Consider the following 57,671-nt stretch of genomic DNA (forward strand, 5'->3'; position numbering starts at 1 on the left):
GTCGCCGAGACGGTCGACTTCGTCAAGAGCCGCCACCTGATCGCCGACACCCCGGTCACGCTCGGCCCGAACGACGCGGTGTCCGACGCACTCGCGCTCGTCGCCAAGCGTGCGCACGGTGCGGTCGTCGTCGTCGAGGACGGCCGCGCGGTCGGCATCGTCACCGAGGCGGGATGCGCGGACGTCGACCGGTTCACGCGACTGCGTGAGGTGATGGCCACCACCTTCGTCACCGCGCCCGTCGCCACCGCGCCGCGCGACGTGTTCGATCTACTCGACCACCAGCACGAGGACGTCGCGGTGCTCGTGCACGACGACGGCACGCTCGCGGGTGTGCTCACCCGCACGGGCGCGCTGCGCGCCGACATCTACCGGCCCGCCGTGGACTCGCGCGGGCGGCTGCGCGTCGCGGCCGCCGTCGGCGTCAACGGCGACGTCGCCGCCAAGGCGAAGGATCTCGTCGACGCGGGCGCGGACGTCCTCGTCCTCGACACCGCACACGGACACCAGCAGAAGATGATCGACGCACTGTCCGCCGTGCGCGCCCTCGATCTCGGCGTGCCGCTCGTGGCCGGCAATGTCGTGAGCGAGGCCGGCACGCGGGATCTGATCGCGGCGGGGGCCGACATCGTGAAGGTGGGCGTCGGACCGGGCGCGATGTGCACCACGCGCATGATGACCGGTGTCGGACGGCCGCAGTTCTCGGCGGTGCGCGAATGCGCCGCGATGGCACGCGATCTCGGTGCCCACGTGTGGGCCGACGGCGGTGTGCGGCATCCGCGGGACGTCGCGCTCGCGCTCGCGGCGGGCGCGTCGAACGTCATGATCGGCTCGTGGTTCGCCGGCACCTACGAGTCGCCGGGCGACCTGCTCGTCGACCAGGCCGGCAATGCGTACAAGGAAAGCTTCGGCATGGCGTCCAAGCGTGCGGTCGCGGCCCGCACGTCGACGAACACGGCATTCGACCGGGCCCGAAAGGCGCTGTTCGAGGAGGGCATCTCGAGCTCGCGGATGCGACTCGACCCGGAACGGCCCGGCGTCGAGGACCTGATCGACCACATCTGCTCGGGTGTGCGCAGCACGTGCACCTACGCCGGGGCGCGCACGATCGAGCAGTTGCACGAGCGCGCGGTGGTCGGGGTCCAGTCGGCGGCGGGCTTCGCGGAGGGAAGGCCGCTGCCCGCCGGCTGGTGACCCGCCGTGCGCACTCTGCGAGTCCCCGTACTCCCTTTTCGCGCACAGGAGTCGGCGACGACTCCGGATCCGGACATGCCGGGCACCGATCGCGGCCACCGGAGACCCGCCGGTAGCATGGACCGGTCACGCTCCCGCTTCTCGCACCGGTCCGGTCCGCGAGTCGAACGAAAGGAATCCGGTGCCCGCGGCACCCTCACTGCACACGCACGACGTGTCCCCCTCTCCTCGTCCCGTGTCGCCGGTGCCGCCGGTCGGCGCACCCGCATCGGACACGCCGCCCGACGCGAGCCCGGAGGGTTCCTCTACCGAGCCGGGTGACAAACCCGGCGGCCTCTTCTCGCGCCCTGTCCGCGCGGTCCCCCTGTCGCACCTGCATCGGGGGCGGTGACCTGTGGACATCGCACTCACCGTGTTCAGCCTCGTGCTGTTCGTCGCGCTCACCGCGGGCACCGCGCTGTTCGTCGCGGCCGAGTTCTCCCTCACCGCTCTCGAGCGCAGCACCGTCGACTCCCACGCCCGTGACGGCGACCGGCGCGCGCGACAGGTGCAGCGCGCGCATCACACGCTGTCGTTCCAACTGTCCGGGGCGCAGCTGGGCATCACCATCACGACGCTCGTCACCGGCTATCTCGCCGAGCCGGTCCTCGCGCGCTTCCTGTCACCGATCCTGTCCGCGCTCGGTGCCAGTGACCGCGTCTCGTCGACGACGTCCCTCGTCCTCGCGCTGATTCTCGCGACGTCGTTCTCGATGGTGTTCGGCGAACTCGTGCCGAAGAACCTCGCGATCGCACATCCCCTTGCGACGGCCCGGGCCACGGCCGGCCCGCTCGCGGCGTTCTCGCTCGTGCTGCGCTGGGCGATCCGCGGCCTCAACGGCTCGGCCAACCGGCTCGTGCGCCGGCTCGGTATCGAGCCGACCGACGAGCTGCGATCGGCCCGGTCGTTGCAGGAGATCGGTTCGCTGGTGAGCACGTCCGCGGAGGCGGGGGCGCTCGACGCCGGCACGGCGCTCCTGGTCAACCGGTCGCTGCGGTTCGGCGAGCGCACGGCGGAAGAGCTCATGACGCCGCGGGTCACGGTGGAGACGCTCGAGGCCACCGACACCGTCGCCGATCTCGTCGCGTGCGCGTCGCGCACCGGGTACTCGCGTTTCCCGGTGGTCGACGGCGATCTCGACGACACCCTCGGAGTCGTCCACATCAAGCACGCGTTCGCGGTGCCGGCAGGCGAACGGACGTCGACGACGGTGCGCACGATCGCGCAGAAGGTGCCGGTCGTGCCGTCGACTCTCGACGGCGACGCGCTCATGGAGCGCATCCGCGCGGACGGCATGCAGATGGCGCTCGTGGTCGACGAGTACGGCGGCACCGCGGGCATGGTCACGATGGAGGACCTGATCGAGGAGATCCTGGGCGACGTGCGCGACGAGCACGACGAGCCGGAGGTCGACGTACAGCGCGTGGGCATCAGCTGGTCGTGCTCGGGCCTGCTCCGCATCGACGAGGTCGCGGACGCGACGGGCTACAGCGCACCCGACGGCGACTACGACACGCTCGGTGGTCTCGTGCTCGCGAGCCTCGACCGCATCCCCGCCGAGGGTGATCAGGTCGAGTTGCCGGCGTCGGACGACTCGGGCAACTGGCGGGCGACGGTCACCCGCATGGACGGACGCCGCATCGACCGCGTGATCCTCACGCCGGTGCCTGCGGCGCCTGCGACGGACGACGGGGGCGACCGATGAACGACATGTACGGCGTGCTGCTCACCGTCGTCCTGCTGCTCGGCAACGCGTTCTTCGTCGGCGCCGAGTTCGCGCTCATCTCCGCCCGCCGCGACCGGCTCGAGACGCTCGTCGCGCAGGGTAAGAAGCGCGCCGCGACCGTCATCGACGCAGGCGAGCATTTGTCGCTCATGCTCGCCGGGTCGCAGCTGGGCATCACGATCTGCTCGATCCTGCTCGGCAAGGTCGCCGAGCCGGCCATCGCGCACCTGCTCGAGACGCCGCTCGACCTGGTCGGCCTGCCGCATTCGATGCTGCATCCCGTCGCATTCGTGGTCGCGATGTCGATCGTCGTGGTGCTGCACATCGTGCTCGGCGAGATGGTGCCGAAGAACATCGCCCTCGCGGGGCCCGAGCGCGCGGCGATGCTGTTGGTGCCGCCGCACCTGCTGTTCATCCGCCTCGCGCGCCCGCTCATCGCGTTCTACAACCTGTGCGCGAACTGGACGCTACGGCTGCTGCGGATCGAGCCGAAGGACGAACTCGAGGTCACCGTCTCGGCGGTCGAGTTGTCGGAGCTGATCGGTGAGTCGCACTCCGAGGGCCTGATGGACGAGGAGGAGCATCGGCGGCTGCGGCAGGCACTCGAGACGGCCGACCGCACCGTCGCGGAGGTCCGCATCCCCCTCGAGCGGATGCGCAGTGTCGCGGCGGGGCCGCGCGGCGGAACGACCCTCGGTGCCGTCGAGGAAGCGGTGGTCGAGACGGGGTACTCGCGCTATCCGGTACGCGCGGCCGACGGCGCGCTCACGGGCTACCTGCACCTGAAGGACGTGCTGGACCTCGTGGCCGACGCCGCTGCGGGTCCGGGCACGGTGATTCCCCGCGGCGACATCCGCCGGCTGCCCGCGGTGCCCGAGGCGACTCCCCTCGCGGGGGCACTCGCGGTACTGAGGCGGGCAGGCGCGCATCTCGGCGCGACGGTCGACGCGTCGGGCACCGTCACCGGGATCGTCGCGCTCGAGGATCTCGTCGAGGAGTACGTGGGCACCGTGCGGGACGGCACCCATCGTGTCGACGACGAGCGGCCGGGCGGCGGCCCGCGGTGACGGTGCCGGCCGAACGCGTGCTACCTCGTGAGCAGTGGCATGCGGCCCGCGCACGGCACGAGGAACGGGCCGACGAACTGACCGCCGCACACCGGGCTCGGCGGGCGGCAGGTGAGACGCACCCCGTCGAGGACTTCCTGTTCACCTACTACAGCTTCTCGCCCGGACAACTGCGCCGCTGGCACCCCGGTGTCGGGACGGCGCTCGACGACGCCGCCGAGTACCTCGAATTCTCGGGCTACGAGCGTGTGCACGACGGCGCCGACGCGGTGTCCGTCGGCGCCGCGATCCTGCGTAAGCGGCGGTCGACTGTCGCGTTCGTCGCGGACCTGCTGGCGGCGACGGCGGGGCGTCCGCCGCAGCTCGGGTGCTTCGGGTTGCACGAGTGGGCGATGGTGTACCGGGCGGGCACAGGCGTGCGGCACTCGTCCGTGCCGCTCCGCCTCGGCGACGCCGGCACCGACGCGGTCGTCGAGTCGATGCCGTTGCGGTGCACGCACTACGACGCCTTCCGCTTCTTCACTCCCGACGCCGCCCCGCGCAATCGCACCGAGCTCACCCGGGGCGCGCAGATCGACCACGAGCAGCCGGGCTGCCTGCACGCGGGCATGGACCTGTACAAGTGGAGCCACAAGCTGGTGCCGCTGATCGACTCGACGCTCGTGCTCGACTGTTTCGTGCATGCCCGCGACGCGCGCGAGCTCGACATGCGCGCGAGCCCGTACGACCTGCGCGCGTACGGCTACTCCCCCGTCCCGGTCGAGACCCCGGGGGGCCGCGCCGACTACGCGCGGGAGCAGCTCGCGCTCGCCGAACGCGGCGCAGTGCTCCGGGGCCGCCTGTCGGCGGAATGTCAGCGTGTACTCGCGTACGCCGCCTCGTCGCACTGATCGCGACGCAACACACCGCAGGCGAGGAGCGCCTGGCCCGCAAGGTAGGTCGCCATGACCGCGAGCCCGTGGCCGGTGAAGTCGAACCAGTCGGTGAACTCGCCGAGCGCGATCATCGCGTCGGACACCAGGAACAATGCACCGCCCCAGCCCGCGACGGCGTTCACGCCCGTCGCGAGAACCGCACTCGCGCCCAACACGATTCCGTACACGAGTGCCGGTGCCAGCAGGACACCGGCGCCGGGTGCGCACGCCGCCACGAGCGCCGCGACCGCGAGGACGTAGGCCGCGAGCGCCCCGCGACTGCGGTACGCGACGCTGTCCTGCCGGTACGGCACGAAGGCGACGACATACGCGATCTGGGCGAGGAGGAAGAACCCGATCATCACGAGGAAAGCCGCGTCCCCGCCCACGACGTCGGGTGCGCTGTCGCCGAGCCAGGACAGCGCGAGCGCCGCGAGCGTCGCCCGTACGAGCCGCGACCGGGGCGAGCCGGTGGCCGATGCCACCACCGCGGCGAGCGCGGGCATGAGCAGCCACTGCGAGCCGTCGGCGCAGCGCCGCGCGAGGGATCCGTCGTCGCTGCCGAGGGCCGCGACGTGCGCACCGAGATGCACGAGGGCCACTCCGACGAACGTGCCTGTCGCCGCGCGCGAGACACGCGTGCGGGTCACGGTCCGAACGATCTCGCGCCACATGCGCTCATGGTAGACACACACCCGTGCCGACCCACTCGCACTCCCTGACGGTCCCGGTCCGCCACGAGCCGACGCTCTTCGTGCGCGGGGACGGCCACGCGTGAACAGAATCCCCGTGCTGCTCGACGTCGACACCGGGATCGACGACTCGCTCGCGCTGCTGTATCTGCTCGGCTCGCCGGAGGCGCAGCCGGTCGGAATCGTCGCGACCGCGGGCAATGTGGCTGCCGCGCAGGTCGCGCGTAACACCGCCGCATGGCTCGGGCTGCTGCCACCCGAGCATTCCGCACGGCGGATCGAGGTCGCGGTGGGCGCGCGGACGCCGCTGTCGATTCCGCTGCGCACCACCGAGGACACGCACGGCCCGCAGGGAGTCGGGTACGCGCAACTTCCTCGGGGCGACGTCGCGGTCTCGCCTCGCGACGGCGTCGACCTGTGGATCGAGTCCGTCCGCGCGCGGCCGGGCCAGGTGACCGGCCTCGTGACGGGGCCGCTGACGAGCTTGGCCCTCGCGGTCCGCCGCGAACCCGATCTGCCGCGGCTGCTCGGCAGGCTCGTCGTGATGGGCGGCGCATTCGGCCACCCCGGCAACACGACGCCGACGACCGAGTGGAACATCGCGGTCGATCCCGAGGCGGCACGTGAAGTGCTGCACGCGTTCTCGGATCTGCCGCCCGGCCGCAGGCCGGTGTTGTGCGGCCTGAACGTCACCGAGACGATCGAGATGCGCCCCGAGCACCTGCGTGCCCTCGGCCGCCGCGCGGGTAGCACCCCCGACGAGCTGCTCTCGCCCGGCGATCTCGCAACCGCGCGCTCGCGGGCATCGAATCCGGTCGTGCGGCACCTCACCGATGCGGTGCGCTTCTACATGGAGTTCCACCACGCGCACGATCAGGGCTATCTCGCACACATGCACGACCCGTTCGCCGCGGCGGTCGCGCTCGGCCGGGTCCCGGTGACGGTGCGGCCCGCGACCGTGGACGTCGAACTCGCCGGCACCCTCACGCGCGGCATGACGGTGGCCGACTGGGTGGGCCACTGGGGCAGACCGTTCAACGTCGACGTGGTGACCGCGACCGATCCGGTCGCGGTGTTCGAGGAGCTCGTGGACCGGATCGGTGGCCTCGCCGCCGACTCCTGTCCGGTGTGACACGCGGACCCGTGCGGTGCGACCGGCCCGGCGTCACTCGGGTCGGGCGCTCCCGAGGCCGAACGCACCGAGGATCCGTTCGGCGGCGAGGGCTGCGGTGAGCGAGCCGTCGCGCACCCGCTGCTCGACGTCCGCCCGGATCGCCGTGACCTCCGGGTTCTGTTCGAGCGTGCGCAACACCCCGTCGCGGACCATCGTCCACATCCAGTCGACCTGCTGACGGCGGCGGTTCTCCGCGAATGCGCCTGCCTCCGTGAGCACCTCGCGGTGCCGCTGCACGGTGTCCCAGAATGTGTCGAGGCCGCTGCCTTCGAGCCCGCTCATCGTGATGACCGGCGGCGTCCACACCGCGTCGTGCGGATAGATCATGTGCAGTGCGCCGGACAGCTCGCGGGCGGCATTCTTCGCGTCGCGCTCGTGTTTGCCGTCGGCCTTGTTGACCGCGACGAGATCCGCGAGCTCGAGCACGCCCTTCTTGATGCCCTGCAACTGGTCGCCGGTGCGCGCGAGGGTGAGGAAGGTGAAGCAGTCCACCATGTTCGCGACCGTGACCTCGGACTGGCCGACGCCGACGGTCTCGACGAGGATCACGTCGAAGCCGGCGGCTTCGAGCAACACGATCGTCTCCCGGGTCGCCTTCGCGACGCCGCCGAGCGTGCCCGCGGTGGGCGACGGCCGGATGTACGCGTCGGGCTGCGTGGACAGCCGCGCCATGCGCGTCTTGTCGCCGAGGATCGAACCGCCCGTGCGCGTCGAGGACGGGTCGACGGCGAGCACCGCGACGCGATGTCCCCGTTCGAGCAGGTACATGCCGAGCGCGTCGATGAAGGTGGACTTGCCGACGCCCGGTACACCGGTGATCCCGACGCGATGTGCGCCCCCCGCGTCGGGAAGGACCTCGAGCAGCAGCTGCTGCGCGAGCGCACGGTGGTCGTCGCGGGTCGATTCGACGAGGGTGATCGCCCGCGCGAGGCCGGCGCGCTGGTTGGCGCGCACGGCCTTTGCGAGGGCGTCGACGTCGGGCAGAACGCGGGTCGAGGCGGCCATCAGGACAGATCGTGCCCGAGCTGCTCGGCGAGATTGCGCAGCAGTCCCACGGCGGCCTCCGCGATGACGGTGCCGGGCGGGAAGATCGCGGCGGCACCCGCCTCGTAGAGCTCGTCGAAATCGCCGGGCGGGATGACACCGCCGACCACGATCATGATGTCGGGGCGGCCCACCGCGGCGAGCGCCTCCCGCAAGGCGGGCACCAGCGTCAGGTGACCCGCGGCCAACGACGACACGCCGACGACGTGCACGTCGTTGTCGGCCGCCTGCGCGGCGACCTCCTCGGGAGTCTGGAACAGCGGTCCGACGTCGACGTCGAAGCCGAGGTCGGCGAACGCGGTGGCGATCACCTTCTGCCCGCGGTCGTGCCCGTCCTGGCCCATCTTGGCGATGAGCACGCGCGGACGACGGCCTTCCGCCTCGGCGAACTTGTCGACGAGATCGCTTGCATCCGTGATGTCGTCGGACTTGCCTGCCTCGTCGCGGTACACGCCGCTGATCGTACGGATCTCGGCCTGGTGACGCCCGTAGACCTTCTCCAGCGCATCCGAGATCTCGCCGACGGTGGCCTTCGCGCGTGCCGCGTCCACCGCGAGCGCGAGGAGGTTGTTCTCCATGCCGCTCTCGTTGCTCGCGGCGGCGCGGGTGAGCGCCGCGAGCGCCGACTCGACTGCCTCGGAATCGCGTTCGGCACGCAGCCTTTCGAGCTTGTCGAGCTGTTCCTTGCGGACGCGCGAGTTCTCGACCTTGAGAACCTCGATGTCGTCCTTCTCTTCGACCCGGTACTTGTTGACGCCGATGACCGGCTGACGGCCCGAGTCGATGCGCGCCTGCGTGCGGGCCGCGGCCTCCTCGATGCGCAGCTTCGGGATGCCCTCGGAGATCGCCTGCGCCATGCCGCCGGCCTCTTCGACCTCGGCGATGTGCGCGCGAGCGCGCTTGGCGAGCTCGTGGGTGAGCCACTCGACGTAGTACGAGCCGCCCCACGGGTCGATCGGCCGCGTCGTGCCCGACTCCTGCTGCAGCAGCAACTGCGTGTTGCGGGCGATGCGGGCCGAGAAGTCGGTGGGTAGCGCGAGTGCCTCGTCGAGCGCGTTGGTGTGCAGCGACTGGGTGTGTCCCTGGGTCGCGGCCATCGCTTCGATGCACGTGCGCGCGACATTGTTGAACACGTCCTGCGCCGTGAGCGACCAGCCCGACGTCTGCGAGTGGGTGCGCAGCGACAGAGATTTCGGGTTCTTCGGCTCGAACGTGCTCACCAGCTCGTTCCACAGCAGCCGGCCCGCGCGCAGCTTCGCGACCTCCATGTAGAAGTTCATGCCGATCGCCCAGAAGAACGACAGGCGCGGCGCGAACTTGTCGACGTCCATGCCCGCGTCGAGACCGGCCCGGATGTACTCGATGCCGTCGGCGAGCGTGTACGCGAGCTCGAGGTCCGCGGTCGCCCCCGCCTCCTGGATGTGGTACCCGGAGATGGAGATCGAGTTGAATCGCGGCATCTTCGCGCTCGTGTACGCGAAGATGTCGGAGATGATCCGCATCGACGGCTTCGGCGGATAGATGTAGGTGTTGCGGACCATGAACTCCTTCAGAATGTCGTTCTGAATCGTTCCGGCCAGCTGCTCGGGCGTGACTCCCTGCTCTTCCGCCGCGACGACGTACAGCGCGAGGATCGGCAGCACCGCGCCGTTCATCGTCATCGACACCGACACCGACGACAGGTCGATGCCGTCGAAGAGTTGCCGCATGTCGAGGATCGAGTCGATCGCGACGCCCGCCATGCCGACATCGCCCTGCACACGGGGATGGTCCGAGTCGTAACCGCGGTGCGTCGCGAGGTCGAAGGCCACCGACAGGCCCTTCTGGCCTGCCGCGAGGTTGCGGCGGTAGAAGGCGTTGGATTCGGCCGCGGTGGAGAAGCCCGCGTACTGGCGGATGGTCCACGGCTGGTTCACGTACATCGTGGGGTACGGCCCGCGCAGGAAGGGGGCCGCGCCCGGGTAGCTGCCGAGCGGGTAGCCCTCGTCGACCGCGGCGTCGCGATCGGCCTTGGTGTACACCGGCTTGACGTCGATGCCCTCGGGCGTGGACCAGACGACCTGATCGCGCGTGTAGTTGTTGGCTTCCGCACCGCGCTCGACGAACGCCTCCGTCTCGTCCGCGGTGGGCGCGGCGGACGTGGGGGTGTCCGGATCGGTCAACGGCACGTCGGCGAAGCTGCCGATCACGTGGTGCACGTCGTGGGTGGTCACTTGCTGCTCCCGAAGTTCGTCTCGAGGCTGCCTGAGCGCTTCTCGAGGGTGTCTGGGTTCTCGAAGGTGTCGAGCAGGTCGGTCAACGCCGCGACCGCATCGATGCGGGCGGTGAGGTAGCCGTCGGGGCGCGCACCGTCGGCGTCGGCGAGGGCCTTCTCCGGGCCCGCGAGCAGCACCGTCGTGGCGCCCGCGGCGCGGGCTTCGTCGATCGCGGCGGATGCCTCCGCTGCGTACCGCTTGTCGGTGCCGCAGACCACGGCGACCGTGGTGCCCGCCGACTCGACCGCGCGCGCGATCTCGCCGGTGCCGAGTGCGAGCGGCCCCGGATCGACGGTCTCGATGCCGCCCGAGGCGAGAAGGTTCGCCGTGAACGTGGTGCGCACGTTGTGCTCGGCGATCGGACCGAGCGGGATCATGACGGCGGCGGGCCGGGCGCCGTGCGCGGCGAGGGCCGCGTCGGACCGGTCGCGCAGCGCCTCGAAGCCCGCGGCGTACCGCGCGACCGAGTCGGTGGCCGTCTCCCCCGCAGGGATCGGGGCTTCCGCCAGGTTGGGGAATTCGTTGACGCCCGTGACCGGAGTGCGGCGGTGCGCGATGTCCGACTCGCGCTGCACGCGGGTGGCGTCGATCCGCTCGCGCACGAGACCGGAGTCCAGTGCCGCGCTGAAGCCGCCCGCACGCTCGATCTCCTGCACGAATTCCCATGCCTTCGCGGCGATCTCGTCGGTGAGCTCCTCGACGTACCACGAGCCGGCCGCCGGATCGAGGACTCGGCCGAGGTTCGACTCCTCGAGCAGCAGCAGCTGGGTGTTGCGGGCGATACGAGCCGAGAAGGTGGGCGAGGTGGTGCGCGCGTCGGCCGGCAAGGCGTAGTCGAACGGCCGTACCGTGACGGAATCGGCACCGCCGATGCCCGCACCGAACGCGGCGAGCGTGGTGCGCAGCATGTTCACCCACGGGTCGCGCTGCGCCATCATCGCGGCGGACGTGACCGCGTGCTGGTGCGCGCGGCCGGCATCGGGCGCGCCGCACACCTGCGCGACGCGCGCCCACAGCCGACGGCCGGCGCGCAGCTTCCCGATCGACTGGAACTGGTCGTCGGTGACGGCGAAGCGGAAGGTGACCTGTCCCAGCGCCTGTTCGACGGTGAGCGAACGCGAGAGCAGCCCGCGCAGGTACTCGAGGCCCGCGGCGACCGCCGCACCGAGCTCTTCCGCGTCGGATGCTCCCGCGTCGTGGAACGCGGTGCCGTCGACGGTGAACGCGCGCACGGTCTCGGGTCGTGCCGCGGCAATCTCCGCGAGATCGAAGGCGGTGGCCGGTTCCGCGTCCGGACGACCCGCGAACCGGCTGGTGAGTGGGGAGGTACCGAAGTGCACGTGCACGGCGCCGCGGTCGGCGGTGGAGGCGGCACGCGAATCGAGCAGCGCGAGAAGCGCATGCGCGGCGCCGTAGACCTCGTCACCCGCGTCGAGCGCGACGGGCGCGAGGTCGAGCAGGACGTCTTCGAGAGCGCGGGCGAGGCCCTGCGGCGTGATGCCGCCTTCGCGAACCCGCAGCCAGATCGCGCTCACACCGTTCTCGAGACCCGCGAGGATCTCGTCGCCGACCTTCGCGGCGTCGTCGCCGTCGAACTGTGCCGCGACCTGCCACCCCGTGTTGACGTCACGGAGGGCGTCGCCGCCGCGCGTGTAGGGGTAGGTGCCGGGCAGCGGCAGTTCGGGGCGTTCGTCGCGCGTCGAGTACAACGGCCGCACGACGACGCCGTCGTAGGTCGTCGTGTCGAGCAGCGACTGCGGCTGCGGGCCCAGTTCGTCCGCGTCGACCCGACGCGCCTTCGCGAGTACGCCGGCGACAGATCTCTGCCACGCCTCGTAGGCGGTGTCCCCGGCGGCGGGAGCTTGTGACACCGTAGCGACTTCCTCTCGGGTAAAGGCGACGCCGACACCGGTCGGCGCCTCGCTCGTGATGCTGTGCGCATCACGGATATGCCTATCATGAGGCCCGGTTCACACTGCTGTCGACGTCCCCTTCGTGCCCCCGCCGAGCGACCGTCCGGGTTCGCCGCCCGCCACACGTTTCCACCGTGGGATCCGCCGACCGCCGGACGGTAACCTCGACGTTCGTGATCAGTCGACTACGCACCCTCGGTGCGCGCGTGCTCGCGGTGCGCGACCGCCGCGTCGTGACGGCGGGTGCCCTCGCGGCGGCTCTCGTCGCGATCGCACTGCTCGCGCCGCACCCGTCGGTGTCGGCGGTGCGGGAATGGTCCGAGTCGGCGGGTGCGGCACTGCCGCTGGCGTTCTTCGTCCTGCATGCTCTGGTCACGGTCGCTCCGGTGCCGCGCACGGTGTTCACCTTGTGCGCCGGTCTGCTGTTCGGCCCGTTCACCGGGATCACGCTCGCGGTCGCCGCCAGCACGGTGAGCGCGCTCGTCGCGTTCGGGGGTGTGCGATGGATCGGCCGCGATCTCGTGTGGCAGCACATCTCGCATCCCGCGATCCGTCGTGTCGACGAACGCGTCGCGGCGAGCGGGTGGCTCGCGGTGGGGTCACTGCGGCTGATCGCGTTCGCGCCGTTCTCGGTGGTCAACTACGTGTGCGGGGTGTCGTCGATCCGTGCGCTGCCCTACACGCTCGCCACGATCGTCGGGATCCTGCCTGGCACCGTGGCGGTGGTCGTTCTCGGCGATGCCCTCACAGGCGGCACGGATCCGCGCCTCGTGGTGGTGTCGGCGGCCTGCGTCGCACTCGGCATCGCGGGACTGTTACTGGATGCCCGTCGCGGCCGCACGACAACGAATCCCGACAGCATCGAATCAAGCTCACAGCCTTGATTTCCTAAAATCAAGCTTCATTCCTTGATATGCCGCAGTCACCCTTCTAGTCTTGACGGGTGTTCGTCCTCACGATCGACCAGCGCGGCAGCCGCCGCGATGTCGACCGCGTGGGCTCGGCACTGGACCGACTGCGCGACGTCCCCACCGTCCGGCCGTTCATGCGCACAGCGGGCGACGAACTCCAGGGCGTCCTCGACGATGCGGGCGTCGTGGTCGACGTCGCACTCGCGTGCGTCGAACTCGGCCGATGGAGTGTCGGCATCGGAATCGGAACGGTCGAGACCCCACTTCCCCGCGAGACACGCGCAGGCCGCGGACCTGCCTTCGAATCCGCACGCGTGGCCGTCGAACGCGCCAAACACGCACCGGGCCGCATCGCAGTTGCCGGCTCCGATGCCGCCGCTGCCGCCGCCGAGAACGCCGACATCGCACTCGCACTCGTCGCCTCCCTCGTCGCGCGGCGCAGTCCCGAAGGCCACGAGGCCGTAGCCCATCAGCGGGCCGGCCACAGTCAGGCCGAGACCGCCCGGCGGCTCGGCATCAGCAAACAGGCGGTCTCGCAGCGGTTGCAGACCGCAGGCTGGTCGCTCGAGGCGGCGGGCCGCACCCTCGCCGAACGACTCCTGGAGGATGCCGACACGTGACCGCGCTGACGCTGATCGCCCTCGCCGTCGCCGCTGCCGCCGCGCCGCTCGCGCTCGTCCGCCGCGTGCCTGCATGGGCGGCCGGAGCCCTGTCGGCCGTCGCCCTGCTCGTGGCGTGGGCCGCGTCCGGCCGCGTCGCCCCCGTGCACGGAGTAGCGCTGGCCGCGACATTCGTCCTCACGGTGCTCGCCGCAGCAGCAGGCGGCGGGCCGCTCGTCATCGCGGTCTTCCGGTTCGCACGCCGTCAGCCCGACGCCGGGCCGCTCACCGAGCCCGGACCGCTGCGCGGCGGACGGGTGATCGGCTGGCTCGAGCGCGCCGCGGTGGCCGCGGCCGTGCTGAGCGGGTGGCCCGAAGGCATCGCGATCGTGCTCGCCGTGAAAGGCCTCGCCCGCTATCCCGAACTGCGGGTGCCCAACGAGGACCGACAGTTCGTCGCATCGGAACAGTTCATCATCGGCACCTTCACGAGCGTGCTGTGGGCACTCGCGGTGGCAGGAATCGGCCGCGGCCTGCTGATCTGAGCAGCTGAGCCGGGAGGACCGGCCGGGGGCGTGCGTCAGCGGCGGCTCTTCGCAAACCGCAGCCGCCACGGCACGAGCGCAGATTCGAGCTGCACCGCGAAGCTCATCTTCGACACGCCCTCACTGCGCTCCTCGAAGCGGATCGGCACCTCGGCGATGCGCATGCCGCGCTCGGTGACGCGGTAGTTCATCTCCACCTGGAACGAGTAACCGTTCGACTCGACCGACGCGACGTCGATCGCCCGCAGCGTCGACGCACGCCACGCCTTGAATCCGGCCGTCGCGTCCTTGACGCCGAGTCGCAGGATCGTGTTGACGTATCGGTTGGCGAAGGCCGACAGCGCCTTGCGGTGCCACGGCCAGTCGCTCGCCGTCGCACCGCCCGGCACATAGCGCGAACCGAGCACGACGGCCGCATCGGTGTGTGCGAGCACGTCGAGCATGTCGCGGATCGCCTCCGCGGGGTGAGAGAGGTCGGCGTCCATCTGGATCACGACGTCCGCCCCCTCGTCGAGGGCGCGGGTCATGCCGTCGACATAGGCGCGGCCGAGGCCGTTCTTCGCGGTGCGGTGCAGCACCGACAGCGGCACCGGGCCGTCGACCGCGAGCTTCTCCGCGACCTCACCCGTGCCGTCGGGCGAGTTGTCGTCGACCACGAGCACGTGCAGACCGTCGATTCCCTGCGCCGCGAGCTGGTCGACCAGCTTGGGCAGGTTGTCGCGCTCGTCGTACGTCGGGACGACGACGGTCACCTTCTGGCTCGCTTCGCTCACTGCTCCCCTGCCCCACCTTCGTGTACCTCGGGTCCCCACTCACCGGGCACCACCCACCGCCGCCGAACGCACGACGTGCGCCAGCGACGGTACCCGATCGGGGTCAGGCGCCTTCCGGCCCGGTGGGCGGCTCGGGCGGCACCTCGCCCGCCTGGAGTTCGGCCGCGGCGTCCGCACCGTCCCCTTCGCCGCGTCCACGCGAGCGGAGCAGGCCCGCCTGGGTGGGATCGTCGACCGGCTTGCGCGCCTCGACCTCGGCCTGACGCACCGCCTTCATGATCGCGGGATCGGACTTCGTCTCGAACCACTCGGACACGTCGTCCGAGTCCTCGGCCGGCTTCGACTCGGTGTCGTCGTGCGGCGACGGCTCGAACCGGAACACGCCGTCCTCGCCCGGGGTGCCGAGCTTGCGGGCGAAGGTCTCGAGTGCATCGCCGAACTGGCTCGGCACGATCCACGTCTTGTTCGCGTCTCCCTGAGCCATCTCCGGCAGCGTCTGCAGGTACTGGTAGGCGAGCACCTCGGGTGTGGGCTTGCCCGCCTTGATGGCCGCGAACACCTTCTCGATCGACTTCGCCTCGCCCTGTGCCTCGAGGTACTTCGCAGCACGATCACCCTGGGCACGGAGAATGCGCGCCTGCCGCTCACCCTCCGCGTCGAGGATCGCCGCCTGCTTCGCACCTTCGGCGTCGAGGATCGCCGCCTGCTTCGCCCCCTCGGCCGTCTTGACGGCCGATTCACGGTTGCCCTCCGCAGTGAGGATCATCGCCCGCTTCTCGCGGTCGGCCTTCATCTGCTTCTCCATCGACTCCTGAATCGACGGCGGCGGATCGATGCTCTTGAGTTCGACGCGGGCCACCCGCAGACCCCACCGTCCGGTGGCTTCGTCGAGCACCCCGCGCAACTGACGGTTGATCGAGTCGCGTGACGTGAGGGTCTGTTCGAGCGTCATACCGCCGACCACATTGCGCAGCGTCGTGGTGGTGAGTTGTTCGACACCGACGATGTAGTTGTTGATCTCGTACACCGCAGCCTGCGGATTGGTCACCTGGAAGTAGACGACCGTGTCGATGCTCAGCGTCAGGTTGTCCTCGGTGATGACCGGCTGCGGCGGGAACGACACGACGCGTTCGCGCAGGTCCACCTTCGCGCGGATGCGGTCGATGAACGGCACGAGAAAGGTCAACTGACCCGACACCGTGCGCTGGTACCGGCCGAGTCGCTCGATCACCGCGGCATCGGCTTGCGGCACCAGGGCCACCGACTTCGCGACGAGCACCACCACGAACAGCACGATCACGACCAAGGCGATCAATGCAGCCATCTACTGTCTCCTCCCGATGCCGGTCACGCCGGCACCTACGGTCCCCTCCAGACGACGGCGGTCGCACCGTCGATCTCCATCACTGTGACTGTGGTGCCCGCGGGATACACCTCGGTGGTGTCGAGCGGACGGGCCGTCCACTCGTCACCCGCGAGCTTGACCCGCCCCGAGTGCTCCCCCACGTCCTCGAGTACGAGCGCCTGCCTGCCCGGCAGCGCATCGATGCCGGTCGGGGTGGGCGGCGGCGTCGCGAACCGGCGCATCAATGTGGGCCGCACGCCCACGATGAGTGCAATCGACACCACGCCGAAGACGACCGCGTCGAGCCACACCGGGAAATCCGTCAGCGCGCTGAACCCCGCGGTCGCGAGCGCGCCTCCCGCGAGCATGAGCAAGAACAGCTCGCCGGTGAGCGCCTCGGCCCCGGCGAGCAGCACACTCGCTACAAGCCAGATCAGAGCAGCCACGTCTCCATCTAACCAGACACGTCGAGACGTCGGTCACACGCCCGATACGGGCGCTTGGTCCGGATCTTCCGTGACGAAGTCGACCAGCCGCTCCACCGCACCGAGCAATGGCGCCTCGAGATCGCGGAAACCGGACACCGCGCCGTACACGCGGCGCCAACCGTCCTGCGGCGTGCCCCACCCGAGCCGCGCACACACCCCGGTCTTCCAGTCCTCGCCGCGAGGAACGTCGGGCCACGCGGCGATACCGACCGTATCCGGCCGCACTGCCTGCCATACGTCGATGTACGGATGCCCGGTGACCAGGACGTGCGGCCCGAGGCCGGTGGTCAGACGACTCTCCTTGGATCCGTCGACGAGATGATCGACGAGCACTCCGACACGCCTGCCCGGGCCGGGACCGAACTCCGCGAGCCGCGCGCCGAGATTGTCGAGACCCTCCAGCTGCTCGACCACGACACCCTCGACCCGGAGATCGTGCCCCCACACCCGTTCGACGAGCGCCGCGTCGTGCACGCCCTCGACCCAGATCCGGCTCGCGCGTGCCGTCCGCGCGCGCAGGCCCTCGACCTTCGTGGAGCCGGACGCGCTGCGCGCGGGACGCACAGAAGACGACGGTGCGGCCCGCACCAGGGTCACCGGCTTTCCGTCCACCAGGAACGCCGCCTCCCGCATCGCGAACAGCCGGGTGCGCCCCTTCGCGTCCTCGAGCCGCACGAACTCGCCGTCGTAGGTGCGTTCGAAGCCGACGACGGCGCCGCAGAACCCGTCGGCCGCATCCTCGACGACGAGATCACGTTCGGCGACGACCGTCGGTACCGCCTTCCTGCGCGTGCGTGGGTGTCCCGAGAAGATGTCGCCGTACCTGTTCACGGCGTCCGACGCTAGGCGACGCACGACGTGGGCGGTGCGCGGCACGCCGACATATGCTGGATTGTCGTGACCTCTGCAAGTACCACGCTCGCCGCCTGGGCGGGCTCCTGGCTGCGTGGCGCGAGCGCGCCCGACGACCTCGTCGACGCCCTCCTCCGGTGGGCGCCGATGCATCTCGTGTTCGCCCACGACGCGGTCTCCGCCGGGCGTGCCGGGCTGCCCTACCCCGAGCCTGCCGACCCGGGACCGACCGCGCTGCTGCAGGCTCTACGGCGCGCGGCGACGGGCCGTGCGGACGCGGGTGCCGGCGGTGCCGACGCAGAGGTCCTGCTCGTACTCCCCGCGGCGGGCGATGTGCGTGGGCTGCCCGCGGGTACCGAATTCGCGGCCGCGGCCCTCGACGCCGGCGGCGGCGTGTCGGTCGGACCGCCGGGCCACCCCGGCATCGGTGTCGTCGCCACCGTCGAGGGACCGGACGTGGTGCGCTGGACGGTGCACGACGTACCGGAGATCCCGCTCGGCTATCACGCGACCGGCTTGGGTGAGGCCGAACTCGCGATGCGCGAGGCAGTCCGCGATGCGGCCGCCGCGGTCTCCGAACTCTCACTCGTGGCCGGATCCGCCACGGCGGCGCAGCGCGCGGTCGCGGACGCCCTCTCCTCGGCTGCGGCGCACACCTATCCGGACTCACTGCCGCCCCGCGCACTGCGCATTCTCGACTCCGCCGACCACGTCGACGCGATCCTCACTGCGGCGCGCGACCTCGCGGGCCCGGTGGACAACGCCTCGGCAGTCGCGCTCGAACGTCAACTGCGTCCGCTGCGCACCGCGGTGCGCACCGCTCGCGCCGCAGCGATCAACGCGGACTCGCGGGTGTTTCCCGCACGGTGACGAATACGCCTCCGGCGCAGCAACGACAGGCGCAGCTCGCTCAGCGGCCGGGCCGGCGCACCGGGAGGCAACACTGGTCGGCGCACGGGCGCCCGTCCGTCGCCGCGCCCCACAGCGGTTCGATGCCGAGCCGCCGCGCCGGTACGCCGTCGCGCACCTCCGCGACGAGCTCGACGATCATCCGGGTGAAGCGCGGATCGGTGCCCGGCGTGGCGGCACGCACGAAGTCCATCCCGTGGCGGCGGGCGGCGTCGACCGCTTCGGTGTCGAGATCCCACACGACCTCGAGATGGTCGGACACGAAACCGACAGGACACACGATCACCGCGGGCACGCCCCGCTCGGCGAGCACGTCGATGTGGTCGACGATGTCGGGCTCGAGCCACGGCACATGCGGCGGGCCCGACCGCGACTGCCACACCAGGTCGTAGTCGTCGGCGCCTGCCTCGGCGGCGACGAGCCGTGCCGCCTCGGCGACCTGCCTGCTGTAGAGCCGACCTCCGGCGGCGGCGGGGCCGGCGTTCGCGTCGGCGGCCGTCGGCACCGAGTGGGCCGTGAAGACGAGGCGCGCACCCTCGCGTGTCTCGTCCGGCAAGCGTGCCGCAGCGCCGCGGACGGCGTCCGCGAACGCCGCGACCATCAGGGGGTGGTCGTAGAACTGCCGCAACTTACGCAGATGGGGTGCGCCCTCGCCGACCGCTGCACGCGCCCGTTCGATGTCCTCGTGGTACTGACGGCACCCCGAATACCCTGCCCACGCCGAGGTGGCGAACACGAGCGCGTTCGTGACGCCGTCCTCGCGCATGCGCTCGACGGTCGCCTCGGCCATCGGGTGCCAGTTTCGATTGCCGAAGTACACCGGCAGATCGACGCCCGTGGCCGCGAGATCGTGCCGCAGTCGGGCGATGATGTCGCGGTTGAGTTCGTTGATGGGCGACACACCGCCGAAATGCAGATAGTGCTCGACCACGGCGTCGAGGCGTTCGGGCGGCACACCCCGCCCCCGTGTGACGTTCTCGAGGAACGGCCGCACGTCCTCGGGCCGCTCGGGACCGCCGAACGACAGCACGAGCAGTGCGTCGAAAGGCGGTTCTCCGTGCTCGGACGGGGCGGGCTGCGGGTGGTTCATGGCGTCCCTACATCGCGAAGTTCTCGGGCAGCCACGTGTTGTGGCTCGCGCCGCCGTCGACGTACACGATCGAGCCGGTCGTCGCGGGCAGCCAGTCGGACAGCAGCGCGACGATCGACTTCGCGACCGCGGTGGGGTCCTCGTAGTTCCAGCCGATGGGCGACGCACCGTCCCAGTACACGTTGAGCTGGTTCATCTTGGCCGCGTCGTCGGTCGCGGTGCCCGCGATGGCCTTGGCCGCGAGCGTCTTGATCGGGCCCGCCGCAACGAGATTCGATCGGATCCGCTTCGCCTCGCCGACTTCGCGCGCGACGTATCGGTTGACGGACTCGAGTGCTGCCTTGGCGACACCCATCCAGTTGTAGTACGGCATCGCGGTCCGCGGGTCGAAATCCATGCCGACGATCGAACCGCCCTCGTTCATGACGGGCAGCACCGCGCGGGCGAGCGACGCATAGCTCCACGCGGAGATCTCGAACGCCTTCGCGGCGTCCGGGCCCGGGCCGTCGAGGAACGGCTTCGCATCGGGGCCCATCAGTGTCTTGGGCGCGAACGCGATCGAGTGCAGTACGCCGTCGATGCCCTCCGGCGCGTGTTCGCGCACACGCTCGGCGAGGCTCGCGAGGTCGTCCTCGCTCGTGATGTCGAGGCCGATCGCGGGCGGCACCTCCTGCGGCAGACGCTTCGCGATGCGGTCGATCAGTCGCAACCGCTCCGGGATTCCGGTGATGACGACCTTCGCGCCCTGCTCCTGCGCCTTGGCCGCCGCGTGGAACGCGATCGACGCGTCGGTGATGATCCCCGTGACGAGGATGGTCTTGCCTTCGAGCAGTCCGCCCATGTGTTGTGCTCCTGAAGAATCGAGTGGAAGGGAAGCGGGTTCCGGACTAGTGGCCCATGCCCATGCCGCCGTCGACCGGGATGACCGCGCCGGACACGTAGGCGGAGTCGTCCGAGGCCAGGAAGCTCACGACCGCGGCCACGTCCTCCGGCTTGCCGAGCCGCTGCAACGGAATGAACTTCTTCGCCATGTCGCGCAGGTCGTCGGACAGCTCGGCCGTCATGTCGGTCTCGATGAAGCCGGGCGCCACCACGTTCGCGGTGATCGACCGCGACCCGAGTTCGCGGGTGACCGAACGCGCCAGACCGATCACGCCCGCCTTCGACGCCGCGTAGTTGATCTGACCGGCCTGCCCGGCGAGCCCGACGACCGAGCCGAGGAAGATCATCCGGCCCCAACGACCGCGCAGCATCGCCCGGTTGGCGCGCTTGGCACACCGGAAGGCGCCGGTGAGGTTCGCGTCGACGACGCGGGTGAACTGATCCTCGGTCATGCGCATGAGCAGCGTGTCGTCGGTGACACCCGCATTCGCGACGAGCACCTCGACCGGCCCCTGCTGCTGTTCGACCTCGGTGAACGCCCGGTCGATCGAGTCGGCGTCGGTGACATCGCACTGCACACCGAGCAGACCCTCGGGTGCGCCCGATCCACGGTGCGTGACCGCGACCTTGTGTCCGTCCGCCGCGAGGCGCTGGGCCACGGCGAGTCCGATACCGCGGTTGCCGCCCGTGACGAGAACCGATCGTGGGGTGGCGGCGGGACGTGCGGCCGGCACCGAGGCGTCGCTGTCGGGAGCAGAGGTGTTAGACATGGCGACCAACCTATCGTCCCGAGCGGGCCGCACCGACAAGCGGTCTCACGTCCTGTGACACCTCACGGCAGCCGTTGACGTCGTAGGAGCGCGACCGCGAGGCCTGCGGTGAGGAATACGACACCGAGGATCATCCACGGGCGGCTCGCGTCGCCGCGCGTCGTCTCGTACCCGATCTGTTCCTCGAGCGTGTCGTACACCGCGCGTAGCTCTTCGAGGCTCGACGCCGTGAAGAAGCTGCCACCCGACAACTCGGCGATCTCGCGCAACGACGGGTCGTCGACGGGGACCGGGATGCGGTCGTTCTCGATCTCGACGGTGCCGTAGCTGGTGCCGAACGAGATCGTCGACACCGGGACGCCCTGGTCCTTCGCCTGCCGGGCTGCGGTGAACCCGCCGCGCGGGTCGTCGGGACTCTCGGGCACGGTCTGTTTGCCGTCCGAGAGGAGCACGACGCGCGCAGGCGGTGCCTGGTCGCCACCGCCGAGGACGGCCGCGAGTGTCGAGATCGACTGCAGCGAGGTGAAGATCGCCTCGCCGGTCGCGGTGCGTTCGCTCAGCTGCAGGTTGTCGATCGCCGCCTTCGTCGCGTCACGATTGGTGGTGGGCGACACCAGCACCGACGCGGTGCCCGCGAACGCGACCAAGCCCAGGTTGATGCCCGGAGTGAGGTTGTCGGCGAACGACTTCGCCGCCTCCTGCGCCGCCGCAAGCCGACTGGGTTCGACATCGGTCGCCTTCATCGACAGCGACACGTCGATCGCGAGCATCACCGTCGCCCGGTTGCGCGGCACCTTCTGTTCCTTCGTCGGGCCGGTCAGCGCGACCGTGAAGCACACGAGGGACACGACGAGCAACGCGATCGGCACGTGCCGCCAGCGCCCGGGTTGTGCAGGTGCCACCGATTCGAGGAGCGCGAAGTTGGTGAACTTGAGCGTGTTGCGCTGTTTGCGCCGCGCCGCGAGCACGTAACCGACGGCCAGGGCGGCGGGCACGGCGAGGAACAGCAGCCACCACGGGTTCTGCATCTGGGTCAGGCTCACCGGCGGGCCCCCACGGCGAATGCGGACCCTTGGCTGCGCTTGCGCGCCGCGACGAACCGCACGACATCGGCGATCCAGTCGCGGTCGGTCGAGAGGGCGAGACGCGGTGCCCCGGCGCGACGCAGCGCCGTCCCGACCTGCTCCCGGTGCTCGGCGGCCGCGCGCGCGAAATCGGCGCGCAGTTGCGGCGTGACCGAGAACTCCCGCGTGGCACCGGATTCCGGATCGTGCAGGACGACGTCGCCGACGTCGGGTAGTGCGAGATCACGCGGGTCGAGCACCTCGATGCCGACGAGATCGTGCCTGCCGGACAGTGCCCGCAGCGCGCGTTCCCAGTCGATGGGGCCCAGAAAGTCGCTGACCACGACGACGAGGCCGCGGCGCCGTTCCGGTCGACGCAGCGCCTCGAGCGCGCCGCGCAGATCGCCGCGTACGCCTTCCGGGGCGTGCGGCGTCGTCGCGATGCGGCGCAGCATCGCCTGCGCGTGCACGCGGCCGCCCGCGGGCGGGATCCGCACGGTGTCGGCACCCGTGGTGACGACGGCGCCGATGCGGTTGCCGCCGCCGAGCGTGAGGTACGTGAAGGCCGCTGCGGCGGCGACCGCGAGGTCGCGCTTCTCGCAGGCCGCCGTACCGAAATCGAGGCTCGACGACAGGTCGATCGCGAGCCACGTCTCGAGTTCGCGGTCGGCGACGGTCTGGCGTACGTGCGGGTGCGTCGTGCGGGCGGTGACGGACCAGTCCATCTGCCGCACGTCGTCGCCGGGCTGGTATTCGCGGGCGTCGCCCGATTCGGAGCCGGGGCCCGGGATCAGACCGATGTGGTCGCCGTGCAGAACGCCGTCGAGCCTGCGGCGGACGGTGAGCTCGAGGGTGCGCAGCGCGGCCGCGAGTTGTGGATCGCGCAGGTCGCCGGACCGGAACGACGGGGGCGCGCCCGCCGCAGGCGCGGGCCCCTCGGTACCGGCAGTCACTGCGGGCGGCTCGGCGTGTTCGACTCGGCCGCGCCTGCAGGACCGCCGCCCTGCGCGGGCACCGGCGCCGCGGCGGCCTGCTGCGGCGGGGCCGTGACACCGGCAGGCTGCGGTGTGGCGGGCGCTCCGGGCTGGGCCGTGGACGCGACCGGCTGCGGCGCGATCTGCGGCAGCCCCACCGTCTGCAGCACCCGAGAGATGACGTCGTCCGGCGACACCTCGTCGGCGAGTGCGTCGTAGGACAGCACCAACCGGTGCCGCAGGACGTCGGGGACGATCTCCAGGACGTCCTGCGGCACCACGTAGTCGCGCCCGCGTAGCAGCGCCAGGGCCCGTGCCGCGGCGATGATGCCGAGCGTGGCGCGCGGCGACGCGCCGTACGCGATCCAGCCGTCGACGTCGGTGAGACCCCACTGCGACGGTGCGCGCGTGGCCGCGATGACCCGCACGACGTAGTCCACGAGTGCGTGGTGCACGAACACCTCGCTCGCGACCTTCTGCAGCCGGATGAGCTCCTCGGGCCCGAGCACCTGGTGCGGCTCGGGCGCCGCGACACCCATGCGGTAGACGATCTCGCGTTCCTCTTCGACGGTCGGATAGTCGACGAGGACCTTGAACAGGAATCGGTCGCGTTGCGCCTCGGGCAGCGGGTAGACGCCCTCGTTCTCGATCGGGTTCTGCGTCGCGAGCACCAGGAACGGTTCGGGCATGTCGTAGCGCTTGCCACCGATCGTGACGTGCCGTTCGGCCATCACCTCGAGCAGTGCCGACTGGACCTTCGCGGGGGCGCGGTTGATCTCGTCCGCGAGGACGAAGTTCGCCACGACCGGCCCGAGTTCGGTGTCGAACTGTTCCTTGCCCTGGCGATAGATGCGAGTGCCCACGAGGTCGGTGGGGACGAGGTCGGGCGTGAACTGGACGCGGGAGAACGACCCACCGACGACCGTCGCGAACGTCTCGACGGCAAGCGTTTTCGCCACGCCGGGAACACCTTCGAGCAGGACGTGCCCTTTCGCGAGCAGACCCACGAGGATGCGTTCGACCAGCCGGTCCTGACCCACGATGACACGCTTGACCTCGAAGACGGCCCGCTCGAGCGTCTGCACGTCCGACGCGAGGGCACTGCCCGGCTGCGCCTGCGACGCGGCGGGCTCTTTCACCGGTCCGTCCGTGCGCGCGCCGTCTTTCGCTCCCGCACCGTTCGCTCCCGCATCGTTGCGAGCACCTGCTCCCCCGGTCACTGCACCATCCTTCGAGGTCACCAACAATCCACCGCTTTCACCGAATCGATCCGACCGTGCGTCCCACTATGCCGTGCCCGGACCACTATGGCAGCCGCGACCGTGTCGCCGCGAGGGCGTCACCGCCGCCGCGTGGATGTGCGCCGACCCGTGCACGGAGGTGCGGCCACGGCCGTGGGCCGGGTCACTCGACCATACGCACAGCGTAGGGCGTCATGCCTTCCCATCGCACCGGTGAGACCCGCACCGTCGACCCCGATTGCGGCGCCTCGAGCATCTCGCCGTCGCCGAGATACAGCGCGACGTGCTGGCTCGCATTCGGCCCGTAGAAGATCATGTCGCCGCGGCGCATCTCGGCGGACGGCACCTGCTCGCCCGCGGTGTACTGGTAGCCGGTGTAGTGCGGCAGCGAGATGCCGATGCCCGCGAAGGCGTAGATCATCAGGCCCGAGCAGTCGAAGCCGATCTTGTCGAAGTCTCCGTAGCTGTCGGCCACGCCGCCGTCGCGGATGCCCTTGGTCGGCCCGTTCTCGTCGCCGCCGCCCCATGCGTACTCCACCCCGATCTGCGACATGCCGCGGTCGACGACCGTTTCGATCGCCTCGCTGCCGGTGACCGTCGGTGTCGGTTTCGTGGTCGAGGTCTTGGGGGTCGGCGTGTACGTGTCGAGATCCGTGTGCGAGTTCTGCGTCTGCGCCAGCTGGGCCGCGAGTTCGCGCGCGGCCGCGTCCGCCGCGACGCGGGATGCAGCCTGCTCGGCTGCTTGCCGAGCCGCGGCGGCGGCCGCGGCCTGCGCGGCTTCCTCCGCCTGCCGCTGCTCGTCCCACGTCCGGTACGCCTGGCGCTGCCCGTCGAGACCGGCAGCCGACGCACGCGCGCTGTCGAGCTGCTCCTGGGCCTGTGCGCGCGACGCGGCGATCTCCGCGCGACGCGTCGCCTGGGCGTCGAGCGCCGCGCGCGCCGTCGCGATGGCCTGCTCCGCAGCGGCACGTTTGTTCTCCGCCTCGGCGGCCGCCGCGTCGGCGTCGGCCTTCGCGGCGCGCGCGTGCGAGTCCCGGTTCGCCTCTTCCGTACGCGCCCGCTGCAACTGGTCGAGTACCGCGCCCCGGCTCACCGACAGGATCTGCAGGACCTGCGCCCGGTCGAGGACCGCGTCCGGACCGTCGGCCCCCAGGTACGCCGAGAGCGACGACACATTGGTGCCGTGCATGTAGCTCGACCGCGCGTACGCGTCGAAGTCCGACTGCGCCAGGTCGATCGCCGCCCCGGCGTCCCGCAGCGCGGCACGGGAGGCCTCGACGGCTGCGGCGGCCGCATCCGCCGCAGAGCGCGCGGCCTGCAGGTCCACCAGCGCCTTGTTGACGTCCTCACGACGCGTCGCGACCTCGTCGTCGAGCCGCGCGAGCTGCTGATCGGCGTCGGCGACCTGATTGATGAGGGTGCCGACCAGCCCGATTCCACTTTCGACCTGTGCCTGCGCCCCCGCGATCTCGTCGTCGCTCGGGTTGACCGGCGGCGGAGGGACGGACAGCGCCGTGCCCGACGCTCCGACGACCAGGGCCGCGACCATTCCGAGACCGAGCAGGACCCGCACGGCGCGGGCGCGTGCCACGCGCCCGCCGACCGAACTGCTCCCCGGGTGCTTCACACGGCGTTGCGCTGGGTGCTTCACAAGCCCCTCCTCGACGTCACCGCATCGACATTCGAGCTGCCGGTGCGTCGGGAAGAGGCCGCACTGAAGCGACGCGGGTGCGCCACGGCGCCACACGACGCCGGATGGTTGCCGACACGAGCGCATCACCCGTCCGAGTGCTGGCCTTCTTCCCCAAAGGCCACCTTCAGCACCGTACGACACTCGGCAGCGCAGTGGGCTCGATAGCCACAATTGCCCCTCGCGGACTCACGCACCACAGATTGCGGAGCGTACGAACTACATCGATGTGGTTCGAAAACCGTGCACACGCACGAATTCGCCGCGATCCGCATCGGAGCAGGACGACGGAGGGAACGCAGGCTGCGGCATTCCCCGACGATCGGTAGCCGCGATGGTTGCCAGAAGGTTGCCAGTCAGGAAATGCGGGGAGACTCGGATCCGGTGCCGACTGCGGAGGCGCGCTCTTCCGTCTCGCCCGACCGGCCCGGCCCGTCCGCCGGGGACGCACGACGCACCTTCGCGACCACGACGCCGACCACCGCGGCGACCATCACCACGAGTACGACGAGCGTCAGCGGTGTCCAGGGGTTCGAATGTCCGACGAGTTCGTCGACGAATCCCTTCGACGCGACGACGGGGTCGCCGTTGTAGGCGTGATCCTGCCCTGCCTCGAGCGCGACGCGGCTCACCGAATCACTGAAGGTGCCGACCTGGTTCGGGCTGAGCACGAGCACGGTGCCGCCCTCGTGCGCCCCGACGTCGGTCGCGAGATCGCGCAGTTCCGAATCCTTGTCGGCGTTCTCGCCGAGGACGACGATCTTGAGGTCGATGCCGTGCTCTGCCGCGAGATCGACGACCTCGTGCAGCTCCTCCGTCTCGTCGGCGTCCGAGCCGGGTGCCGAGAGCCCGTCGCGCTCGACGTCCGCGACTATCTCGTCGGGGTCCGCGTCGTCCGGGAGGTCCGTGCGCACGGGCTGCAGGTGAGCGACCGGCGCCGCGGCGAGGGACGCCACGTCACCCGGAACGAGGACACCGTCGGAGAGGACGGGAAGGTGGGACACAGACATCTCTCATCCGTCGAATCGAAAGCAACCGGCCGGCACGAGCCGGCGCACCCGATCGGGCGCAGCACGCACATTACGTGAGGACCGGACGCACACCGGGCGCGCGCGCCCGTTTTCGGCTCGTCCGTGTCCACTTCGTTGCGGCCGGGTCGCCCGGTGCGGGACGCTGGTGGGGTGCGCGGCGACTGCGAAGACGCGTGACCGGACGCTTCACGCCCGGGCCCCGCTCTTTCACAGGACAAGCGTACTGTTAGAGTGAGTGGAGGTTGCGGATGCCGACCGCGTCCCCGACGCGCCTACAGCCTGGGCACGTCCCCGAGGGGGCCACCACGGCACGCCGCCGCACCCGCCGCCGTCGACACAGCCCGGTCGACGGCGCTCTCAAGGACGAGTGGAGTTGACGTGAGCACGACTACTGATTCGTTCGGCGCCAAGGGCACGCTCGAGGTCGGTGAGAACTCCTACGAGATCTTCCGCCTCTCGGCCGTGCCCGGCACCGAGAAGCTGCCCTACGCACTGAAGGTTCTCGCGGAGAACCTGCTCCGCACCGAAGACGGTGCGAACATCACCAAGGACCACATCAACGCGATCGCGAACTGGGACCCCAGCGCCGATCCGAGCGTCGAGATCCAGTTCACGCCTGCCCGCGTGATCATGCAGGACTTCACCGGTGTGCCCTGCATCGTCGACCTCGCGACGATGCGTGAGGCCGTCGCCACGCTCGGCGGCGACCCGGAGAAGGTCAACCCCCTCTCCCCGGCAGAGATGGTCATCGACCACTCGGTGATCCTCGAGGTCGCGGGCCGCCCCGACGCGTTCGAGCGCAACGTCGAGATCGAATACCAGCGCAACGGCGAGCGCTACCAGTTCCTGCGCTGGGGCCAGGGCGCCTTCGACGACTTCAAGGTCGTCCCGCCCGGCACCGGCATCGTCCACCAGGTCAACATCGAGCACCTCGCGCGCACGGTGATGGTCCGCAACGGTCAGGCCTACCCCGACACGTGTGTCGGCACCGACTCGCACACCACGATGGTCAACGGGCTCGGCGTGCTCGGCTGGGGCGTCGGCGGCATCGAGGCCGAGGCCGCGATGCTCGGCCAGCCGGTGTCGATGCTCATCCCGCGTGTGGTCGGCTTCAAGCTGACCGGCGAGATCCAGCCCGGTGTCACCGCGACGGACGTCGTCCTGACCGTCACCGAGATGCTGCGCCAGCACGGCGTCGTCGGCAAGTTCGTCGAGTTCTACGGCAACGGCGTCGCCGAGGTGCCGCTCGCGAACCGCGCGACGCTCGGCAACATGAGCCCCGAGTTCGGTTCGACGGCCGCGATCTTCCCGATCGACGAGGAGACCATCAACTACCTGCGCCTCACCGGCCGCACCGACGAGCACCTCGCGCTCATCGAGGCGTACGCCAAGGAGCAGGGTCTGTGGCACGACCCCGCGCACGAGCCCTCCTACTCGGAGTACATGGAGCTCGACCTGTCGACGGTCGTCCCGTCCATCGCGGGCCCCAAGCGTCCGCAGGACCGCATCCTGCTGTCGGACGCGAAGACGGCGTTCCGCAAGGACATCCACAACTACGTGGAAGAGCACTACCCGACGCCGAACACCGAGCTCGACGAGGCGATCGAGGAGTCCTTCCCCGCGAGCGATCCCGCCGCACTGTCGTTCGCGGACGACGGTGCCGTCGACGTGCAGTCCGCCGCGAACGGCTCGGAAGGCCGTCCGACCAAGCCGGTCAAGGTGCACTCGGACGAGAAGGGCGAGTTCGTCCTCGATCACGGCGCCGTCGCGATCGCGTCGATCACGTCGTGCACCAACACCTCGAACCCGTCGGTCATGCTCGGCGCCGCGCTGCTCGCGCGCAATGCGGTCGACAAGGGCCTGTCGTCGAAGCCGTGGGTCAAGACGTCGCTCGCGCCGGGTTCGCAGGTCGTCACCGACTACTACAACAAGGCCGGTCTCACGCCGTACCTCGAGAAGCTCGGCTTCTACCTCGCCGGCTACGGCTGCGCCACCTGCATCGGCAACTCGGGTCCGCTCGACGAGGCGATCAGCAAGGCGATCCAGGACAACGACCTCACCGCGACGGCCGTCCTGTCCGGTAACCGCAACTTCGAGGGTCGCATCTCGCCCGACGTCAAGATGAACTACCTGGCGTCGCCGCCGCTCGTCATCGCGTACGCGCTCGCGGGCACGATGGACTTCGACTTCGAGCACGACGCACTCGGCAAGGACACCGAGGGCAACGACGTGTACCTGAAGGACATCTGGCCTTCGGCGAAGGAGATCCAGGACACCATCTCGTCCTCGATCAACCAGGACATGTACACGAAGGGCTACGCGGACGTCTTCAAGGGCGACGAGCGTTGGCGCAACATCCCCACTCCCGAGGGCAAGACCTTCGAGTGGGACGCCGAGTCCACCTATGTGCGCAAGCCTCCGTACTTCGACGGCATGCCGAAGACGCCGGAGCCCGTCTCCGACATCAAGGGTGCGCGCGTGCTCGCGAAGTTGGGCGACTCGGTCACGACCGACCACATCTCCCCCGCGGGCAACATCAAGGTCGGCACGCCCGCGTCGCAGTACCTCGACGCGCACGGCATCGAGCGCAAGGACTACAACTCCTACGGCTCGCGTCGCGGCAACCACGAGGTGATGATCCGCGGCACCTTCGCGAACATCCGTCTGCGCAACCAACTCCTCGACGACGTCTCGGGCGGCTACACCCGCGACTTCACGCAGGACGGCGGCCCCCAGGCGTTCATCTACGACGCAGCGCAGAACTACGCAGCGCAGGACATCCCGCTCGTCGTGCTCGGCGGCAAGGAGTACGGCTCGGGCAGCTCGCGCGACTGGGCCGCCAAGGGGACGCGTCTGCTGGGCGTGCGCGCCGTCATCACCGAATCGTTCGAGCGCATCCACCGTTCGAACCTGATCGGCATGGGTGTCGTCCCGCTGCAGTTCCCGGAGGGCGAGTCGGCCGACAGCCTGCACCTGGACGGCACCGAGGTCTACGACATCGCGGGCATCGAGACGCTCAACGAGGGCAAGACCCCGAAGACCGTCAAGGTGACCGCGACGAAGGACGACGGCAGCAAGGTCGAGTTCGACGCGGTCGTGCGCATCGACACCCCCGGCGAGGCGGACTACTACCGCAACGGCGGCATCCTGCAGTACGTGCTCCGCAACATGATCTCCGCGAAGTGATCTCTGCGAAGTGAGCTCTCGCGCACGGCGGATCCGGCTCATGCCGGGTCCGCCGTGCGTTCTTTCCACACCAGCAGGTAATCCGTTCCGTGAGTGACATGCGCGTACCTGGACTCGCAGAGTGCTCACGAGCGACGAAGGAGCGACGAAGGTGCCGAAGGTCAGTGAGGACCATCTCGCGGCACGGCGCAGTCAGATTCTCGACGGCGCCCGCCGGTGCTTCGCCGAGTTCGGGTACGACGGCGCGACCGTGCGCCGACTCGAGGAGGCCACCGGCCTGTCGCGGGGCGCGATCTTCCACCACTTCAAGGACAAGGACGGCCTGTTCCTCGCCCTCGCACACGAGGATGCGACACGCATGGCCGACGTCGTCGCCGAAGGTGGTCTGGTACAGGTCATGCGCGACATGCTCGCGCGGCCCGAGGACTTCGACTGGCTGGGTACGCGCCTCGAGATCGCCCGCCGGTTGCGCACCGACCCCGATTTCCGGGCCAGCTGGTCGCAGCGCTCGGTCGAACTGACCGAAGCGACGATCGCGCGATTGTCGGCCCAGAAGGAAGCGGGTCGGCTGCGCGACGACGTCCCGACGGACGTCCTCGTGGAGTATCTGGACCTGATCCTCGACGGCCTCATCGCCCACCTTGCTACGGGTAACACGAGCGGCAATCTGCCCGCGGTACTCGATCTCGTCGAGGACTCCGTCCGGCGGCGTGACTGAGGACTCCGTCCGGCGGCGTGACTGAGGACTCCGTCCGGCGGCGTCAGCCGAGGAAGCGGCTACGCAGCCGGCTCAGGGTGTCTGCGTCTCCCCCGCGCGCCAGATACCAGCCTTCCGCACCGTCGGGGTGGGTCTCCAGGGCGTCCAGCACGGCCGCGATCGCGTCGACGGGTGCCCGGCTCAGGTCGGCGGGCAGCGCCTCGAGGTCGATGTCGGCGACGCGGGCCACGACGTGATTCGACTGCAGCATCCGGGCGTTGACCCCCGCCATGTTGGCATCGGTGGCCGTGTAGTCGGCGACGATCGACTCACGCGACGTGCCGAGCAGGCTCAGCACCAACGCGACCGCGACTCCGGTGCGGTCCTTGCCTGCCGCACAGTGCACGAGCACCGGCCCGGGTGCCGTGGCGACCAACCGGACGACGTCGACGAGCATGTCGTGTGCCGAGTCGAGCATGGTCAGATACAGCGCGCCCAGCGTCGGCGGCAGGCCGTCGACGTCGTATGCGGCGCCACGTAGCAGTGGAAGCGGCACGACGTCGCAGTGCGCGGCCAGCGGATGCACGTCGTTGCCCTGCTCACCCGCGTCGCGAAGATCGAGAACGGTGCGCGGCGGCCACACCACCGGGTAGCCGTCGTGGCGGTCGGTGGCCAGCGGCGCGTCCGAACGCAGGAACACTCCGGTGGCGAGCGACGGGTGCGCGCTCGCGACGTCGCGGAGGTTGGCGAGGGTGGTGAGTGGATCGACGGTCGTCATACCGCCATCCTGCCCCGCCCGCCTCACGACGGGCCAGTCCAGGTGGTTCCCCGGTCCGTTGACGTCCTTCCGGCCGTGAACGACCGGGATTCCTACAGCGGCACGTCGTGCCGCTTCGGTGGGTTCCTGTTTCACCGGGACCTGCCTTCCGCTACGCGGCAGGACTTACGGTCCCTCCACAGGCGTTTAACCTCTCCGCACGTCCTGCGGCGAGAATGTTGATTGCAGCGTTCAGGTCGCGGTCGTGGACCGCGCCACACGGGCACGTCCACTCGCGAATCGAGAGCGGCTTCGGCCCGTCGACCACTCCACACGCCGAGCACAGCTGCGACGAGGGAAACCAGCGGTCGATCTTCACGAACGCCCGCCCGTATCTGCGGGCTTTCTCCTCGAGCATCCGGGTGAACATGCCCCACCCGGCGTCGTGTACCGACTTCGCCAACCGTGTTCGCACCAACCCGGACACCGCCAAGTCCTCGACATACACCGCTTGGTTGTCGCGGATGATCACCGTGGACTGCTGGTGCGCGAAGTTGCGACGCGAATCGGCCACCTTGGCGTGCGCCTTGGCGACCCGCAGGCGCGCCTTGGCCCGGTTGTTGCTGCCCTCCTCCTTGCGGGAGAGGGTCTGCTGCGCCTTGCGAAGCGTGCGCTCCGCGCGCCGCAGAAACCTCGGCGAGTCGACGACCCTCCCGGCCGAGAGCACCGCAAACGTGGTCAGACCCAAGTCGATACCCACTTCGGAATCGACTTCGGGCAGCGGTTGTTGGTCGACCTCGACGACGAACGAGGCGAAGTACCGGCCGGCAGCGTCTTTGATGATCGTCACCGACGACGGGTCGGACGGCAGATACCTCGACCATGCCACCTTCAACTCGCCGACCTTCGCGACATACAGCTTCCGGTTCGGGCGGATCGAGCAGCCGTTGCGAGTGAGCCGGATCGCCTGCCGGTTGTCCTTGCGAGACCGGAACCGCGGCGCCCCGACCTTGCGGCCCTTCCGCTTCCCCGACATCGAGTCGAACCAGTTCCGGTACGCGCGCCGAGCGTCCTGGCACGCCTGCACCAACACCACCGACGCCACCTCGGAAAGCCACACCCGCTCCGGGGCCTTCTTCGCTGCGGTGACTACCTGCTTCTGCACGTCGGTATCCGAGAGCGTCACCCCGGCCGCATACGCATCCTGCCGGGCACGCAGCGCATCGTTGAACACCACCCGCGCACACCCGAACGACCGCGCCAGCAAGTCCTGCTGGCCCGGCGTCGGATAGACACGGTACTGGTATCGCAACTGCACAGCAGGACCATAGCCACTACCACCGACATGATTGATGCACCAACCCGGCCCTGAAGGACCGGGCTTGCGCGCTACGTCCCCTGGTCAGGCCAGCGAGATGAGATCCAGGTAGTCCTGCGACCAGTGGTCCTCGGTGCCGTCCGGCAGCATGATGACCCGCTCGGGGTTCAACGCCTCGGCCGCGCCGGGGTCGTGCGTGACCAGGACGACGGCGCCCTCGTAGCTGCGCAACGCGTCGAGCACCTGTTCGCGCGACACGGGGTCGAGGTTGTTCGTCGGCTCGTCGAGGAGCAGCACGTTGGCCGCCGACGACACCAGCCCGGCGAGCGCGAGGCGGGTCTTCTCGCCGCCCGACAGGGTGCCGGCCGGCTGCTCGAGCTGCGGACCGGTGAACATGAACGCGCCGAGGAGGCCCCGCAGGTCCTGCTCGCCGGCATCGGGCGCGGCATGCCGGATGTTCTCCCACACGCTCGAGTTGTCGTCGATCGTGTCGTGCTCCTGAGCGAAATACCCGACCTTCAGTCCGTGCCCTGGCACGAGCTCGCCGAGGTCGGGCTTCTCGGCGCCGGCGAGAAGCCGCAGCAGCGTCGTCTTGCCCGCGCCGTTGAGCCCGAGGATCACGACGCGCGAGCCCCGGTCGATTGCGAGGTCCACGCCGGTGAAGATCTCCAGCGAGCCGTACACCTTCGTCAACTCGCGCGCCATCAGCGGCGTCTTGCCGCATGCGGCGGGCGTGGGGAACCGAATCTTGGCGGTCTTGTCGGCGACACGCACGTCGTCGAGCTCGTTCATGAGCTTGTCGGCGCGCTTGGCCATGTTCTGTGCCGCGGTGGCCTTGGTGGCCTTCGCCCCCAGCTTGGCGGCCTGCGCACGCAGCGCACTCGCCTTCTTCTCGGCGTTGGCACGCTCGCGCCTGCGCCGCGCCTCGTCGGTCGCGCGGGCGTCCAGGTACTTCTTCCATCCCATGTTGTAGAGGTCCGCTTCGCCGCGCACCGCGTCGAGGAACCACACCTTGTTCACGACGTCCGCGAGCAGGTCGACGTCGTGGCTGATGACGACGAGCCCGCCGTCGTGGTTCTGCAGGAAGCCACGCAGCCACGTGATCGAGTCGGCGTCGAGGTGGTTGGTGGGCTCGTCGAGCAGCAGCGTCGTGTCGGATTTTCCGCCCGACCCGTCGGATGCCGCGAACAGGATCCGCGCGAGTTCGACGCGACGTCGCTGCCCACCCGACAAGGTGGACAGCGGCTGGTCGAGAATGCGATCGGGCAGGCCGAGGCTGTGGCAGATACGCGACGCCTCGGACTCGGCGACGTATCCGCCCAGTGCGCCGAACCGCTCTTCGAGCGTCCCGTACTTGCGCACCGCCTTGTCACGCTTCGCATCGTCGACGGCCTCGGCCATGATCGCCTGTTGCTTCTCCATGTTGCGGACGATCTCGTCGAGGCCGCGCGCCGACAGCACACGATCCTTCGCGAGCACCGCGAGGTCGCCTTCCTTCGGATCCTGCGGCAGGTAGCCCAGGTCGCCCGAGCGGATCACCGCACCCGCGTACGGCTCCCCCTCGCCCGCGAGGATCCGGAGCGTGGTGGTCTTGCCCGCGCCGTTGCGGCCGACGAGACCGATCCGGTCGCCGGCCTGAACGCGCAGAGCCGATCCCGGCGCGGACAGCAAGGTCCGCGCTCCGGCGCGCACTTCCAGGTCGGTGGCGGTGATCAACGACTACTCCTCTGGGTTGGCAACGAGTGGGCCGGGACGGACCGGCCGGTGACGAGCGGGCGACCGCCGGCCGCCACACGCACGAACACTCCATTCTACCGGTGGCTGTTTTCCGCCACGACCGGCATTTCGGTGAGGTCGGACTCACATCGATGCGTGCTCGGGCTCATTCGGTTCGATATTCGGCTTTTCCTGCGGTTCCGTCCGCCCCGGACTCGACATGGTCGGAGCATCCGGGGGGATCCGACCGGAGCGTGTTTCTCGGCGTGGGATCCTCGGCACATGCGCTGCTTCGACGTGGTGGTCGTGGGCCTCGGCCCTGCGGGGCGTGCGTTGGCCGCGCGGTGCAGCGCACTCGGCGCGCGCGTCGCGGCGGTCGATCCCCTGCCCCACGCGGTGTGGCGGGCGACCTACGCCGCGTGGACGAACGAACTCCCCGACTGGCTCCCGCCCGATGCACGCGCGGCGACGGTCGTCCCGAGCGCCTTCGCCCGCACGCGCCACACGCTCGCGCGCAGCTACACCGTATTGGATACAGCACGACTGCAATCATTGCTCGATATCGGCAACTGCCAGATCTACGCAGGTAGAGCCGTCAACGTGCAGCGGGACGGCGTGCTCCTCGAGGACGGTACGTCGGTGCGCGGCCGCCGCGTCGTCGACGCACGGGGCGCCCTCGCACTCCCCGGCACCGCCCGGCAGACCGCCTTCGGCCTCGTCCTCCCGACTGCGACCGCGAGCCCCGCGCTCGCCGGCGCCGACGCGTGGTTCATGGACTGGCGTGAAGACAACGGCGCCGGCCCGGACGAGCAGGCGAGTTTCCTGTACGCGATGCCGGTAGGCGGCGATGCCACGCTGCTCGAGGAGACGTGCCTCGTCGGACGTCCGCCGCTGCCGATCGCCACACTCGCGACGCGGTTGCGCGCGCGGCTTGCCGCGCGTGGCGTCGAACCGGACGGAACCGAGCCGACCGAACGCGTGTCCTTCGCCGTCGAATCCCGCGGTGCACGGGGATCGGGCGTTCTCCCTTTCGGCGCGCGGGGCCCGATGATGCATCCGGGCTCCGGATTCAGCCTCGCGGCCGCCCTCCGAGCCGCCGACGGTTACGCGCTCGCCCTCACGTCGGGCGGCACTCCCCCGTCGGTTCGCACAGAACGCGTGGTGCACGGACTGCGGCGCGCCGGACTCAGGACCCTCCTGGCGCTCGACGCGGACGCGAACCGAGACTTCTTCGAGGCGTTCTTCGAGCTCCCGGCCTCGCGCCAGGCCGCATACCTGTCGGGGCACGCGGACATTCGGGGAACCGTCGCCGCGATGGCAGGCGTCTTCCGCGCCGTGTCGCCGAGCCTGAGGTGGACGGTCGCGACTCGTGCCGCCGGCTGCTGAATCCTACGCCGCCCACTCCCCGGCCATGGCGTCGGTACCGCAGGAAACGGCCGGTCGTCCCACATGTTCGCGCCAGGGACAGCATGATGGAGGCATGCGGTCGATATGGAAAGGTTCCATCGCGTTCGGGCTCGTCAACGTCCCGGTCAAGGTCTACTCCGCGACCGAGGACCACGACATCCGATTCCATCAGGTGCACGCCGCGGACGGCGGCCGGATCCGCTACAGCCGTGTGTGTTCGATCGACGGCGAGACCGTCCAGTACGCCGACATCGACAAGGCCTACGAGTCCGACGACGGCGTGCGGGTGATTCTCACCGACGAGGACTTCGCGAAGCTACCCGCAGCCGAGTCCCGAGAGATCCCGGTACTGCAGTTCGTGCCCACCGAGCAGATCGACCCGATCATGTTCGAGAAGAGCTACTACCTCGAACCCGACGGCAACTCCCCCAAGGCCTACGTACTGCTCGCGACGACCCTCGAACGCACCGACCGCACGGCGCTCGTGCACTTCACACTGCGTCAGCGCACCCGCCTCGCCGCGATGCGGTCCCGCGACGGCGTCCTCACCATCCAGACCCTCCTGTGGCCGGACGAGGTACGCGAGGCGGCATTCCCGTCGCTCGAGGGTGCGGCGAAGCCGCAGGACAAAGAGCTGAAGATGGCCGAGACCCTCGTCGACAGCATGGCCGACGACTTCCACCCCGACGAGTTCACCGACGAGTACCAGGTGCAACTACGGGCGCTGCTCGACGAGATGATCGAGAACGGCGGCAAGAAGGTGATCGCGTCGGAGGACGCGGCCGAGCCCGAGCAGGACGCCGAGGTGGTCGACCTCGTGGCGGCACTGCAACGGAGCGTCGAGGCCGCAGGCAAGTCCGGGTCGGAGGGCAAGACCGGCGACAAGACGCGTACCCGGAAGGCCCCCGCGAAGAAGGCGAGCCCAGGCAAGTCGAGCCCGGGCAAGTCGAGTGCAGAGAAGTCGAGCGGCAGGTCCGGCTCCTCCGGAGGCCGGGGCAAGAAGACACCGGCCCGCAAACGCGCGTGACCCGCGCGGTCAGGAACGAACGCGTTCGAGCCAGAAGTAGAAGTGCTCGCCGTCGTCGAGCGCGATGCCCTTGCCGTTCATGATGCCCATCACCGTGTCGTCGTCGACGCGCTTGAAGTGGTCGAAGACGGGCATGCCGTCGTAGACCATGGTCGCGGTCGTCTCCCCGCGGAACTCGACGTTCCACAGCGTGGCGCGGCCTTTGCCCGCTTCCAGATTCGATACCAACTGGCCGTCCTCGCCGACGCACACGAGAGGGTCGACGTCACGCGGGCCGTCGAACCGCTTGCCGTACCAGCGCAGGGTGTCGAGCAGCGCGCCCGCGCGATGGCCGGTGTCGAATGCGCCGCCCTTCCACAGGCCGGTGAGCTGCTCGAGGTGTGCCGGCTTCAGACCGGCCCACACCGCGTCGAGTTCGCGCGGATCGACATGACCCGTGGCGCGGGTGAGGGAGTGGAAGTCGAGCGTCGCGGTCATGAGTGCTCCTTCGGGGTCTGGTCGAACGTGAGAACCGGTTTGACGACGCGGCCCGTGGCGGCGGCGTCGAAGGCATCCGCGTGAGCGTCGACGGGAAAGGTCGTGATCATCTTGTCGAACGGGAACCGGCCGGCGCGCCATTGTTCGACGAGCTCGGGGACGAGATCGTGCGGCCGTGCGTCGCCCTCGATCACTCCGGTGACGGTGCGTCCGCCCAGCAGGAGGGTCTGGTCGAGCGTGACGGGATTGCGCGGGCCACGCAGGCCGACCGTCGCGACGGTGCCGGGCGCCCGCAGACCCCGCACCGCGGCGTCGAGTACCTCGGCGGTGCTCACGGTGTCGACGACGTGGTCGACACCGCCGACAGCGCGCAGCGCGCCCTTGATCGGCGTGACGGCCGGGTCGATCGCCTCGGTGGCGCCGAGTTCGACGGCCAGGGCCCGGCGGTCGGCGCGGGTGTCGACCGCGACGATGTGCGCGCAGCCCGCCGTCGCGAACGCCATGACGGCCGCGAGCCCGACCGCGCCGCAGCCGACGACCGCAGCGTGCGAGCCGGATTCGGGGCGCAGCACATTGACGACGGTGCCCGCACCGGTGAGCAGGCCACACCCGAGCGGGCCGACGAGTTCGATCGGCACGTCGTGGGGAACCCGCACGGCGTTGCGCTCGGTCGCCACTGCGTAGGACGCGAACGACGACTGGCCGAACCAGCCGCCGTGTACGGCTCCCTGCGCGTCCCGCAGGGCCGTCGAGCCGTCGGCGCGGGTGCCGGAGCGGTTGAGCGCGTGGAAAACCTCGCAGTACGCAGGGCGGCCCGAGCGACACGTGCGGCACTCGCCGCACGCGTCGAAGGTGAGCACGACGGGGTCGCGCGGAGTGAGGGTCGTGACCGCGCTGCCGACCTCGACGACGACGCCGGACCCCTCGTGGCCGAGCACCGCGGGGAACGGGAACGGGACGGCGCCCGCGAGTGCGGTGAGGTCGGTGTGGCAGATGCCGACGCCCGCGATACGCACCAGCACCTCGTCGGCGCGTAACGGCCCGATCTGCAGGGCGGACAGCCGCGACGGTCCGTTGGGCCGTTCGGCCACCAGCCCCTGAACCTCGAGCACCTACTCCTCCTCAGCGGTCCGTGCGAATCGTCTGCGGATGCGCGCGAAGCGAATCCGCACGATGCGCCGAGCGAATCTCCGTTAACTTATGTGCCGCATGTTAATGCATGTGTCGCGCAGCACAAAACCGCGCCGCACACGACTCGCACACGTCCCGCTCAGCGAGACGGCGCGGCGGAGCGCGAAAAGTGCGCCGGTACTGCTCGGGGAATGTCGAATGCCCACGACCGCCAGGCGCTCCGTCCGAGTCCTCCCGACTCGGCCGCGTCGTCCACCCCGTTGCCCGCCCGGTACCGGCGCACTCGACCCGCGTGGGTCGTCGTGACGGTGCTCGTATTCGTCGAGATCATCAGCGCGTTCGAGACGTCGATGATGTACGCCGCGATGCCCACCCTGATCGTCGAGTTCGACACCGACGCCGCGACCGCAGGCTGGGCGGTGACGTCCTTCCTGCTCGTCGCGGCGGCCTCGGCCGCGGTGTGCGGCCGGCTCGGCGACATGTACGGGCGCGAACGGGTCCTGGTCGTCGTGCTCGCCGCGGCAGCGATCGGGTCGCTGGTGAGCGCGCTCGGCGACAGCCTCGGCGCGATCATCGCGGGGCGCACGATCCAAGGCGCCGCGGGCGCGATCCTGCCGCTGTGCATCGGGCTCGCACGCGAACACCTACCGGCGTCCCGGGTGCCGGTCGCGGTGTCGCTCGTGTCGGGCTCCGCGGTCGCGGCAGGAGCCGCGTCGCTGCTCGTCGCAGGCGCGCTGATCGACCACGCGAGCTGGCACATGATCTTCGTCGTCACCGCGATCTATGCATTCGGTGCGCTCGCCCTCGTCGTGTTCGTCCTGCCCTGGCGGCCCCGGCCCGACGGCCCGGGCGGCCACACCCGGGAACGTATCGACCATCTCGGTGCCGTGACCCTCGCCGCCGCGGTCGCTGCAATACTTCTCGGCGTCAACAAAGCGCAGTCGTGGGGCTGGACCGACGCACGCGTGGCCGCGCTCGTGGTGGGCGGACTCGCCGCGCTCGGTCTGCTCGTGGTGCGCGAGCTGCGCATCCCGAACCCGATCGTCAACCTGCGGCTGTTCGCGCAACGCAAGTTCGCGATCACGATGATCGCGACGGTCGCGATCTCGGCGGGCCCGCTCGGCATCGTCACGATGATCATCCCGCTCGTACTGCAGACGTCGGATCCCGACGGTTTCGGCCTCGGCCTGTCCCCCACCCACGCGGGCTGGATCTCGTTTCTCGGTGCCCTCGTCGGCTTCGCGTGCACACCGCTCAGCGGTCGGATCTCGGGAGCAACCGGTGCGCGCACGGCGATGCTGCTCGGCAGTGCCCTGTTCGCGGTCAGCACAGTGATGCTGCTCGTCGGCCACGACTCGCTCGCCGTCATGTCCGCGATGATCGTGGTGGGGTCGATCGCCACCGCGTTCGCCTACACCGCGTTGCCCAATCTCGTCGTCGAGGCCGTGCCGCAGGAGAACACGAGCGAGGCGACCGGAACGAACACGGTGGTACGGACCGTCGGCCAGGGTGTCGGCACGTCGGTCGCGACGATGATGCTCGCGCACGCCGCGACGAGCGGCGCGGGCACGACCTCGGGACTCGTGGCCGTCGGAGTGCTCGTGCTGGCGCTCACCGTCGTCACGATCGCCCTCGTGATCGCGATCCCGCGCCGCACCACCTAGCTCGACACCGCCTGCCGAACACAGGTGTGGCCCCGGATCCGGGCGGATCCGGGGCCACACGGCGGCGGGTGCCGCTACACGGTGAAGCCGAGGGCGCGCAGCTGCTCGCGGCCGTCCTCGGTGATCTTGTCAGGGCCCCACGGGGGCATCCACACCCAGTTGATACGCAGCTCGTCGGTGAGCCCACTGCGCACGAGGGCGTTGCGGGACTGGTCCTCGATCACATCGGTGAGCGGGCACGCCGCCGACGTGAGAGTCATGTCGACCGTCACGATGTCGTCGTCCTCGGTGATCTTGTAGACGAGGCCGAGGTCGACGACGTTGATGCCGAGTTCCGGGTCGACGACGTCGCGCATCGCCTCTTCCAGGTCGTCGAGTCGCTGCCCGTCCGGCACGGTGCCCGCGGTGAGGTACGCGTTCTCGGTCTGCTCGGGTGCGCCCTGCTCGGGCGTCTCGGTCTGGGATGTGGTCTCACTCATGCCTGTCCTCCGGTCCGGGAAGGTTCGTTGTGGTCGGCGGTGCCCTCGGTGGCAGGCGAATCCGCGGTGTCGGACACGGCCTGCGCGACGGCGTCCTTGAATGCGAGCCAGCCGAGCAGCGCGCATTTGACGCGTGCCGGGTACTTCGCGACGCCCGCGAACGCGATGCCGTCGCCCAGGACGTCCTCGTCGCCCTCGACGGTGCCGCGGCTCGACACCATCTCGTTGAACGCGGCGACGGTGGCGAGCGCGTCGCCGACGTTCTGCCCGATGACCTGGTCGGTGAGCACGGACGTCGACGCCTGGCTGATCGAGCAGCCCTGCCCGTCGTAGGACACGTCGGTGACCGTGCCGTCGGGCGCGATGTGCACGCGCAGCGTGACCTCGTCCCCGCAGGTCGGGTTCACGTGGTGCACCTCCGCACCGTACGGGTCACGCAGCCCGCGGGCATGCGGGTGCTTGTAGTGGTCCAGGATCACTTCCTGGTACATCTGTTCCATTCGCACGTGGGTGTCAGCCTTCCACTACGCCGAAGAATTCCTGCGCCCGGCGAATACCGTTCGCGAGCGCCGTCACCTCGTCGAGCGTGTTGTACACGGCGAACGAGGCACGTGCGGTGGCGGCAACCCCGAAGCGGCGGTGCAGCGGCCACGCGCAGTGATGACCGACGCGGATCGCGACGCCGTCGTCGTCGAGGATCTGTCCGAGATCGTGCGCGTGGATGCCGTCCACCACGAAGGACACCGCACCGCCGCGTGCGTCGGCGGTCGACGGCCCGATGATGCGGACCCCGTCGAGCGCGCCGAGCTGCTCGAGCGCGGCAGCCGTCAGTTCGTGCTCGTGCATCGCGACCGCGGGCATCCCGATCGTCTCGAGATACTCGACAGCGGCGCCGAGGCCCACCACCTGCGACGTCATCGGCACGCCCGCCTCGAAGCGTTGCGGCGGGAGCGCGTACGTCGTCGCCTCCATCGTGACGGTCTCGATCATCGAGCCGCCCGTCACGAACGGGGGCATCGCGGTGAGCAGGTCACGCGTGCCGTAGAGCACGCCGACGCCCGAGGGGCCGAGCATCTTGTGTCCCGAGAACGCCGCGTAGTCGACGCCCAGCTCGTGGAAGTCGACGGGCATGTGCGGCACCGACTGGCACGCGTCGAGCACGACGAGCGCACCGACCGCATGGGCCCGGCGCACCAGTTCCTCGACGGGCGCGACAGCACCGGTGACATTCGACTGGTGCGTGAACGCGACGACCTTGACCGCATCCGACAACTCGAGCGAGTCGAGATCGATCCGGCCGCTGTCGGTGACCCCGTACCAGCGCAGTGTCGCGCCGGTGCGGCGGGCGAGCTCCTGCCACGGCACGAGGTTCGCGTGGTGCTCGAGCTCGGTGACGACGATCTCGTCGCCCGGACCGAGCGCCCGCTCGAAGCGGGCGTCGCCGAGCACGTAGGTGACCAGGTTGAGCGATTCGGTCGCGTTCTTCGTGAACACGAGCTCGTCCGCATCCGCACCCACGAACCGCGCGATCGCCGCACGCGCACCCTCGTAGGCGTCGGTGGCTTCCTCGGCCAGCTGATGCGCCCCGCGGTGCACGGCGGCGTTGCACGTGGTGAGGAACTCGCGCTCGGCGTCGAGCACCTGCACCGGACGCTGCGATGTCGCGCCCGAGTCGAGGTACACGAGGGGTTTGTCGTCGCGCACCGTCCGCGAGAGGATCGGGAAATCCTTGCGGATCTCGGCGACGTCCAGTCCGCGTGCGAGTCCCTGCACCGTCGTCATTACGCTCCCTGCTTCTGTTACCGGGTGAGCTGTGCTGCTGCCTGCGTGAACCGGTTGTAACCGTTCTCCTCGAGCTCGTCGGCGAGCTCGGGGCCGCCCGACTCGACGACACGACCGTCGACGAACACGTGCACGAACTCGGGGTGGATGTAGCGCAGGATGCGCGTGTAGTGCGTGATCAGCAGGATTCCGCCGTTCTCGCGCTCCTTGTACTTGTTGACACCCTCCGACACGACACGCAGCGCGTCGACGTCGAGGCCCGAGTCGGTCTCGTCGAGGATCGCGATCTTCGGCTGGAGCAGGCCCAGCTGGAGGATCTCGTGGCGCTTCTTCTCGCCGCCCGAGAAGCCCTCGTTGACGCTGCGCTCGCCGAACGCGGGATCGATGTCGAGTTCGGTCATGGCGGTCTTGACTTCCTTGACCCAGTGCCGCAGCTTCGGGGCCTCGCCGCGGACCGCGGTGGCTGCGGTACGCAGGAAGTTCGACATCGACACACCCGGCACCTCGACCGGGTACTGCATCGCGAGGAACAGGCCGGCGCGGGCACGCTCGTCGACGCTCATCTCGAGCACGTTCTCGCCGTCGAGGGTGATCGAGCCCGACGTCACGACGTACTTCGGGTGCCCCGCGATCGCGTACGACAAGGTCGACTTGCCGGACCCGTTGGGGCCCATGATCGCGTGCGTCTCACCGGAGCGCACCGTGAGGTTCACGCCCTTGAGGATGTGGATCGGTTCGGCGTTCTCGTCGGACTGCGCGACGTCGACGTGCAGGTCCTTGATCTCGAGAACGGACGGGGTCTGGTCGGACATGAGGATTTCCTTCTGGGCTGTGGAGAGTGGGGGCCGGGCGTGCGGTCAGGCGCCGACCGCGGCGAGTTCCGCTTCGACGGCCGCTTCGAGCCGTTCGCGCACGTCGGGCACGCCGATCTTCTGGATGATCTCGTGGAAGAAGCCGCGCACGACGAGACGCCGTGCCTGGTCCTCGGGGATGCCGCGGGCGCGGAGGTAGAACAGCTGCTCGTCGTCGAAGCGGCCGGTCGCGCTCGCGTGCCCCGCGCCGACGATCTCGCCGGTCTCGATCTCGAGATTCGGCACCGAGTCGGCGCGCGCGCCGTCGGTGAGCACGAGATTCCGGTTGAGCTCGAAGGTGTCGGTGCCCTCGGCCTCGGCGCGGATCAGCACGTCGCCGATCCACACCGTATGGGCGTCCGGCTTGTCCGACGCCGGGTCGCCTTGCAGCGCCCCCTTGTAGACGACATTCGACTTGCAGTGCGGTTGCGAGTGGTCGACGAGCAGACGCTGCTCGAGATGCTGGCCGTCGTCGGCGAAGTAGAGGCCGAGCAGTTCGGCGTCGCCGCCGGGGCCGTCGTACTTGACGGTGCCCGTGAGCCGCACGAGGTCGCCGCCGAGGCTCACCGCGGTGTGCCGCAGCACGGCGTCGCGGCCCACACGCACGTGATGCTGTGCGACGTGCACGGTGTCGTCGGCCCAGTCCTGCACCGCGACGACCGTCAGGTGCGACGAGTCGCCGAGCACGAACTCGACGTTCTCCGCGTAGGTGCCGCTACCGACCTGGTCGAGTACGACGACGGCCTTGGCGAACGCCCCGAGCCGAACCTGGATGTGCCCGTAGGCGGTCTGCCCCTCGCCCGGCCCGGTGACCCGCACCAGGATGCGCTCGTCGCCGGCGAACTCGGCGGGCACCGTGACGACGGTGGCGGTGTCGAAGCTCGAGTACGCCTGCGCGGCGATGCGGTCGGACGGGACACCACCGGTGCCGAGCCGCGCGTCGTCGCGTCCCACCGTCTCGACCGTGACGCCGTCCGGCGCCTCGGCCACGATCGTGGCGGCCCCCGTGGCCGGGGCCGTACCGTTGTGCAGGCCGCGGAGGCGGCGCAGCGGCGTGAACCGCCACTCCTCGTCGCGGCCGCCGGGGATCTCGAACGCGTCGACGTCGAACGACGTGAAGACCTCGCCCTTGTTCGACGCCGGCACGACGTTCTCGCCGGAGACGGCGCCCTTCACTCCCACGGACGTGCTTCGAGTCATTTCTTGCGTCGCTTCGCCGGCCACTTAGCCCACGGCCCCTTCCATCTGCAGTTCGATCAGGCGGTTGAGCTCGAGGGCGTATTCCATCGGGAGTTCCTTCGCGATGGGCTCGACGAAACCGCGCACGACGGTCGCCATCGCCTCGTCCTCGGTCAGACCGCGGCTCATGAGGTAGAACAGTTGGTCGTCGCTGACCTTGGAGACAGTCGCCTCGTGGCCCATCGTCACGTCGTCCTCGCGGATGTCGACGTACGGATAGGTGTCGGAGCGGCTGATCGTGTCCACCAGCAGCGCGTCGCACTTGACGGTCGACTTGGAGCCGTGAGCGCCCTTGTTGACCTGGACCAGACCACGGTAGGACGCACGGCCGCCGCCGCGAGCAACGGACTTGGACACGATCGTGGACGACGTGTGCGGCGCGAGGTGCAGCATCTTGGAGCCGGTGTCCTGATGCTGGCCCTCACCGGCGAACGCCACCGACAGCACCTCGCCGCGAGCGTGCTCACCGGTCATCCACACGGCCGGGTACTTCATCGTCACCTTGGAGCCGATGTTGCCGTCGATCCACTCCATCGAACCGCCGGCCTCGACCTTGCTGCGCTTGGTGACGAGGTTGTAGACATTGTTCGACCAGTTCTGGATCGTGGTGTAGCGGCAGTGACCGCCCTTCTTCACGATGATCTCGACGACCGCGGAGTGCAGCGAGTCGGTCTTGTAGATCGGCGCGGTGCAGCCCTCGACGTAGTGCACCGAGGCGCCCTCGTCGACGATGATGAGCGTGCGCTCGAACTGGCCCATGTTCTCGGTGTTGATCCGGAAGTAGGCCTGCAGCGGGATGTCGACGTGCACGCCCGGCGGCACGTAGATGAACGAGCCGCCCGACCACACCGCGGTGTTGAGCGCGGAGAATTTGTTGTCTCCCGCCGGAATGACGGTGCCGAAGTATTCCTGGAACAGTTCGGGATGCTCACGCAGCCCGGAGTCGGTGTCGAGGAAGAGGACGCCCTGACTCTCCAGGTCCTCGCGGATCTGGTGGTAGACCACCTCGGACTCGTACTGTGCCGCGACACCCGCGACGAGGCGCTGCTTCTCCGCCTCCGGGATACCGAGCTTGTCGTACGTGTTCTTGATGTCCTCGGGCAGCTCTTCCCAGGACTGCGCCTGCTTCTCGGTCGACCGCACGAAGTACTTGATGTTGTCGAAGTCGATGCCCTCGAGGTTGCTGCCCCAGCTCGGCATCGGCTTCTTGTCGAAGGTGCGCAGCGCGCGCAGCCGACTCTCGAGCATCCACTCGGGCTCGTTCTTCTTCGTCGAGATGTCCCGGACGACCGCTTCCGACAGACCACGCTGCGCCGCGGCGCCCGCCGCGTCGGAATCGGCCCAGCCGTAGCCGTAGTGCCCGAGCGACGCGATCGTCTCTTCCTGCGTCAACGGCTCGTTCGGGGGTGTCACCTGGTCTGATGTGACGGTCATGCGGGCTCCTTCCGGAGGCGTGGTACGAGTCCGGCGAGGGCTGGTCGCCGGTAGAGGACAACGTTGTCGGGGTGGTGTTTGTTCCGTGACGCGGACCTGCAGGCCCTCATCGTGGCGGCGGCGGGTGGACGGCGAGCGGGACGTGGGTGGTGCACGCGACGTCGCCGTTCGCGATGGTCGCGAGCTGTTGCACGTGGGTGCCGAGGATCTCGGTGAGCGCAGCACGCTCGGCTTCGCACAACTCGGGGAACTCCTCGGCGACGTGCGAGACCGGGCAGTGGTGCTGGCAGATCTGCACACCGTGCCCGACCGGCCGTGTGGACGCGGCGAAGCCCGCGTCGTTGAACGCGGTCGCGACCGCCTCCGCCTTGTCGGCGACGTCGGACGCGTCGGCGCGTGCACGAGGGACCGACGACACGATCGACTGCACGCGCCTGCGCGCGAACTCCTCGATCGCGGCGTCTCCGCCGACCTCGCGCAACTGACGCAGCGCCGCGCCGGCGAGGTCGTCGTACGCGTGGCCGAGTCGCCTGCGGCCCTGCGCGGTGATCTGGAAATGCTTGGCGGGTCGACCGCGGCCACGACGCCGCGTCCGGCTCGTGACCTCCCGCGCTTCGCCCGCGTCGAGCAGCGCGTCGAGGTGGCGACGTACCCCCGCCGCGCTGAGTCCGAGGCGCGCACCGATCTCGCCCGCCGTGACGGGGCCTTCCTGCAGCAGGAGCTCGACGACCGCGGCGCGCGTGTCGCCGTCGTGCGTGGATCCCGAGCGCTCGGCGCCTGCCGTACCGGGACGCGCGTCGCCCGCGACGGGCCCGGCGGCCCCGTCCACGTGTGCAGCGTCGTCCGTTTTCACAACACCAGTGTGACGTAATTACGCGGCTCGGTCTACTAAGGGTTACCTGCCTTACACCTGCGACAACGCGGGGCCACGGCGCGCGCGCACGGGAGCGGAGCGGTGGGCGCTCACCGGGACGGGTTGGTGGGCGCGCACCGGGGCGGTGGTGCGTCGCCGCTACCCTTTGCATGTGCCGACGCCGACCGACGCCGCGGACGAAACCGCCGCCGCCCGCCCGCTCCGCGCCCGGCTCGTCGACACCGCCCGGCGCGGCGGCCGTCGTGCGCTGGGCCTCGACGACACCCCCGCCGCCCACCGGGTCACCGACACGCTGCACGCGGGCGGTATGGAGAGCCACGAGAAGACCGCGCCCGGGCTCGACGAGACCGAGGTGCGCCAACTCGCGGGTATCCGCCGGTTCGGTGCGACGGGCGCGGTGCTCATGGCGCTGGGCGCGCTCGGTGCGGGCGCCCAGCCCGTGCTGCAGAACCCGGTACAGGGCCTGCGCCTGCTCGGCCTGCCGAGCCGCATCCCGAGCGCGGCGCTGGCTCTCACGATGTGCGGCACCGTCATGGTGGTGTGCGCGTGGCTCCTGCTCGGCCGATTCACGATCGGTGGGGTGCACGCCGATTCGGTGCGACGCCGGCTCAGTCGCTCGCAGCTCGATCGCACGCTGCTGCTGTGGATCCTGCCGCTGTCGGTCGCGCCGCCGATGTTCAGCAAGGACGTGTACTCCTACCTCGCACAGAGCGAAATCGCGGCACGCGGCCTCGATCCCTACGAGATCGGGCCGGCGGGTGCGCTCGGCGTCGACCACGTACTCACCCGCACCGTCCCGAACATCTGGCGCGACACCCCGGCGCCGTACGGCCCACTGTTCCTGTGGATGGGCAAGGGCATCACCTGGCTCACCGGTGAGAACATCGTCGCCGGGATCCTGCTGCACCGCGTGCTCGCACTCGCGGGCGTCGCGATGATCGTGTGGGCGCTGCCCCGGCTCGCCCGTCGATGCGGTGTGTCCGCCGTGAGTGCACTGTGGCTCGGCGCCGCGAACCCCCTCGTGCTGTTCCATCTCGTCGCGGGCATCCACAACGAAGCCCTCATGCTGGGCCTCATGCTCGCGGGAGTCGAACTCGCGTTGCGGGCGATCGAAAGGAACGCGCCGCTACGGGGCACCTCCCTGCTGTTGCTGCTGTCGGGAGTCGCGCTGGTCGCACTGTCCTCGACGATCAAGATCCCGTCGCTCGCGGCACTCGGCTTCGTCGGCATGGCACTCGCCAGACGCTGGGGGCCGAGCGTGCGATCGGTGATCCAGTCGGCACTGCTGCTCGGCGCCGTCACGGTGGTGGTCACCGTCGGTGTGAGCGTCGCGTCCGGGCTCGGCATCGGCTGGATCCACACGCTCGGCACTGCGAACGCCGTGCGCAGCTGGATGTCGATTCCGACCCTCCTCGGACTCGGCACCGGGCTCGGCGGCGTGCTGCTCGGCCTCGGCGATCACACGACCGCCGTCCTGTCCCTGACCCGTCCGATCGCCTCGCTCGTGGCGGCATACGTCACGGTGCGCATGCTCGTCGCCGTCCTCGTCGGACGCATCCACGCGGTCGGCGCACTCGGCGTGTCGCTCGGCGCGATCGTGCTGCTGTTCCCCGTGGTACAGCCGTGGTACCTGCTCTGGGCGGTGCTCCCCCTCGCAGCGTGGGCCACCGGGCCCGCGTTCCGTATCCCGGCGGTCGCGTTCTCGTCGATCGTGAGCGTGATCCTGATGCCGAACGGCGGCGAATACCAGCCGTTCGTCATCGTGCAGGCCGCGATCGCGACGGTTTTCACGGTGGGCATCCTGATCGTCCTGACCCGCAACCGGCTGCCGTGGCGCATGACCGCGAGTGACGGCGACGACCCTCCCGGCTCGTCCGGAGCGGGCAAAGCCGGGGCACCCGGCGGAGCGTCGTCGTCCGGGGCTTACGCTGAATCCCCGTGACCTCCCGATCTCCCGGTTCTGCCCCACCCGCGGTCGCACTCACCGGGGTGCGGAAACTGTTCGACGGGGTCGCCGCCGTCGACGGTCTCGATCTCACCGTCGAACGCGCCCAGGTACTCGCACTTCTCGGCCCCAACGGCGCAGGCAAGACCACCACCGTGGAAATGTGCGAGGGCTTCCTCGCACCCGACGCGGGCCAGGTCCGCGTACTCGGCCTCGACCCGATCCGTGAGTCGGCCGCCCTACGGCCCCGCATCGGCGTCATGCTCCAGGGCGGCGGCGCGTATCCCGGATCGAAGGCGGGCGAGATGCTCGACCTCGTCGCGTCGTACAGCGCCGACCCGCTCGACCCGGCGTGGCTGCTGCGATCGCTGGGCCTCGAGGAGGCGCGGCGCACGCCCTACCGCCGCCTGTCGGGCGGTCAGCAGCAGCGGTTGTCGCTGGCATGCGCACTCGTCGGCAGGCCCGAACTGGTGTTCCTCGACGAACCGACCGCGGGCCTCGACGCGCAGGCCCGGCTGCTCGTGTGGGAGCTGATCGACGCGCTGCGCCGCGACGGGGTGTCCGTCCTGCTCACCACGCACCTGATGGACGAAGCCGAGGAACTCGCCGACCAGCTGGTCATCATCGACCACGGCACGGTGGTTGCGGCAGGCACACCACGTGAGGTGACCCGTCGCGGTGCGGAGGGGCAATTGCACGTCGACGCGGCACCCGGGCTCGACGTCGCCGCGCTGCGCGCTGCTCTCCCCTCGGGGTTCGCGGTGCGTGAGAGCACGCCGGGCCGTTATCTCGTCGAGGGCGCGATCGCGCCGGCGACCGTCACCACCGTCGCGACGTGGGCCGCCGATCAGGACACACTCGTGCGGGACATCCAGGTGGACCAGCGCAGCCTCCAGGACGTGTTCCTCGAACTGACCGGCAGGGACTTGAGGGGATGACCATGAACACCCATGTCGACGGGCCTGCGAACCGGTTCGCTCCCGGCACGTTCGCGCCGCGACCGCAGCCCGCGCCCGCGTTGTCGATGTTGCGCGCACAGACGCGGCTCGAGCTGACCCTGCTGTTGCGCAACGGCGAACAGCTGCTGCTCACGCTGTTCATTCCGATCACGCTGCTCATCGGCCTGACCAAGATCCCGCTCGGCGATCTCGGCGACACGCGCGTCGACACCGTGCTGCCCGCCGTGATGATGGTCGCGGTGATGTCCACGGCGTTCACCGGTCAGGCAATCGCCGTCGGCTTCGACCGCCGGTACGGCGCGCTCAAGCGGCTCGGCGCGACGCCGCTGCCACGCTGGGGCATCATCGCGGGCAAAAGCGCCGCCGTGGTGATCGTCGTCGCGATGCAGTCGCTGTTGCTCGGTGCGATCGGATTCGCACTGGGGTGGCGGCCCGAACTCACCGGACTCGCACTCGGCGCCGTCGTCCTCGCGCTCGGGACCGTCACGTTCGCGGCGATGGGCCTGCTGCTCGGCGGCACCCTCCGCGCGGAGATCGTGCTCGCGCTCGCGAACATCCTGTGGTTCGTGATGACGGCGATCGGCAGCGTGCTGTTCATGCGCGGCGACGTCGCGACCGGGTGGACGACCGCAGCGCGCCTGATCCCGTCGGGAGCGCTCGCGCATGCGTTGGACTCCGCACTCGCCGGGTCGATCGACGCCCTGAGCATGGTCGTGCTCGCGGCATGGGCGCTCGTCGCGGGGATCCTCGCGTCGCGCCTGTTCCGGTTCACCTGAGACTTGTCCGGGTTCACAGGAGCGGGTGCTGTCGGCATCGCGGCATTGTTCGACGTCACCGATCGGCGCCGAGCGTGTTGCACCGCAGAGTAAGGCCCCGCTAAGGTCCCTGTTTCGCGTGTGCACGGCGCCCTCGGACCCGACGTCCACGGCCGCCCGCGCGGCATCGCACCACCACGGCGGGACCACCACGCCGGGCGTGCGCGCACAGCGGGCCGGCACCCAGTCGTCACGCCGACAGCCCGACACCGATCGTCCGACACCGACAGGAGGATGCGAGCGAGTGAACGCGAGTACGACCGCCCGCGGCCCGCGCACCGCACGGACGCCGTGGAACCGGAAGAATCCGTACCGTGCACGGCTCGTGGACAACCGCATCCTCAATGGCGAGGGTTCGACGAAGGAAGTGCGGCACTACGCACTCGACCTCGGCGACAGCGGTATCGAGTACGACCCGGGCGACGGTCTCGGTGTGCATCCGGTCAACCATCCGGCGCTCGTCGACGCCGTACTCGACCGCCTCGGCGTCGCGCCCGACAGCGTGCTCGACGGATTCGAACGTCCGCTGGCCGATCTGCTCACCCACAGTGTCGAATTGCACACCGCGACCGCCGACTTTGCGGAGTTCGCGGCGAGCCTTCCCTGCGACGGCACATTCCGCGAGCTCGTCCGGTCCCCCGATTTCGCGTCGTGGGCGTGGGGGCGGGACGTCCTCGATGTACTCGAAGCGGTCGACGGTCCGGTGGACCCCGCCGCCGCGGTCGCTGCGCTCACCCCACTCAAGCACCGCACGTACTCGATCGCGTCCAGCCCGCTCGTGCACCCGGGCCGCATCCACCTCACCGCGACCACCGTGCGTCGCCGTGACACCCGCATGCGCAGCGGCGCGTGTTCGGCGTATCTCGCCGACCGGGTCGGCAACGACGGCGCCGCGGGTGTGTTCCTCGTGAAGAACAAGTCGTTCCGCCTGCCCGAGCCCGACGTGCCGATCGTCATGATCGGTGCAGGTACCGGCATCGCGCCCTTCCGCGCGTTCCTGCAGCACCGCCGCGCGCAGGGCGCGTCGGGTGCGGCGTGGCTCGTGTTCGGCGAGCGTCATCGCGAGCACGACTTCCTGTATCGCGACGAACTCGACGAGTTCCTCCGCGACGGCACGGTGGACCGCCTCGACACCGCGTTCTCCCGCGACGGCTCCGGCAACGAGAAGACGTACGTCCAGCACGTCCTGCGCGCACACGGGCACGATCTCGCGCAATGGATCGACCGCGGCGCGCACATGTACGTGTGCGGGTCGATCGCGATGGGCGCCGCAGTCGACGCCGCGCTGCGCCACGCACTCGCCGAACACCGCGGGCTCTCCCCCGACGACGCCACCGAGGTCGTCGCCGAGCTGCGGTCGACCAAGCGCTACGCCCGCGACGTGTACTGAGCCGTCACACCCCGACCCGTCCGATTCGACGAACCCAGCGATCCAGGAGAACGAGAACACAATGGCAGTGGTGATCCTCTACGGCAGCGAAGCCGGTACCGCCGAGCAGGTGGCCGAGCACATGGTCGACGTCCTGTCGGACCAGGACGTGTCGCTCTACGACATGATGGAGTACGACCCGGGCGACATGGAGACCAGCGATTTCCACATCGTGGTGTGCTCGACGTACGGCGACGGTGAGCTGCCGACCGGTGCCGAACCGTTCTTCGAGGCGCTCGAAGACGACGAACCGGACCTGAGCGGCGTGCAGTTCGCGCTGTTCGGTCTCGGCGACAGCGTGTACGACACGTTCAACCGCGGCGGCGAGATCATGGCAGGCAAGCTCACCTCGCTCGGCGCCGAACAGGTCGGCGAGCACGCACGCCACGACAGCTCGGGCGACGTCAAGCCGAAGGCGCAGGCCGAGGAGTGGGTCCGCACGATCGCGGCCGAGTTCCTGTCCTGACCCGATCACCCGTTCCGGCTACTTTCGCGGGGCACCCAACTACAGCCTGTAGTTGGGTGCCCCGTACCATCGTGATGTGCTGTATCGCGGCTTCGTGAGCCTGGTCGACCGACTCCCCCTTCCGTCTCTGCGGGTCCAACGAATCCTTGCGTTCGTGGTCATCCTCACGCAGGGCGGTATCGCCGTCACCGGGGCGGTGGTGCGCGTCACCGCGTCCGGGCTCGGTTGCCCCACGTGGCCTCAGTGCTTTCCCGGCAGCTTCGTGCCGGTCGGTCACGGCGAGGTCGCCGTGCTGCACCAGGTCGTCGAGTTCGGCAACCGCCTGCTCACGTTCGTCGTCGTGCTGGCCGCGGCCGCGATCGTGCTCGCGGTGACGCGTGCGCGGCGCCGCAAGGAAGTGCTCGTGTACGCATGGCTCATGCCCGCAGGCACCGTGCTGCAGGCCGTGATCGGCGGTGTCACGGTGCTCACCGGCCTCGTATGGTGGACAGTCGCCGTGCACCTGCTGGCGTCGATGCTCATGGTGTGGGTGGCGACGCTGCTGTTCGCGAAGGTTTCCGAGCCGGACGAGGCCGCCGAGACCGTGCAGTCCGTCCCGACTCCACTGCGGATGCTCACAGCGCTGTCCGGGGTCGCCCTGGCCGCGACGCTGGTCGCGGGGACGATGGTCACCGGCGCGGGTCCGCACGCGGGCGACAAGAGCATCGACAAGCCGGTGCCGCGCCTCGAGATCGAGATCGTCACGCTCGTGCACCTGCACGCCGAAACCCTCGTCGCATATCTCGCGCTGCTCGTGGGCCTCGGTTTCGGGCTCGCGGCGGTCGGCATGACGGTCGCGGTGCGCAAGCGTTTCGTCGCGGTCGTCGCACTCGTGTGCGCCCAGGCCTGTGTCGGCATCGTGCAGTACTTCACGGACGTGCCCGCCGCGCTCGTGGCGGTCCACGTCGCGGGCGCAGGCGCGTGCACCGCCGCCACCGCGGCATTGTGGGCCGCGGGGCGCACCCGCGAGCGGGTACCGCATTCGGTGCCGGTCGGCGCGTGACGCGCCCTCCCCTTCTGTAGCCGGACACGACGAGGGCCCGGTCGGCGACCGGGCCCTCGTCTGTCCCTACCGGTTCGTCGCGCTGCGCTCAGCGCTCGTTGCGCGCCTTGGGGAATCGTGTCTGGTGTGCGACCCAACCCGCCATCTTCTTCCAATGGCCGGGCGCGGGCGTCACGACGCTCGTGAGCTCACGCCCCCAGCCCTCGGCGAGTGTGACATTCGCCGCAGCGTCGACGACGGCGCGCGCAGTGGGCAGGTCCCGGACCACCTGGTCGCCGAGGACCCCGTCCTGACCCACGAGCGTGATGCGCACGCGCCCGACGGCGACCGGCTGGAGTACCGCGTTCGCGGAACCGCCGTGCGTGGACACGAACTCGTCGACGGCCTTCACGACGCGCTCGGGTGCCGTGGCAGTGGGCTGTGCGGTGTCGGTGCTCATGACTCGAAGAATACTGTGCCGCGGGGGCGTGTCGGCCGCGGGGCGCGGGTCGGATCGGCCGCCGTGTTAGAACACTCTGCATGCGCGCACTCGAGGTGTCCCGGCACGGCGGTCCGGATGTTCTGCAGCCCACCGAGCTACCCGATCCGCAGATCGGGGCCGCCGACCTGCTCGTGCGCACCGAGGCGATCGGCGTCAACTACATCGACACGTACTTCCGCACCGGACAGTACGAGCGCGCCCTGCCGTATGTTCCGGGCGACGAGGCCACCGGTGTCGTCGAGGTCGTCGGCGCGGACGTGACCGATGTCGCGGTCGGCGATCGCGTCGCGTGGTGCGCGGCGCCCGGCAGCTATGCCGAGCTCGTCTCGGTACCGGCCCGCGTCGCGGTCCGGGTGCCCGGCGACGTGCCCGCGGACCAGGCGGCATCGGCGCTGCTGCAGGGCATGACCGCGCACTATCTCGCGCACTCGACGTACCCGGTGCAGCCCGGCGACACCGTCGTCGTGCATGCGGGTGCCGGCGGTGTGGGACTGCTGCTGACGCAGATGGCGAAGAGGCTCGGGGCGCGCGTCGTGACGACGGTGTCGACCGACGCGAAGGAGGAACTGTCGCGCGGCGCCGGCGCGGACGTCGTCCTGCGCTACGACGACGACCTCGCGGCCCGCGTGCGCGAGGTGACCGGCGGCGAAGGTGCCGCAGCCGTGTACGACGGCGTCGGCAAGGACACCTTCGAGGCGAGCCTCGCGTCGCTGCGGGTGCGGGGCACTCTCGCGCTGTTCGGCGCCTCGAGCGGGCCCGTTCCGCCCTTCGATCCGCAGCGGCTCAATCCGGCCGGATCGTTGTTCCTCACCCGGCCGACGCTCGCGCATCATGTGCGCGATCGCGCGGAACTCGAGTGGCGCGCGGGCGACGTGCTGTCTGCGCTCGCATCGGGCGAGCTGTCGCTGCGGGTGGGGGCGCGTTATCCGCTCGCGGACGCGGCCCGCGCGCACCGCGATCTCGAGGCACGCGCCACCACGGGATCGATCGTGTTGATCCCCTGATGCGGAAGGGTCGTCAGCCGAGGAGCTGCGACACCGTCTGCAGACCGAGGACCGAGTCGATCGACAGGCCGACGAACACGATCGCGAGGTAGTTGTTCGACTGCAGGAACAGCCGGAGCGGCTTGACCGACCCGCCGCCCCGCACGCTGCGGTACAGCTGGTGCGCCATCACCAGGAACCACACGCCCGCGACCAGCGCGACGGCGGCATAGACGAGGCCCGCGGCGGGCACGAGGACGAGCGTCGTGACGACCGTGGCCCACGTGTACAGCAGGATCTGCTTCGTGACGTGCTCTTCGGTGGCGATGACGGGGAGCATCGGCACACCCGCCGCCTGGTAGTCGTCCTTGTAGCGCATCGCGAGCGCCCAGGTGTGCGGCGGCGTCCAGAAGAACACGACGAGGAACAGTACGACGGGTTCCCACGACAGCGAGCCGGTGACCGCGGCCCAGCCGACGAGAGCGGGCATGCACCCGGCCGCGCCGCCCCAGATGACGTTCTGCCACGTGCGCCGCTTGAGCACCATCGTGTAGACGAGTACGTAGAACGCGATGGTGAGCACGACGAGCACACCGGCGAGCAGGTTGGCACGCCACCACAGCCACGCGAACGACGCGACGCCGAGCACGACGCCGAACACGAACGCATTGCGGGTCGGGACGGCGTCGCGGGCGAGCGGGCGGCGCTCGGTGCGCTTCATCACCTTGTCGATGTCGGCGTCGACGACGCAGTTGAGCGAGTTGGCGCTCGCGGCGCCCATCCAGCCGCCGAAGAGCGTGCTGAGGATCAGGACGATGTCGACCGCGCCGCGATCCGCGAGCAGCATCGCGGGGATGGTCGCCACCAGCAGGAGCTCGATGACCCGGGGCTTGGTGAGCGCGATGTACGCGAGTACCCGGGCAGTGGCCCGGCCCACGAGCGTGTCCGGTCGACGGGTACTCGGAGCTGCTGCCGGGCTACCGAATCCGTGTCCGGTCGGCGTCTGCCCTGTCCGCACGTTCTCTCCTCGCACCACGCGTATTCACACCATCTGTCGACGCATCGCAATGTCCATCGGGGTGTCACTGCCGAACTACTACATCCGATGGTAGACGGACTCGCGCGTGGAACCCGAATCGCCCCGGATCGGCTCGAGCCGTGGGTCTAGTCTAGGGAGGCACAGCGTTGCTGTCGTATGTCCCGACTCACCCGTTCGTACATCCCGACTCACCGTAGACCCATGTCAGGAGACTTCTTCTCGTGTCGACCACAGACGAGATCCGCGACCTCACCACGGCAGTGCACCCTGCCGACTGGACCGATCTGGACACCCGCGCCGTCGACACCGTGCGCGTGCTCGCCGCGGACGCCGTCCAGAAGGCCGGCAACGGGCACCCCGGCACGGCCATGAGCCTCGCGCCGCTCGCCTACACGCTGTTCCAGCGGGTCATGCGCCACGACCCGAGCGACGCCGACTGGATCGGCCGCGACCGGTTCGTCCTCTCGTGCGGTCACTCGAGCCTCACGCTGTACATCCAGTTGTTCCTCGCGGGTTACGGGCTCGAGCTCGAAGACCTGAAGGAACTGCGTACCTGGGGCTCGAAGACTCCGGGCCATCCCGAGCACGGGCACACCCGAGGTGTCGAGATCACGACGGGCCCGCTCGGTCAGGGCCTCGCGTCGGCGGTGGGTATGGCGATGGCGGCGCGCCGCGAGCGCGGCCTGTTCGACCCCGACGCGGCGCCGGGCGAGAGCCCCTTCGACCACCACGTCTACGTGCTCGCGTCGGACGGCGACATCGAGGAGGGTGTCACGTCGGAGGCGTCGTCGCTCGCTGGCACCCAGCAGCTCGGCAACCTGACGCTGATCTACGACGACAACAAGATCTCGATCGAGGACGACACCACGATCGCGCTCACCGAGGACACCGCGGCGCGCTACGCCGCGTACGGGTGGCACGTGCAGGTCGTCGAGGGCGGCGAGGACGTCGTCGCGATCGAGGCTGCGCTGCAGGCGGCGCGCGAGGTCACCGACAAGCCGTCGCTGGTCCTACTGCGCACGATCATCGGCTTCCCCGCACCCGACAAGATGAACACCGGGGCGGCCCACGGCGCCGCACTGGGCGCCGACGAGGTCGCGAAGACGAAGGAGGTCCTCGGCTTCGATCCCGAGAAGACCTTCGAGGTCGACGACAAGGTGCTCGCCCACACCCGCAAGGCGCTCGACCGTGGCGCGCAGGCGCACCGCGAGTGGCAGTCGAGCTTCGACGCATGGGCCGAAGGCAACGCGGAGAACAAGGCGCTGCTCGACCGGCTCACGGGTCGCGGCCT

Annotated in this window: 52 protein-coding genes (1 of these 52 running past the window's edge); 22 read left to right on the forward strand and 30 right to left on the reverse strand. The window is 69.8% G+C overall.

Annotated features, from left to right (window positions below; all coding sequences use genetic code 11):
* The 4 genes from HCA44_RS00005 to HCA44_RS00020 form a co-directional block, all read left to right on the forward strand.
* Window positions 1–1,194, forward strand: a 1,194-nt coding sequence (locus HCA44_RS00005; protein WP_169646499.1) for a GuaB1 family IMP dehydrogenase-related protein, incomplete at its 5' end; no start/stop codon positions are given.
* Between the two features lie 394 nt (window positions 1,195–1,588).
* A complete protein-coding gene (locus HCA44_RS00010; RefSeq protein WP_169646500.1) occupies window positions 1,589–2,938 on the forward strand; it encodes a hemolysin family protein in 1,350 nt (449 codons plus the stop codon).
* Window positions 2,935–4,026 carry a hemolysin family protein gene (locus tag HCA44_RS00015; RefSeq protein WP_169646501.1) on the forward strand — a complete coding sequence of 364 codons (1,092 nt, stop codon included), beginning with the start codon at window positions 2,935–2,937 and terminating at the stop codon, window positions 4,024–4,026. Before HCA44_RS00010 ends, HCA44_RS00015 begins: the two co-directional genes overlap by 4 nt.
* Window positions 4,023–4,916, forward strand: a complete 894-nt coding sequence (locus HCA44_RS00020; protein ID WP_346764495.1) for a 3-methyladenine DNA glycosylase — start codon at window positions 4,023–4,025, stop codon at window positions 4,914–4,916. Before HCA44_RS00015 ends, HCA44_RS00020 begins: the two co-directional genes overlap by 4 nt.
* Here HCA44_RS00020 and HCA44_RS00025 read toward each other — a convergent pair.
* Entirely contained in the window at window positions 4,880–5,590 is a 711-nt protein-coding gene (locus HCA44_RS00025; protein ID WP_346764496.1) for a lysoplasmalogenase, read from the reverse strand. The genes HCA44_RS00020 and HCA44_RS00025 overlap by 37 nt on opposite strands.
* Before the next feature lie 124 nt (window positions 5,591–5,714).
* Between HCA44_RS00025 and HCA44_RS00030 the strand changes: the two genes are divergently transcribed.
* Entirely contained in the window at window positions 5,715–6,764 is a 1,050-nt protein-coding gene (locus tag HCA44_RS00030; protein WP_169646503.1) for a nucleoside hydrolase, read from the forward strand.
* Between the two features lie 33 nt (window positions 6,765–6,797).
* Here the strand turns inward: HCA44_RS00030 and meaB are convergent, their stop codons facing one another.
* Genes meaB through mutA form a run of 3 tightly spaced genes read right to left on the reverse strand, consistent with a single transcriptional unit; the run spans window position 6,798 to window position 11,976 of the window.
* Complete coding sequence (gene meaB, locus HCA44_RS00035) at window positions 6,798–7,811, reverse strand: methylmalonyl Co-A mutase-associated GTPase MeaB (RefSeq protein WP_169646504.1); 1,014 nt, start codon at window positions 7,809–7,811, stop codon at window positions 6,798–6,800.
* Window positions 7,811–10,063 (reverse strand): methylmalonyl-CoA mutase, encoded by a 2,253-nt coding sequence (scpA, locus tag HCA44_RS00040; protein WP_169646505.1) that lies wholly within the window; start codon window positions 10,061–10,063, stop codon window positions 7,811–7,813. The genes meaB and scpA overlap by 1 nt, the downstream gene beginning before the upstream one ends.
* On the reverse strand, window positions 10,060–11,976 hold the full coding sequence (gene mutA, locus HCA44_RS00045; protein WP_169646506.1) for a methylmalonyl-CoA mutase small subunit: 1,917 nt from the start codon (window positions 11,974–11,976) through the stop codon (window positions 10,060–10,062). Before mutA ends, scpA begins: the two co-directional genes overlap by 4 nt.
* Window positions 11,977–12,233: 257 nt before the next feature.
* On the opposite strand from mutA, the gene HCA44_RS00050 reads away from it, so the two are divergent.
* The 3 genes from HCA44_RS00050 to HCA44_RS00060 are packed head-to-tail and all read left to right on the forward strand — an operon-like array spanning window position 12,234 to window position 14,073.
* A complete protein-coding gene (locus tag HCA44_RS00050; protein WP_346764528.1) occupies window positions 12,234–12,902 on the forward strand; it encodes a TVP38/TMEM64 family protein in 669 nt (222 codons plus the stop codon).
* 59 nt (window positions 12,903–12,961) lie between these two features.
* A complete protein-coding gene (locus HCA44_RS00055; RefSeq protein WP_169646507.1) occupies window positions 12,962–13,549 on the forward strand; it encodes a hypothetical protein in 588 nt (195 codons plus the stop codon).
* A complete protein-coding gene (locus HCA44_RS00060; RefSeq protein WP_169646508.1) occupies window positions 13,546–14,073 on the forward strand; it encodes a hypothetical protein in 528 nt (175 codons plus the stop codon). The genes HCA44_RS00055 and HCA44_RS00060 overlap by 4 nt, the downstream gene beginning before the upstream one ends.
* A gap of 35 nt (window positions 14,074–14,108) precedes the next feature.
* On the opposite strand, the gene HCA44_RS00065 is transcribed toward HCA44_RS00060, so the two are convergent.
* The 4 genes from HCA44_RS00065 to HCA44_RS00080 all read right to left on the reverse strand — a co-directional run bounded on the left by HCA44_RS00065 (window position 14,109) and on the right by HCA44_RS00080 (window position 17,510).
* Window positions 14,109–14,846 (reverse strand): polyprenol monophosphomannose synthase, encoded by a 738-nt coding sequence (locus HCA44_RS00065; protein WP_169646509.1) that lies wholly within the window; start codon window positions 14,844–14,846, stop codon window positions 14,109–14,111.
* A 103-nt stretch (window positions 14,847–14,949) separates the two neighbouring features.
* Window positions 14,950–16,170, reverse strand: a complete 1,221-nt coding sequence (locus HCA44_RS00070; RefSeq protein ID WP_169646510.1) for an SPFH domain-containing protein — start codon at window positions 16,168–16,170, stop codon at window positions 14,950–14,952.
* Between the two features lie 35 nt (window positions 16,171–16,205).
* Entirely contained in the window at window positions 16,206–16,637 is a 432-nt protein-coding gene (locus HCA44_RS00075) for an NfeD family protein (protein WP_169646511.1), read from the reverse strand.
* Between the two features lie 33 nt (window positions 16,638–16,670).
* Complete coding sequence (locus HCA44_RS00080) at window positions 16,671–17,510, reverse strand: DUF3097 domain-containing protein (protein WP_346764497.1); 840 nt, start codon at window positions 17,508–17,510, stop codon at window positions 16,671–16,673.
* Between the two features lie 66 nt (window positions 17,511–17,576).
* Here HCA44_RS00080 and HCA44_RS00085 point away from each other — a divergent pair, with 66 nt between their 5' ends.
* On the forward strand, window positions 17,577–18,401 hold the full coding sequence (locus HCA44_RS00085; protein ID WP_169646513.1) for a hypothetical protein: 825 nt from the start codon (window positions 17,577–17,579) through the stop codon (window positions 18,399–18,401).
* A gap of 40 nt (window positions 18,402–18,441) precedes the next feature.
* On the opposite strand, the gene HCA44_RS00090 is transcribed toward HCA44_RS00085, so the two are convergent.
* The 8 genes from HCA44_RS00090 to HCA44_RS00125 form a co-directional block, all read right to left on the reverse strand.
* Window positions 18,442–19,530 carry a ferrochelatase gene (locus tag HCA44_RS00090; RefSeq protein ID WP_169646514.1) on the reverse strand — a complete coding sequence of 363 codons (1,089 nt, stop codon included), beginning with the start codon at window positions 19,528–19,530 and terminating at the stop codon, window positions 18,442–18,444.
* Window positions 19,531–19,537: 7 nt separating this feature from the next.
* Entirely contained in the window at window positions 19,538–20,371 is an 834-nt protein-coding gene (inhA, locus tag HCA44_RS00095) for an NADH-dependent enoyl-ACP reductase InhA (RefSeq protein WP_169646515.1), read from the reverse strand.
* A 46-nt stretch (window positions 20,372–20,417) separates the two neighbouring features.
* Complete coding sequence (gene fabG1 / locus HCA44_RS00100) at window positions 20,418–21,182, reverse strand: 3-oxoacyl-ACP reductase FabG1 (RefSeq protein WP_169646516.1); 765 nt, start codon at window positions 21,180–21,182, stop codon at window positions 20,418–20,420.
* Window positions 21,183–21,244: 62 nt separating this feature from the next.
* Window positions 21,245–22,225: a VWA domain-containing protein gene (locus HCA44_RS00105; protein ID WP_169646517.1), complete on the reverse strand. Its 981-nt coding sequence runs from the start codon at window positions 22,223–22,225 to the stop codon at window positions 21,245–21,247.
* On the reverse strand, window positions 22,222–23,199 hold the full coding sequence (locus HCA44_RS00110) for a DUF58 domain-containing protein (protein ID WP_169646518.1): 978 nt from the start codon (window positions 23,197–23,199) through the stop codon (window positions 22,222–22,224). Before HCA44_RS00110 ends, HCA44_RS00105 begins: the two co-directional genes overlap by 4 nt.
* Window positions 23,196–24,359, reverse strand: coding sequence for a MoxR family ATPase (locus HCA44_RS00115; RefSeq protein WP_346764529.1), 1,164 nt, complete (start codon window positions 24,357–24,359; stop codon window positions 23,196–23,198). Before HCA44_RS00115 ends, HCA44_RS00110 begins: the two co-directional genes overlap by 4 nt.
* 265 nt (window positions 24,360–24,624) lie before the next feature.
* A complete protein-coding gene (locus tag HCA44_RS00120) occupies window positions 24,625–26,010 on the reverse strand; it encodes an NlpC/P60 family protein (RefSeq protein ID WP_169646874.1) in 1,386 nt (461 codons plus the stop codon).
* A 497-nt stretch (window positions 26,011–26,507) separates the two neighbouring features.
* Window positions 26,508–27,161 (reverse strand): DUF6676 family protein, encoded by a 654-nt coding sequence (locus HCA44_RS00125; protein ID WP_206037476.1) that lies wholly within the window; start codon window positions 27,159–27,161, stop codon window positions 26,508–26,510.
* 399 nt (window positions 27,162–27,560) lie between these two features.
* Between HCA44_RS00125 and acnA the strand changes: the two genes are divergently transcribed.
* Together acnA and HCA44_RS00135 are read left to right on the forward strand one after the other, a co-directional pair.
* Window positions 27,561–30,368, forward strand: a complete 2,808-nt coding sequence (acnA, locus tag HCA44_RS00130) for an aconitate hydratase AcnA (RefSeq protein WP_169646519.1) — start codon at window positions 27,561–27,563, stop codon at window positions 30,366–30,368.
* A gap of 151 nt (window positions 30,369–30,519) precedes the next feature.
* Window positions 30,520–31,086 carry a TetR/AcrR family transcriptional regulator gene (locus tag HCA44_RS00135; RefSeq protein WP_169646520.1) on the forward strand — a complete coding sequence of 189 codons (567 nt, stop codon included), beginning with the start codon at window positions 30,520–30,522 and terminating at the stop codon, window positions 31,084–31,086.
* Window positions 31,087–31,129: 43 nt separating this feature from the next.
* Here the strand turns inward: HCA44_RS00135 and HCA44_RS00140 are convergent, their stop codons facing one another.
* The 3 genes from HCA44_RS00140 to HCA44_RS00150 all read right to left on the reverse strand — a co-directional run bounded on the left by HCA44_RS00140 (window position 31,130) and on the right by HCA44_RS00150 (window position 34,856).
* Complete coding sequence (locus HCA44_RS00140) at window positions 31,130–31,843, reverse strand: tyrosine-protein phosphatase (protein WP_169646521.1); 714 nt, start codon at window positions 31,841–31,843, stop codon at window positions 31,130–31,132.
* Between the two features lie 151 nt (window positions 31,844–31,994).
* Window positions 31,995–33,140 (reverse strand): RNA-guided endonuclease TnpB family protein, encoded by a 1,146-nt coding sequence (locus HCA44_RS00145; protein WP_169646522.1) that lies wholly within the window; start codon window positions 33,138–33,140, stop codon window positions 31,995–31,997.
* An 84-nt stretch (window positions 33,141–33,224) separates the two neighbouring features.
* Window positions 33,225–34,856 (reverse strand): ABC-F family ATP-binding cassette domain-containing protein, encoded by a 1,632-nt coding sequence (locus tag HCA44_RS00150; protein WP_169646523.1) that lies wholly within the window; start codon window positions 34,854–34,856, stop codon window positions 33,225–33,227.
* Between the two features lie 282 nt (window positions 34,857–35,138).
* Here HCA44_RS00150 and HCA44_RS00155 point away from each other — a divergent pair, with 282 nt between their 5' ends.
* The gene (locus HCA44_RS00155) at window positions 35,139–36,242 is read left to right on the forward strand and encodes a lycopene cyclase family protein (RefSeq protein ID WP_169646524.1); all 1,104 of its coding nucleotides are present in this window, start codon (window positions 35,139–35,141) and stop codon (window positions 36,240–36,242) included.
* Window positions 36,243–36,336: 94 nt separating this feature from the next.
* Complete coding sequence (locus HCA44_RS00160; protein ID WP_169646525.1) at window positions 36,337–37,290, forward strand: Ku protein; 954 nt, start codon at window positions 36,337–36,339, stop codon at window positions 37,288–37,290.
* A gap of 9 nt (window positions 37,291–37,299) precedes the next feature.
* Here HCA44_RS00160 and HCA44_RS00165 read toward each other — a convergent pair whose 3' ends face one another.
* The gene (locus HCA44_RS00165; protein ID WP_169646526.1) at window positions 37,300–37,767 is read right to left on the reverse strand and encodes a DUF4334 domain-containing protein; all 468 of its coding nucleotides are present in this window, start codon (window positions 37,765–37,767) and stop codon (window positions 37,300–37,302) included.
* Window positions 37,764–38,879, reverse strand: coding sequence for an NAD(P)-dependent alcohol dehydrogenase (locus HCA44_RS00170; RefSeq protein WP_169646527.1), 1,116 nt, complete (start codon window positions 38,877–38,879; stop codon window positions 37,764–37,766). Before HCA44_RS00170 ends, HCA44_RS00165 begins: the two co-directional genes overlap by 4 nt.
* Window positions 38,880–39,089: 210 nt before the next feature.
* Here HCA44_RS00170 and HCA44_RS00175 point away from each other — a divergent pair, with 210 nt between their 5' ends.
* Window positions 39,090–40,562 (forward strand): MFS transporter, encoded by a 1,473-nt coding sequence (locus tag HCA44_RS00175; RefSeq protein WP_169646528.1) that lies wholly within the window; start codon window positions 39,090–39,092, stop codon window positions 40,560–40,562.
* 74 nt (window positions 40,563–40,636) lie between these two features.
* On the opposite strand, the gene HCA44_RS00180 is transcribed toward HCA44_RS00175, so the two are convergent.
* From HCA44_RS00180 to HCA44_RS00210, 7 genes are all read right to left on the reverse strand, one after another.
* On the reverse strand, window positions 40,637–41,041 hold the full coding sequence (locus HCA44_RS00180) for a metal-sulfur cluster assembly factor (protein WP_169646529.1): 405 nt from the start codon (window positions 41,039–41,041) through the stop codon (window positions 40,637–40,639).
* On the reverse strand, window positions 41,038–41,547 hold the full coding sequence (gene sufU, locus HCA44_RS00185; protein ID WP_169646530.1) for a Fe-S cluster assembly sulfur transfer protein SufU: 510 nt from the start codon (window positions 41,545–41,547) through the stop codon (window positions 41,038–41,040). Before sufU ends, HCA44_RS00180 begins: the two co-directional genes overlap by 4 nt.
* 7 nt (window positions 41,548–41,554) lie before the next feature.
* The gene (locus HCA44_RS00190) at window positions 41,555–42,823 is read right to left on the reverse strand and encodes a cysteine desulfurase (protein ID WP_169646531.1); all 1,269 of its coding nucleotides are present in this window, start codon (window positions 42,821–42,823) and stop codon (window positions 41,555–41,557) included.
* Window positions 42,824–42,840: 17 nt separating this feature from the next.
* Window positions 42,841–43,635 (reverse strand): Fe-S cluster assembly ATPase SufC, encoded by a 795-nt coding sequence (sufC, locus tag HCA44_RS00195; RefSeq protein WP_169646532.1) that lies wholly within the window; start codon window positions 43,633–43,635, stop codon window positions 42,841–42,843.
* A gap of 45 nt (window positions 43,636–43,680) precedes the next feature.
* On the reverse strand, window positions 43,681–44,874 hold the full coding sequence (sufD, locus tag HCA44_RS00200; protein ID WP_169646533.1) for a Fe-S cluster assembly protein SufD: 1,194 nt from the start codon (window positions 44,872–44,874) through the stop codon (window positions 43,681–43,683).
* Between the two features lie 24 nt (window positions 44,875–44,898).
* The gene (sufB, locus tag HCA44_RS00205) at window positions 44,899–46,347 is read right to left on the reverse strand and encodes a Fe-S cluster assembly protein SufB (RefSeq protein ID WP_169646534.1); all 1,449 of its coding nucleotides are present in this window, start codon (window positions 46,345–46,347) and stop codon (window positions 44,899–44,901) included.
* A 106-nt stretch (window positions 46,348–46,453) separates the two neighbouring features.
* Window positions 46,454–47,200 carry a metalloregulator ArsR/SmtB family transcription factor gene (locus tag HCA44_RS00210; RefSeq protein WP_169646535.1) on the reverse strand — a complete coding sequence of 249 codons (747 nt, stop codon included), beginning with the start codon at window positions 47,198–47,200 and terminating at the stop codon, window positions 46,454–46,456.
* A gap of 172 nt (window positions 47,201–47,372) precedes the next feature.
* Between HCA44_RS00210 and mptB the strand changes: the two genes are divergently transcribed.
* The 6 genes from mptB to HCA44_RS00240 all read left to right on the forward strand — a co-directional run bounded on the left by mptB (window position 47,373) and on the right by HCA44_RS00240 (window position 53,877).
* Complete coding sequence (mptB, locus tag HCA44_RS00215) at window positions 47,373–49,163, forward strand: polyprenol phosphomannose-dependent alpha 1,6 mannosyltransferase MptB (protein WP_346764498.1); 1,791 nt, start codon at window positions 47,373–47,375, stop codon at window positions 49,161–49,163.
* Window positions 49,160–50,104: an ABC transporter ATP-binding protein gene (locus HCA44_RS00220; RefSeq protein WP_169646536.1), complete on the forward strand. Its 945-nt coding sequence runs from the start codon at window positions 49,160–49,162 to the stop codon at window positions 50,102–50,104. Before mptB ends, HCA44_RS00220 begins: the two co-directional genes overlap by 4 nt.
* Complete coding sequence (locus HCA44_RS00225) at window positions 50,101–50,901, forward strand: ABC transporter permease (RefSeq protein WP_169646537.1); 801 nt, start codon at window positions 50,101–50,103, stop codon at window positions 50,899–50,901. Before HCA44_RS00220 ends, HCA44_RS00225 begins: the two co-directional genes overlap by 4 nt.
* 283 nt (window positions 50,902–51,184) lie before the next feature.
* Complete coding sequence (locus tag HCA44_RS00230) at window positions 51,185–52,330, forward strand: FAD-binding protein (RefSeq protein ID WP_169646538.1); 1,146 nt, start codon at window positions 51,185–51,187, stop codon at window positions 52,328–52,330.
* Between the two features lie 61 nt (window positions 52,331–52,391).
* Window positions 52,392–52,835 carry a flavodoxin domain-containing protein gene (locus tag HCA44_RS00235; protein ID WP_169646539.1) on the forward strand — a complete coding sequence of 148 codons (444 nt, stop codon included), beginning with the start codon at window positions 52,392–52,394 and terminating at the stop codon, window positions 52,833–52,835.
* Window positions 52,836–52,911: 76 nt separating this feature from the next.
* On the forward strand, window positions 52,912–53,877 hold the full coding sequence (locus HCA44_RS00240; protein WP_169646540.1) for a heme A synthase: 966 nt from the start codon (window positions 52,912–52,914) through the stop codon (window positions 53,875–53,877).
* Between the two features lie 88 nt (window positions 53,878–53,965).
* On the opposite strand, the gene HCA44_RS00245 is transcribed toward HCA44_RS00240, so the two are convergent.
* On the reverse strand, window positions 53,966–54,316 hold the full coding sequence (locus HCA44_RS00245) for a hypothetical protein (protein ID WP_169646541.1): 351 nt from the start codon (window positions 54,314–54,316) through the stop codon (window positions 53,966–53,968).
* A gap of 80 nt (window positions 54,317–54,396) precedes the next feature.
* Between HCA44_RS00245 and HCA44_RS00250 the strand changes: the two genes are divergently transcribed.
* The gene (locus HCA44_RS00250; RefSeq protein WP_169646542.1) at window positions 54,397–55,362 is read left to right on the forward strand and encodes a quinone oxidoreductase; all 966 of its coding nucleotides are present in this window, start codon (window positions 54,397–54,399) and stop codon (window positions 55,360–55,362) included.
* A gap of 13 nt (window positions 55,363–55,375) precedes the next feature.
* On the opposite strand, the gene HCA44_RS00255 is transcribed toward HCA44_RS00250, so the two are convergent.
* Window positions 55,376–56,359: a heme o synthase gene (locus HCA44_RS00255; protein WP_169646543.1), complete on the reverse strand. Its 984-nt coding sequence runs from the start codon at window positions 56,357–56,359 to the stop codon at window positions 55,376–55,378.
* A gap of 242 nt (window positions 56,360–56,601) precedes the next feature.
* On the opposite strand from HCA44_RS00255, the gene tkt reads away from it, so the two are divergent.
* A protein-coding gene (gene tkt, locus HCA44_RS00260; RefSeq protein ID WP_169646544.1) for a transketolase crosses the window boundary here: on the forward strand, window positions 56,602–57,671 show its 5' portion. It continues 1,039 nt past the right edge of the window; only the first 1,070 of its 2,109 coding nucleotides appear in the window; the start codon lies at window positions 56,602–56,604; its stop codon lies off the right edge, out of view.

The sequence above is a fragment of the Rhodococcus sp. HNM0569 genome, assembly GCF_012726205.1.
Classification (GTDB): domain Bacteria; phylum Actinomycetota; class Actinomycetes; order Mycobacteriales; family Mycobacteriaceae; genus Rhodococcus_F.

Excerpts from the sequence above, each read along its gene's own strand:
- HCA44_RS00015 (WP_169646501.1), top strand. The coding sequence starts at position 2,935 with ATGAACGACATGTACGGCGTGCTGCTCACCGTCGTCCTGCTGCTCGGC.
- meaB (WP_169646504.1), bottom strand. The coding sequence starts at position 7,811 with ATGGCCGCCTCGACCCGCGTTCTGCCCGACGTCGACGCCCTCGCAAAG.
- HCA44_RS00070 (WP_169646510.1), bottom strand. The coding sequence starts at position 16,170 with ATGGCTGCATTGATCGCCTTGGTCGTGATCGTGCTGTTCGTGGTGGTG.
- HCA44_RS00090 (WP_169646514.1), bottom strand. The coding sequence starts at position 19,530 with ATGAACCACCCGCAGCCCGCCCCGTCCGAGCACGGAGAACCGCCTTTC.
- inhA (WP_169646515.1), bottom strand. The coding sequence starts at position 20,371 with ATGGGCGGACTGCTCGAAGGCAAGACCATCCTCGTCACGGGGATCATC.
- fabG1 (WP_169646516.1), bottom strand. The coding sequence starts at position 21,182 with ATGTCTAACACCTCTGCTCCCGACAGCGACGCCTCGGTGCCGGCCGCA.
- HCA44_RS00120 (WP_169646874.1), bottom strand. The coding sequence starts at position 26,010 with ATGGTCGCGGCCCTGGTCGTCGGAGCGTCGGGCACGGCGCTGTCCGTC.
- HCA44_RS00125 (WP_206037476.1), bottom strand. The coding sequence starts at position 27,161 with ATGTCTGTGTCCCACCTTCCCGTCCTCTCCGACGGTGTCCTCGTTCCG.
- HCA44_RS00140 (WP_169646521.1), bottom strand. The coding sequence starts at position 31,843 with ATGACGACCGTCGATCCACTCACCACCCTCGCCAACCTCCGCGACGTC.
- HCA44_RS00155 (WP_169646524.1), top strand. The coding sequence starts at position 35,139 with ATGCGCTGCTTCGACGTGGTGGTCGTGGGCCTCGGCCCTGCGGGGCGT.
- HCA44_RS00160 (WP_169646525.1), top strand. The coding sequence starts at position 36,337 with ATGCGGTCGATATGGAAAGGTTCCATCGCGTTCGGGCTCGTCAACGTC.
- HCA44_RS00165 (WP_169646526.1), bottom strand. The coding sequence starts at position 37,767 with ATGACCGCGACGCTCGACTTCCACTCCCTCACCCGCGCCACGGGTCAT.
- HCA44_RS00175 (WP_169646528.1), top strand. The coding sequence starts at position 39,090 with ATGTCGAATGCCCACGACCGCCAGGCGCTCCGTCCGAGTCCTCCCGAC.
- HCA44_RS00180 (WP_169646529.1), bottom strand. The coding sequence starts at position 41,041 with ATGAGTGAGACCACATCCCAGACCGAGACGCCCGAGCAGGGCGCACCC.
- HCA44_RS00190 (WP_169646531.1), bottom strand. The coding sequence starts at position 42,823 with ATGACGACGGTGCAGGGACTCGCACGCGGACTGGACGTCGCCGAGATC.
- sufC (WP_169646532.1), bottom strand. The coding sequence starts at position 43,635 with ATGTCCGACCAGACCCCGTCCGTTCTCGAGATCAAGGACCTGCACGTC.
- sufD (WP_169646533.1), bottom strand. The coding sequence starts at position 44,874 with ATGACTCGAAGCACGTCCGTGGGAGTGAAGGGCGCCGTCTCCGGCGAG.
- sufB (WP_169646534.1), bottom strand. The coding sequence starts at position 46,347 with ATGACCGTCACATCAGACCAGGTGACACCCCCGAACGAGCCGTTGACG.
- HCA44_RS00225 (WP_169646537.1), top strand. The coding sequence starts at position 50,101 with ATGACCATGAACACCCATGTCGACGGGCCTGCGAACCGGTTCGCTCCC.
- HCA44_RS00235 (WP_169646539.1), top strand. The coding sequence starts at position 52,392 with ATGGCAGTGGTGATCCTCTACGGCAGCGAAGCCGGTACCGCCGAGCAG.
- HCA44_RS00245 (WP_169646541.1), bottom strand. The coding sequence starts at position 54,316 with ATGAGCACCGACACCGCACAGCCCACTGCCACGGCACCCGAGCGCGTC.
- HCA44_RS00250 (WP_169646542.1), top strand. The coding sequence starts at position 54,397 with ATGCGCGCACTCGAGGTGTCCCGGCACGGCGGTCCGGATGTTCTGCAG.